Raw genomic sequence first — 49,078 nt, forward strand, 5'->3', positions numbered from 1 at the left:
GGGGTTTGAAGCCCAATGGAGCGGAAATGTACGCTAAGAACCTAACTGCATGATTTTAGGTCTATGAAGTCGTGGCGTTGTTCGTCAGGTTTACGTTGATTTGATTACCGGGTTTATTAACACTGAAAGTACCTGAAACCGCATGGCTACTGGCATCAACGAAAAGAGTAAACAAAATCCTCGTTTTCTTTACTCGTCTGACCGCTCAAAAAATGTACTTCGCGTACGTTCTCGTCCGGTTGGCCTTCAACCCCCGCTAACGGCCAGTACCATTTCAACTGAGGTTGGTGACGGGAAGCAGTACGGTAGTAGTCGTGATTTTACTGCGGCAACAGGGCTGGTACCCGTCAGTACAGCACTGGTGGCCGGACAACATTGCTGGGCATCAGCAAACGAGGTAACAAAAAGATTCGAACATTGCTTTTAGTCAAAAAAATGCAGACTCAGCTGCATTTTGCGCATGCGCAAAACATTTAGTTCCTGTGCTGATATCGCGTACCTGGATTATCCGTTCCCCTTAATTGCCGTGAGTAGAAGTTATCGAGGTTGTTAACCGCCTTTCGCGGATCTAAATCAGGTACATTATTCCAGTCAACGGAATGGCTAACGCCAGCCACATCATCATCATTGAGGTTTTTTTTAGCATTAGTTTCAGCAATATCCCGCCTGAACTCCCGCCAGATATGCTTCATGTCATCAATAAAGTTTCTGGTCCAGTTTTTCATTGCGACCTCCCGTACACAATGGTTTGTCTCTCAGATTTTAATTCTCCAATCATAAAATATCCCTACACTTCGTATATCACTTAACTGTTACATACCTGATGGTGGCATTCAGCGCTTATAGAGCCTAATCCAATCGATGGTCTCGATAAACTGGTCGTTATCCAGTTCCGCGCAGTTCGCAAAAATTGCTTCAGCTACGCGTCCCTGACACTTTTCAGCTGTTCAGCCGATACCTGCTACGCAACCCATACCTTGCTGGCCGTTGTCGGTAAGCACCTGTCGTCCCGTTGATGTGACAAACTGTTGAGCCTTGATTTCCTTCGTTGTATCCCTGTATTAACGCCTGGCGGTTGTCTCAATATACCAGGTCATATCCCGTGCAGCCAGCAGAGCTGGACCGCAACTGCGATATCGCAAGGGCGTTAACTTAAAAGCGATAGCCTCTGACGCAAAATCATTCCGTTACGCCTCGCGATCGGTTAAATAATACGTTTAACGTAAAAAAACTCCGGTCTCCAAACTGCCCCCTGTATCTTCAGATAAATTTAAGTCCCATAACGGGACAAAAAACTTGAAGTAGTCCTAAAATGGGACTATCATCATGACATGAAGATAATCGCTATCAAGACACTGAGGGATTTCTGGACGGCGAATCCCGATGCAGAGCAGCCGCTAAAAGCCTGGGTAGATGAGGCCAGTAAAGCTGAATGGAAAACTCCGGCAGAAATCAAAGAACAATACCGCAGTGCCAGTATTCTTAAAAACAGGCGAGTGGTTTTTAATATTAAGGGAAATGACTATCGATTAATTGTTGCGATTGCATACCAGCGAGGATGGATGTTTATCAAATTCATTGGTACGCATAAAGAATATGACAAAATAGATGCTGAAACTGTCAGCCTGGAGTAAACCCTATGCAGATTAAACCAATTAAAACTGAACAGGACTATGAAGATGCGTTACGCGCTGTAGAGCCTATGTTTGATGACGAGCCTCCTGCTGATACCCCGGAGGGAGACTTTTTCGAAATCATGTGTGTGCTGATTAATGAATACGAAAACAAACACTTTCCTATCGAAGCCCCGGACCCGATTGAAGCTATTAAATTCAGGATGGAACAGCAGGGGCTGACGGTAAAAGATCTTGAGCCGGCAATTGGAAAATCTAACCGGGTCTATGAAGTGCTTAACCGCAAACGTAATCTGACGCTGCCCATGATCAGGAAATTACATTCAATGTTTGGCATACCTTTAAAAAGCCTCGTTGGAGGATAAGCCGAGTTGAAATTTACGAGCTTAATACCCGCAGGGTATGCAACCGGGGATAATAAATAATGAAACGGAAGTTCTGCTCACTGGTCCTGTTCGTTGTGGCGTTTTCGGCCAGTGCAGATATCAGCGGCCGGATTGTGCGCGTGCTGGACGGGGATACCGTTGAGATACTTGATCCAGGAAACCGACTGACGCGCGTTCGCCTGGCTGGCATCGATGCGCCGGAAAAGAGCCAGCCCTATGGTCAGCGTTCACGTCAGGAACTCTCATCGATGGTGGCTCAGCGGCCCGTAACCGTCACGGGAAGTGAAATGGATCGCTATGGACGCCTGCTGGGTACCATATGGCTTGGTATGACGGATGTAAATGCCGCACAGGTACGCAAAGGCCTGGCCTGGGCATACCGGTACCACGGAAAACCCGTCCGGCCAGACTACGCTGTTCTGGAGGCCGAAGCCCGCCGTCAGTCAGTCGGACTCTGGTCAGAACCGGGTCAGACAGAGCCCTGGCGCTGGCGTAGTCTGCATCAGGATGGGCTAAAAAAGAATAATGATTAAGGAGATTTCTGAATGACATTAAAATTGACAGAAAGCAAGCTGGAAAACCTTGTAGATACTTTAAATGCCATTATATGCGGTGAAGTAAATATTACACGTGAGCAGCGTGAAAATATGGTCAGGACGGTTGCAATTCTGGGAGGGTTAACGGAGCGGCAGCGCCTAATCACTGCGGAAAAAGAAGCTAAAAAGCAGGTAAAAGAAGAAAAGGAAAAAAAACACGCCTTCCGGATGAAGTATTTCCGCGATCAGGAAAACCGTGGGCACCGGAGGACCTGGACCTTATTCATTCGATTATTGCTGATATTCCGGATGATAGAATCGACGATCATATACTCTGGCTGTCGAAGAAACTGCAGCGCACCCCTTATGCCATCACCCTCAAAATTGTCAATGAAGGCCGTATGAACGAGGAATGGGCTAAAGGGTGGAAGCCTGCCGCAAAATCTATTCGTGAAGATTTCGCTCTGGTCAGGGAAAAAATTTCAGCAAATAATACAGATAATTCATGAGCGATCGCCACATATATAAAAGGGTCGATAAATTGGCCCAGATTTTGGGCGCTAATATGAATTTTTATTAGGAATTTTCCTACTCCGCTAAATATAATATTCATGCAGCCGATAATAAGAGTGTAAGAAAGGGGGCGGTGTGAACGATTTTCATAATTTAAGTATTTGTATTCAGAATAAGGATGTGGCAGGCGCAATGCGCGTGCTGCGTGATAAATCAGAATTTGCAGTGCGCAAGATTCTGGAGAAACTAAAGATCAGGGTCACTACGCAAACCGGCAGGGCATTCTGGCATTATGTTCAGGGCTGGCTGTTAACCGTGTGTCGCCAGGGGAATCTACAGCATGAATCATTCAGTACCCGACGTTCTTCCCAGTATCCGGGACGCCAGCCAGCTCAGTCCCGCAGCTCTCGATATGGTCAAACTTCTCGCACTTCTGGCCATGATTATCGACCACATCAATACGGTGTTTCTGTCGCCAGCATTGCCGGTGATGTATGCGCTTGGCCGGATGGCCTTCCCCCTGTTCACGCTTATATGGGCGATGAACGTACAGCGTACCCCGGAACGACTGCAGAAGAGAGCCAATCGTCTGTGGATCTGGGCAGTCATCACGCAGCCGGTGTTCAGCCTGGCCTTCTGGCATCACCAGCCCTGGTGGGCCCTGAACATTCTGTTCGTGTTTGCCGGCGTCACGCAGCTGATTGCCCTGCAGTACCAGCACGGCCTGAAAGGAATGTTTGTGGGATATCTGCTCCTGGCCATCATGATTTGGCCATTGCAGCCGGCAAGCTACGGGCTGGCAGGAATAACGCTGGCCATCAGTATGGCAACCGTTTCTGGCAACGAAAAACCCGAAGTGCAGCGTCTGGCGGCCATCACTGCCGTGCTGTCACTGATTTGTTTAAACGGGTTATCGCATCTCCTGGATATGCCCGCAGAAACATTATTACTGGCCACGCTGCCTACTCTGGCATTCCCCCTGGCAGTGGTTTCATTCTGCAGGCAAATCTGTCCGGAGGGCCGCAGGCGTTTCATGCCGCGTAATTTCTTTTATTATGCTTACGCCGGTCACCTGGGGATTATTGGTCTGGTACAGTATACTTTCGCCTGATTAGGGAGGACGTGATGGCTATCAGTGAGAAAGAGCTGCTTGAGGCAGGTTTTAGCAAGAACGAAGTGGACAATTTACAGGGCCGGCTTGCAGCAGGCGGAGGCACCATGCAGCATCTCATCGATGCGCTCTCACGGCGCTTCCGGGTGTCGGTATGGATCACTGTCGCGCTGGTTCTGGTTATGCTGGTCACCCTCATTGCCGGCAGCCGGACACACATTCTTTCCGGGGGCATGAGTTCCCTTGTAGGGGTCGGTTCCGGCTGAGGGCGAAATGACACCCTAAGCTTTCGGTTCCTTGGGCCAAAGATATTCGCCAGTCAGTAGAATGTGCGCCCAGCCCAATGGGGATATGTGGGGAAGAAATTCAGGGGGAACATCCAACCCTTCGTTCCGCCGCTCCGTGACGGCATGACCAAGATGGACGGTATTCCAGTAAATGATCACCGCAGTCAATAAATTGAGCCCAGCGATTCGGTAGTGCTGCCCCTCTGTCGTGCGATCGCGAATTTCCCCCTGCCTCCCGATACGGAGCGCATTTTTGAGCGCATGGTGGGCCTCTCCCTTGTTAAGACCGATCTGAGCACGCCGCTGCATGTCCGTATCCAGGATCCACTCAATAATGAAAAGGGTCCGTTCAATACGACCAACTTCACGAAGCGCAACTGCAAGGTTGTTTTGTCGTGGGTAAGAAGCGAGCTTGCGCAGGAGTTGGCTGGGCCTGATTTTGCCAGCGGTCATCGTCGCGGCACAACGGAAAATATCAGGCCAGTTCGCAACGATAAGATCCTCCCGGGCTTTTCCACCTACCAACTTGCGTAACTCCCTGGGGGTCGTATCGGGATTAAATACGTACAACCGCTTCGATGGCAGATCCCTGATTCGCAGAACGAGATTGTAGCCGAGCAGGCTACTGGCTCCGAACAAATGGTCGGTGAATCCTGCTGTATCGGCATACTGTTCGCGAACATGGCGACCGACCTCGTTCATCAGTAGTCCATCGAGAATATACGGTGCCTCGCTCACGGTCGCCGGGATCGACTGACAAGCGAATGGCGCGAACTGGTCGCTTACGTGAGTATACGCTTTGAGGCCGGGAACAGAACCATATTTGGCATTGACCATGTTCATGGCTTCGCCATGCCGCGCTGTCGGGAAAAACTGACCATCGCTCGATGCTGACGTGCCCATCCCCCAGACGCGTGACATCGGCAGTTTACCCTGCGCGGCCACCACAATTGCCAATGCCTGGTTCATGGCTTCGCTTTCAACATGCCAGCGGGCAAGGCGTGAGAGCTGCCAGTAATCATGCGTGTTTGTAGCTTCCGCCATCTTACGCAGGCCCAGATTGAGCCCTTCAGCGAGCAGGACGTTGAGCAGACCGATCCGGTCGCGACATGGAGCCCCGGTTCTCAGATGGGTAAACGCATCTGTGAAACCAAGGGCTGCATCAACTTCAAGCAGCATGTCGGTAATCCGAACGGACGGCATTCGGCGATACAGATCCAGTATGAGTGCCTCGGCACCATCCGGCACGTCTGCTGTCAACCTGTCGATCCGCAACGTTCCATCTTCTATGCTACCGTGCGGAATAGTGCCGTTACGGGCAGCCCGGGCCAGCCGCTTAAGAGCGATCGTGAGTCGCGCCTTTCTGTCTGCCAGCCAATCCTGTGGGTTGGAAGGCACGGCCAGTTTTGCATTTTCCTGCGCCGCGATCATCGGCACCAGTACCTGCTTGAGGTCACCATAGCGGCGCGAATGAGCGAGCCAGACATCTCCGGAACGAAAAGCATCCCGGAGGTGAAAGAGTACCGCCACTTCCCAAAGACGGGTATCTCCTTTTTCCTGAGCTCGTAAATGACGGTTCCATTTGGAGCTGGGCCGCAGGAAACGCCTTTCTGGCGATGCAACACCTTTCATCTCTCCGATCGACAAAGCTGCTGCTACCAATGGTCCGGCGACCGGCGCGGCTTCGAGCTTCAGACAGCGCAACATGCGGGGCGCATAACGACGAAAGCGATGGTATCCCTGCCCGACATATGCAAGAGGCTCATCGGCTAGCGTGTTGCTGAGTTGAGTCCCTGTCGCTACCAGTTGAGCGAGCCGGTCCCATGCAACCGAACTGGCGACAGCCATCTCCAGCGGGGTTCCGTCACTGCGGGCCTCAAGCAACGAAGCTCCCAGCGCGGTGAAGGTACGGATCGTATCCGTGAGTGTGGCTTTAGAGCCGGAAATTGTTTCGTCATGCTGGCGCTTCGCTTCCCGCCAGGTTTTTCCTACGATCCTGTCATGGGTTTCGACTATGGCATCAGCAATCGCCGCTTCCCACTCCACAACACAGACGGCAAGGATCGCCCAGCGGCGGTCCGAAGTGATGTCACGCAAACCGTCGGTGAAGTAGCGTTCACCCTGCCGACGCAGCCGGGCAATGCGATGGGCAGGTATGCTGGCCAAAGCACTATGATTGATATTCAGGGTACGCAGAAATTCGAGCCTGTCGAGCAAACGGTTAGCAGCAGCCGAGTTGTTACCAACCTCGAAGTTGCGAAGCCAGATGAAACGACTGATATTGCCGGCGAGCATTTCACTCAGAAGTTTGTCCAGGTGATCGCGAACATCCGCTGTTAAATTTTCCGCAATCCGCGTTTCAATCCGCCGCTCAGCGGCGACCAGAGCATCCGCGCACAAGCGCTCGATTGTCGATACTGCGGGCAGAATGGTGGAAGTTTCCCGACACCGCACAATAAAACGATGAGCAAGATCCTCGTTTGATCTGGCATCTTCGGCCTGGCCGAAAGTCCACTCCCGCAGATCACGGGCACCACGGCCCGTGAAGGTCTTGTAGCCGTAAATTTCGCGCAGCGTGTCCATGTGCTGCTGACGGGTTTGGCGCCGTGTGGCATAAGTGAGAAGCGCATCAGCCGGAACTCCAAGCTGAGCACCGACGAAGGAAAGGACTTCACGCGGGATCATCTCACCAGGAGCCAGTGCACGGCCCGGATATCGTAAGGCACAAAGTTGCAGGGCAAAGCCAATCCTGTTTTCCGGTCTGCGGCGCTGCCTAATGTTTTCCAGGTCATCATCGCCCAGCGTGTAGAACTTCAGTAGCGACAGTTCGTCCGTGGGCAGATCGAACAGCGCTGCTCGCTGCCGTTCGGTGAAAATATGGCGTCGTGACATACAAATTCGTCCCTTTTGAAGTATAGTCTGTTTTGGACAACAGCCAGCCCATATAAATCAGGGCGTTCCGATACAAAAATCCAGGAGGGTTCAATTGGGACATCGTGCCGCCATTTACTGCCGGGTTTCAACAGCGGATCAGTCTTGTGAACGCCAGGAATTTGATCTGCGAGCCTTCGCCGGCCGTGCCGGCTACGACGTGGTGGGAATATTTAAGGAAACAGGTTCAGGAACTAAACTCGACCGGGCCGAGCGAAAGAAAGTCCTGGCGCTTGCCCAGTCCAGACAAATTGATGCAATCCTGGTCACTGAGCTTTCCCGGTGGGGGCGCTCGACGCTCGATCTGCTCAATACGCTACGTGAACTGGAGAACTGGAAGGTTTCCGTGATAGCCATGAATGGAATGGCGTTCGATCTTTCGTCGCCGTATGGACGAATGCTGGCGACGTTTCTTTCCGGCATTGCGGAGTTTGAGCGGGATCTCATCAGCGAGCGGGTCAAGTCAGGCCTTGCTGTTGCGAAGGCACGTGGTAAGAGGCTTGGTCGTCAGGCCGGAGTGCGACCAAAATCAGACCGACTTTTGCCTAAGGTGGTTGCGATGAGGGCCGAGGGACGCAGCTATCGCTGGATCGCACGCGAGCTCGGTATCAGCAAGAATACCGTCGCTGACATCGTGCAACGACACAGAGCTAACGCTTAGGGTGTCATTTCGCCCTCAGCCGGAACCGACCCCTTGTAAAGGAATGGCAACAAAAGTGATCTGCAGCAGAAAATGAAAGCGGGAGAGCAGATCGGAATTGAAGGAACTTTATGCCATCAATCTACTTGGTGTTGCGTTCCATTGTCCCTCCCCCCATGACGACTGAAGTGGCTGCAAACGCAGTACCTAACAATCTCAATAGGGGTCGTCTCAGAAAACGGAATCTATGGTCACTCCCGTTTTTGCAACACCGATTTTGACGACAAGTTGGCTTGCTTGAATCTATCCGGCGTCTGAATGGGATTTTATTCCCGCGCCTTGATGAGTTCCGCGCCTGATGAACCTCCAGAAAATATACGGCTTCAATGAGCCTTTCCGTTTTACAGGTTCCTCAACAGGCCGGTGGGCCGTTAGTATCATCAATATCAGTATTCGCAAAACCAGATCAGTAATTCTTTAAACCGGTGTATTTCTGCCGTTATGCTACATAAGTTTGCTGTCGTGCCGTTAGGGCCCAGGCTATTCTGGCCAGCTTGTTTGCCAGAGCACAAGTGACGACAAAGTTGCTTTTCCGGCACAGTAAATCCCTGACCCAATCGGCCAATTTGCCAGACTGGTGTTCCAGTTTTTGTATGAATACCCTGGCACATTGAACCAACAAAGTTCGGATCTTTTTATTACCTCGCTTACTAATTCCCAGCAATGTCGTCCTACCTCCCGTGCTGTACTGCCGAGGTACAAGCCCTGTTGCCGCCGCAAAGTCACGGCTGCTGGCGTACTGCTTCCCGTCGCCAATCTCAGTTGAAATAGTACTCGCTGTCAGTGTTCCGACGCAGGGAATGCTCAGCAAGCGCTGTCCAACCTCATCTTCGTCCAACTTTCGTTTCAACTGGGATTCCAAATCTTTAATCTGCTCAACAAGATAGTGATAATGCTGTTGTAATTTCAGCAATAACTGGCTGAGGTAAAGAGGCAAACTATTATCCTCAAGAATGGTACTCAGTCGGCTAATAACGGCAGCTCCTCGGGGAACGCTAATGCCAAATTCCAGCAGAAAAGCATGCATTTGATTGGTTGTTTTTACCTTATCCTGAACCAGGGATTCACGGACACGATGCAGAGCCCGCATTGCCTGCTGAGATTCCGTTCTGGGCTGCACAAAACGCATAGACGGACGCGATGCAGCTTCACAAATAGCTTCGGCGTCGACAAAGTCGTTTTTATTGCTTTTAACGAACGGGCGGACAAATTGTGGTGATATCAGCTTTGGGGAATGCCCCAACTCTTCCAACTTGCGTGCCATAAAGTGAGAACCGCCACAGGCTTCCATTGCGATGGTTGTAGCGGGGCATGTCGCCAAAAATTCGATCAACTTTGGCCGGGTAAATTTTTTACGGTAAACAGCCTTCCCGCGACGATCCTGGCAATGAATATGGAAAGAGTTTTTACCCAGATCGATACCAATGAGCGCAATGTTTTCCATGATAGTTCTCCGAATGAAAGCCTGTCCTCAGCATAGTACCGGGAAGGAGGGAGTGACCATCTCATTAAAAATCGTACGCTAAGCCGGTTGCAGCGGTCGTAGCGGCCTGAACTTGCCCGCGCCGATCTTGGCGCTGCTGCGCCACAGGTAATCGCCGGTCAGGTTGATGTGCTCCCAACCTAGCGGAGACAGGTACTGCAACAGGGTGCCATCGACGGTATGCCCGTTGCCACGCAGCGCGTTCGCCGCTCGCTCCAGATAGACCGTGTTCCACAGCACGATGGCCGCTGTCACCAAGTTGAGGCCGCTGGCCCGGTAGCGTTGCTGCTCGAAACTGCGGTCGCGGATTTCACCCAGGCGGTTGAAGAACACGGCGCGGGCCAGCGCGTTGCGGGCTTCGCCCTTGTTCAGCCCGGCATGCACGCGGCGGCGCAGCTCGACGCTTTGCAGCCAGTCCAGGATGAACAGCGTGCGCTCGATGCGCCCCAGCTCGCGCAGGGCCACGGCCAGGCCGTTCTGGCGTGGGTAGCTGCCGAGTTTCCGGAGCATCAGCGAAGCCGTCACCGTGCCCTGCTTGATCGAGGTGGCCAGCCGTAGGATTTCGTCCCAATGGGCGCGGACGTGCTTGATATTGAGCGTGCCGCCGATCATCGGTTTCAGCCCGTCATAGGTGGCGTCGCCCTTCGGGATGTAGAGCTTGGTGTCGCCCAAGTCGCGGATGCGCGGCGCGAAGCGGAAGCCCAGCAGGTGCATCAGACCAAAGACGTGATCGGTGAAGCCTGCCGTATCGGTGTAGTGCTCCTCGATGCGCAGATCGGATTCGTGGTACAGCAGGCCGTCGAGCACGTAGGTCGAGTCGCGCACGCCGACGTTCACGACCTTGGTGTGGAACGGCGCGTACTGGTCGGAGATGTGGGTGTAGAACGTCCGCCCAGGGCTGCTGCCGTATTTCGGGTTGATGTGGCCCGTGCTCTCGGCCTTGCTGCCGGTACGGAAGTTCTGGCCATCCGACGATGACGTGGTGCCGTCGCCCCAGTGCTCGGCGAAGGGATGCCGGAATTGTGCGTTGACCAGCTCGGCCAGCGCCGTCCCGTAGGTTTCGTCGCGGATGTGCCAGGCTTGCAGCCAGGCCAGCTTGGCATAGGTCGTGCCGGGGCACGACTCGGCCATCTTGGTCAGGCCCAGGTTGATCGCGTCGGCCAGGATCGTGGTCAGCAGCAGGTTCTTGTCCTTGGCCAGGTCGCCCGATTTCAGGTGCGCGAAGTGCCGGGTAAAGCCCGTCCACTCATCCACCTCCAGCAGCAGTTCGGTGATCTTGACGTGCGGCAGGATCATCGCCGTCTGGTCGATCAGCGCTTGCGCGGTGTCGGGCACCGCCGCATCGAGCGGCGTGATCTTCAGGCCGGATTCCGTGATGATGGCGTCTGGCAGCTCGTTGGCCTGCGCCATGCGGTTTGCGGTGGCGAGCTGCGTTTCCAGCAGCGTCAGCCGCTCGTGCAGGTACTGGTCACAGTCGGTGGTCACGGCCAGCGGCAATTCGCTGGTCTGCTTGAGGCTGGCGAACTTCGCGGGCGGCACCAGGTAGTCCTCGAAGTCCTTGAACTGCCGCGAACCCTGCACCCAGATGTCGCCCGAGCGCAGCGAGTTCTTGAGTTCCGACAGTGCGCACAGCTCGTAGTAACGCCGGTCGATACCGGCGTCGGTCATCACCAACTTCTGCCAGCGCGGCTTGATGAAGTTGGTCGGTGCATCGGCGGGCACCTTGCGGGCGTTGTCGCTGTTCATGCCGCGCAGCACCTCGATGGCATCGAGCACGTCCTTGGCGGCAGGCGCGGCCCGCAGCTTGAGCACGTCGAGAAATTCCGGCGCGTAGCGGCGCAGCGTGGCGTAGCTCTCGCCGATGCGGTGCAGGAAATCGAAGTCATCGGGCTGCGCGAGCGTCTGCGCCTCGGTGACGCTCTCGGCGAAAGCGTCCCAGGACATGACAGCCTCAATGGCGGCGAACGGATCGCCGCCATTCTGCTTGGCCTCGATCAGCGCCTGCCCGATGCGGCCGAACAGCCGCACCTTGGCATTGATCGCCTTGCCGGACGCCTGGAATTGCTGCTGATGCTTGTTCTTGGCGGCATTGAACAGCTTGCCCAGGATGCGGTCGTGCAGGTCGATGATTTCGTCGGTGACGGTGGCCATGCCCTCGATTGCCAGCGCCACGAGCGTGGCGTAGCGCCGCTGAGGCTCGAACTTGGCCAGGTCGGCGGGCGTCATCTGGCCACCCTCGCGGGCGATCTTGAGCAGCCGGTTCTGGTGAATAAGCCGATCGATGCCGGAAGGCAGGTCGAGCGCCTGCCAGGCTTTGAGGCGTTCGATGTGTTCGAGCATGTGCCGCGAGTTCGGCTTGGCCGGGGACTGGCGCAGCCAGGCCAGCCAAGTGGTCTTGCCGTTGTCGCGGCGTTTGAGCAGATCGTCGAGGCGGCGGCGATGTGCGTCCGACAGCGGTTCGGCCAAGGAGTCGTAGATGCGCCGGTTGGCGCGGGTGATCGCTTCGGCACAGACGCGCTCGACAACATCCAGCGTCGGCAAGATGATGTGTTGGTGTCGCAGAGCGTCGAGGACGCTGCTGGCCAACACGATGCCCTTGTCGGTCTGCAAGGCCAAGTCGGTCGTGGCATGGACAGCCTGCCGATAGTGCGCCAGGCCGAACGGCTCCATGCCCAGGTACGTCCGCAGTTCGAGCAGGTGTTCGCGCCGGGTTTCCTCCCGCTCGGCATACTGCGGCCAACACGTCGCGTCGAGTCGCAGTTGCCGTCCGATCCATTGCAGCAGAGGAACCGGCACGACGGCATCGGGCAGTAGGCCCTGACCGGGGAAGCGCAGTAAGCACAACTGCACCGCGACACCCAGGCGGTTGGCGTCGCCACGCCGCTGGCGGATCAGTGACAGGTCGGGCTCGCTGAACGTGTAGTGCCGGATGAGTTCGTCTTGGGTATCTGGCAACGCCAACAGACTGTCGCGCTCGGCGGCGGAGAGGATCGAACGGCGGGGCATGCGGTTTCCTTCTTGAAAACGTAGGTTTGTGACAAGCCCGCCAAGGCAACCGGCGCGGCACGGGAATCAAGGCATTGCGATTCTCGAAAATAGTTCTTGAAATTCTATTCTTGATTGCATATCATCTCAACGAGTTTCGATAAGAAAGGATGCGCATGCGACCGTCTGTTGTGCTTGACATGAAGCGAAGCGCAGTGCGTGAAGCGGTAGGCCGCTTTCGCGCCGCGAACCCGCGCGTCTTCGGCTCGGTGCTGCATGGCACCGACCGGGATGGCAGCGACCTCGACCTGTTGGTCGATGCGCTGCCCGGTGCCACGTTGTTGGACTTGGGCGATTTGGAAGAAGAACTGAAATCGCTGCTCGGCGTTGACGTCGATCTGCTGACTCCCGGCGACCTGCCGCCGAAGTTCCGGGCCAAGGTGCTCGCGGAGGCGCAACCGATATGAGCGAGAACCGCCTGCCCGATTACCTCGACCACATTCAGCAGGCCGCAACCGATGCGCGCAGCTTCGTGGAAGGGATGGCCAAGGACGACTTCTTGGCCGACAAGCGCACCCAGCAGGCCGTCATCATGAGCCTGATCGTCATCGGCGAGGCGGCCACAAAGGTGATGGATGGCTACGTCGAGTTCACCCAGGCGCATGCCGACGTGCCGTGGCGCAGCATGCGCAATATGCGTAATCGCATGGCTCACGGCTATTTCGACATCAACCTCGATGTGGTGTGGGAGACGGTACAGGAATGGCTGCCGGCGTTGCTCCAGCAATTGCCCGCCGTGCGTCAGGATGCCGACGATGAAGACCGTAACGACAACTGTGAAAGAGGGATCTCCGATGACTGTTGAATCGAGAATATTTTCTGTAGCCGAGTATGTTCAGCCGTCCGAAGGCGAGCCTATTCGTTCCGTTGTGCTTGAAACCCGAGACTCAATTATCGTGGTTTGGCATGTCCATCCCGGGCAGGAAATTGCGGCTCACATTCATCCTCACGGCCAAGACACGTGGACTGTTTTGTCGGGAATGGCTGATTACTTTCAGGGCAATGGGATTGTTCGTGCCCTCAGGGAAGGTGAGATAGCCGTGGCAAGACCGGGCCAAGTGCACGGGGCGCGAAATACAGGTACCGAGCCATTTGTGTTAGTCTCGGTTGTGGCATCAGCCAATGCCGGTTTCGTATTGGCTGAGCGATAGAGCCCAATCTCTGGAGTTGGTCCAATGAGCGGTCGGGGAGATAGGTAACAGACATGCAGCGGACACGGCTGCTAAACCAGGTCGCAAACCTCCTTGCGTCGCAGCGTGCCGCAAGCGACGCGATCAATCGAATGGGGTCGGCATGAGACTGAACACCATCCAGTTCCCGACCGCGTAGCCGCCTGTCCTGCCGATCAGGTCTTGACCATCGACGCCTGGGATCAGTCCTGAATGTTCTTGGAGACCACTACGTTATGAGCCGCAGCCGCCGCAAAACACCCATCGTCGGGCACACGACCTGCGGCAGCGAGCGCGAGGACAAGAAGCTCTGGCATCAGCGCTGGCGCACCCGTGAGCGCACGGCGCTGACCAGCGCGTCGCCCGAAGCCCTGAGCGCCCATCTGCCCCTGCTGGAAAACCAGGCCAGCAGCGTCTGGTCGATGGGCAAGGATGGCCGCTCCTACTGGCCCGTCAAGCGCCAGGCCGCCACGGCGGATCGCATCGCCAATCACAAGGGACGCAACCCGCAAGAACGCGCCTCCCTGAAAAAGCGCCTGCTGCGCAAGTGGATGAGCAAATGAAGCTCTCCTTCCATCAGCACATTGCGCTGTTCTGGATGATCGGTGCTCCGGGCGTCTTCGCGCCCGTGATCGAGAACGCCAAGCGGCCCGATGCCGGCGCCGTCATGGCGTGGGGTGTCGCGATCGTGGCGGTGATGATCCTCTTCACCCCTTTGCTGCTGCGCTGTCCACCATTCCGGCGCTGGTATGGCCGGACGGATGCGCTGTCGGAGCGGCAGCGCCAGGCGCTTGCCGAGCGCGGCCTGCGCCGCTACTACCAGACCGCTTTCGATGACGGCTACGTGCCCCGCGTGATGCCCTACGTGTGGCGCATCATCTGGACGGTCGGCGGGTTGATGGCTGTGACCGCCGTACTGCCTACCAACACCGGACGGCCAGCCTTCGATGCCTTGGTGGTCTTCTCGACCTGGTATCCGATAGGCGTGATGCTGCTGGTTTTCGCGTCGAGGCCCCTTGGCCGGTTGATTCGCCAAAGAGCACAGGAGCGGCGGAAATGAGCACGTCAACCATCGAGGCGCTGGCCAGCGCCTGGGCAAGGATTGCCGAGGAAGCGGAATTCCCCGCTGACTACGAGGGGACTGCCACACCACAAGCGCATCGGGCTAGCGAAGCTATTCAGGAGCAGATTCGGGAGCGCATCGTCGCCACCAACGACATGCGGCTGTTCAGCCTGCTGCACCTGCTGGGTCAGGCGTCGCTGCGCATGGAGCAAGCGCTGTGGCCGGAGGATTACGAGCGGATGACGCGCGAGGTTGAGGAAGCCCTGCGGCAAGCCACCGACGCCAACGCCAGATCGTACACCCACGAAGAAGTGATGCAGGCGATGCAGGAACGCATCGACCGGGCGCGAGACAAGCCATGTTGATTGGCTATGCGCGCGTCTCGACGCAGGATCAGAACCTGGAGCTGCAACGCGAAGCCTTGAGCAAGGCCGGATGTAAAAAGGTCTTCGAGGACAAGGTGAGTGGCACGCGGGCAGACCGGCCTGGCTTGGCCAAGACGCTCGAAATGCTGCGCGAAGGCGATACTTTGGTCGTCTGGAAGCTCGACCGGCTGGGCCGGTCGGTCAAGCAACTGGTCGATCTGGTCGGCGATCTGCACAAGCACGGTGTCCAGTTCAGGAGCCTCACCGACTCCATCGACACCGGCACACCATCCGGGCGGTTCTTCTTCCACGTCATGGCGAGCCTTGCCGAAATGGAGCGCGAGCTGACCGTCGAGCGCACCCGCGCCGGGCTGGAAGTCGCCAAGCAGCTCGGCCGCAAAGGCGGCCGCAAGCCGAAGATGACCGACAGCAAGATCGAGTCGGCCAAGAAGCTGCTGGCCAGCGGGGTGCCGCCCAAGGACGTGGCCAAGAACCTCGGCGTGTCCATTCCGACGCTGTACCGCTGGGTGCCAGCCTCCACGCACGCTTAGCGTGCTTTATTTTCCGTTTTCTGAGACGACCCCAAAAAGGCCATTGGTGCAGCGGCCGGGGTGTTAACGTTCATCTTCATGCTCCTGTCTGATGAGATTCCGTGCGGCGGCTGCCGCACGGGGTGAGCCGGATTTAAATGTCGATACCTGCGCGCTCGATCAGGCGCACAAACTGTTTGAAGTGGTCAGCTTCAGCCACATGGATATGGCGGAACTGTTTATCGACGCCGCTGCTGAGGGCGTAGAAATAGGTGCAGCGCATTGTTTCGGGGCAACGTCTGCGCAGTTTCTTCAGCTCAGCAAGGCTGCTGAACTCCAGAACGTCCGATTCCTCCTCAGAGTTTTTTTTCGTCTCAGCGACGAGGATCGTGTACGACACGGTTTTTCCCCCCATCTTTCTGGAAGATTCTTGAGCGGCGGTTTTGACGTTGACGTTTCGTGTGTGCATCCTGGTTTTCTCCTGTGGTGATGGTTGTCCATCTCCCTGGTGAGTTCTCTCGCGGCAAAGGGCAAAGGAGCAACGGCAGGGCGGCAGGAGAAGGGCGGAGACGAAAGTTTTGGCGGCACGCAAAAAGTTTTGGCGGAGTGCATTTCACCCTTCGGATGACGAACTGACGGTGCTACAAGCAGCCCTCCGCGTGAGGACACACGGGGGATGGCTTCACCGGGGGGAACAGGATGCACACACCCGACACGTCGGAACGGCGTGGCGCCATTAAAGCGACGGCATCAGCCGGCGCGGTGAAGGCGTTCCGGACGGCACGGCCGGAGAAGCCGCAGCCCTTGACCTTAGCCATCAGACCCTAGCGTCAGCCCGAAACCCGAAGGGGTTCGGCGGAGCCCGGCGGGTGCGCAGCAGCCGCCCTGGCGGAGTGGGGCTCGACGACCGGACAGCAGCGCTGGCCGGGAGCCGAAGGGGGCCATCGCCCTGCCCTGTTTTCGGGTTATGGCCACGGAGCTGCAGCGGAGAAAGATAACCAGCAGGACGACGGATATGACGCCCGGGATGAAGAACACAGGGAAAACCAGGCTGAAGCCAGGTACAGGCAGGTAACTCATGGCGCTCTGACTTCAGCAAAATCAGGCAGGAAGGGCAGGCGTTTTGACAAGACGGAGGGAGCCGAGGGGCAGCGCCGGAGGCGCGTCCCCCTTCCCCCGTTCCCCGCAGGGGAACAGACCTTCCGGGTTGTTCATGCATGCGACTGCACCCTTCGGGATGGAAAAAGGGGCTACCGGTAAACCGGCAACCCCTTCATAAAGGCGCTTCAGGCATGTCCACACAGTCTCAGCCCCTGAATGGCGGGGGTTTCCCCCCGCCGGGGTTAGCTACTTAGCGGATTCGTAAGCCATAAAAGCCGCCACCTCCCTGTCCGTGTCCCTGTACCGGATTTCGCAGAGCGATTTCCGTGTCAGGTAAGTGAATATCAGCAGTGTGAGACACACTATTAATACGCACCAGAGCAGGGTGTTTCGCGGCAGTTTCATGGCCTTCTTCCTGTCAACGCAAAGCAGAAGTGTCACCATCGGTGCGAAACAGAGATGTCATGCTTTGGTTCAGAGAATGCGTTTGACCGCCTCGCTATATACTTCCGAGCGTTCTCTTTTCCCAACAGAAATCACGAAAACGACAACTTTCTCGTCTATAACCTGGTATACAAGGCGATAGCCTGAAGACCGGAGCTTAATCTTGTAACAATCAGGCATACCACGGAGCTTGTTTGCTTCAATCCGGGGTGACTCAAGTACTTCAACCAGCTTCTTTTTCAACTGTTCACGTACCGTCGAGCCCAGCTTTCGCCATTCCTTTAGTGCCCGCTCGTCAAAATCCAGAAAATACGCCATCAGAGTTCATCCAGCGTCACACGTACTGGCTTAGGATTACAAAGTCGTTCTTTCACTATCTCCACAAGTTCAGCATCTTCATCACTCAGGAGTGTCTGTTTGAACGGCAAGCGTTCATTGTCAGCGATATACTCGAGCATGAGACGAAGCGCTTCAGAAGGAGTTACGCCCATTTTTTCAAGCGCGGCGTAAGAACGCGCTTTAAGTTCATCGTCAATACGTAGGTTAATGCTACCCATGTCTTACACCCCTTGTAATTACAAATGTCATTACAAGTATCGCACTACAACATGCTTAGGGCAAGTCACGAAGTAAGTCAGAAAGTAGTCGTAAGAACGGTGATCACTGTCCGCTTTGTGCCAGAAGTGGACGGCAGGATTTGTTGAACATTTCAGACAAAACCAAACTCAAAACAACTATTGAAATCAAGCCAGCATAGCGGATACATTACGCACGTTGTTACTTTGTATCATCAGGATGCCGTTAACTGTGTTTATCAGCCGTGAAGTCATTTCCAGAATCGTGCTTATCATCATGGCTGTTGCCGTGCTGAGCAGTTCGTTTATGGCAAAGCCACAGGCTGCATACAGCGTTCAGGAAACAACGTCCATCAGTGACCATCAACACGACAGCGATGAACCACTGAATGAGCACGATCCATTGTTGTTTCACTCCCACGGTAGCGTGCATCACCTCAATGCCGATCATTCCCACGATCTGAATAAACTCTTTGCTCTGCCTACTCTGCACGCATGGAATCCGGGCATGCGGGTGATATATGCGTTGAGTTCAGAACAAATACTGCAAATGCCGCAGTCCACCCCCGAACGCCCTCCGAGAATCCTGTCTGCGTAATAACTTCTGCTAATTCGTTATTATTCAACATGTAAGGATTTTTATGTATACCAGCCTTGATACACAGGGCCGGTTGAGCGCTCGCCTGCTTTCAGCTCAGGCGCGTTCGGCTTGTCTGTTTTTCCTGTTGTTACTGCTTTTCTACAGCCAGGGCGCGTATGCGCACGGCGTGGCGGAAGGCGACAAAGGGTACATCCAGGAAATCACCGGGGTGAACATCATCCCGTTTATCTACCTTGGCGCGAAGCACATGGTGACCGGTTACGATCATCTGCTGTTTCTGTTCGGGGTGATTTTCTTTCTCTACAAAATGCGTGATATCGGGCTGTACGTTAGCCTGTTCGCTATCGGGCATTCAACGACGCTGCTCATCGGCACCTTCTTTGATATCAGCGTCAGTGCTTACCTTATTGACGCCATTATCGGGCTGTCCGTGGTCTATAAAGCGCTTGATAACCTCGGGGCATTCCAGCGCTGGTTTGGCGTTCAGCCCAACACGAAGCTTGCGACGCTCATCTTTGGATTCTTCCACGGTTTTGGTCTGGCAACCAAAATCCAGGAATTCGAAATCTCTCCCGATGGCCTGTTTGTCAACCTGATTGCCTTCAACATTGGCGTTGAGATCGGCCAGCTGCTCGCGCTGAGCGCCATCCTGATCGTTATGAGCTACTGGCGGCAAACGGCGAGCTTTTTCCGACACGCTTATACCGCCAATGTGGTGATGATGAGCGCGGGATTTCTGTTAATGAGTTACCAGCTTTGTGGCTACATTTTAGCCTGAGGGAGACAAAACAATGTACAACACTGATTTACCAACACGCGCAGAATTACCTTCTGCCATCAAACTGATGCAGTCCACTATCCTCGCCGCCATCGTGGCGCTGACGCTGCTGATCACCGTCGTCATGCCTTCGGAATACGGCATTGATCCTACTGGCGTGGGTCGTTTACTGGGGCTTAAGCAGATGGGAGAAATCAAAACGCAGCTTGCCGAAGAAGCTGATGCCGATAATCAGGCCAGCGCTGTTCAGCAAGGACAGCTGGCTGCGCCAGTTAATGAGCGACCGATCCCGGATAATCCTCCGGCAATAACGCAGAACACCTACCCGGAGCTGAGCGTTCCGGCGACCACGCGCGCGCCGGAAGTACCATCGGCTGGCTCGCAACGTCATCAGATGCTCATCACCCTGAAGCCTAACGAAGCTGCTGAAGTTAAACTGGAAATGCGCAAAGATGCCCGCGTGACCTATCAGTGGACAAGTTCCGGACCGGTAAACGTGGATGCGCACGGCGATCCGGTCAACGCCCCGAAAGGCTTCTACCATGGCTATGGTAAAGCCCGGCAGATCACATCCGGAGACGGCGTTTTACAGGCCGCGTTCGAGGGTAAACATGGCTGGTTCTGGCGAAATCGTGGTTCTGAGACCATCACGATCCAGCTTGATACAACCGGCGACTACCTGAACATCAAACGGGTTATCTGATAAATCAGGGGCAGGATAACCTGCCCCTTTTCACACAGCTGACAGCCCGGTCAGGCGGAGTATCAGCCCGGCGAGAGCCGCCATGGCAATAACGTGCGTAACCTTCCATTTTAATCTGAAAAGCGCAAACGCAGCGGCGACGGCAATCAGGGCGGCAGGGATATCGATCCCTCCCTTTGCGCCTTCCGGCCATACGGTATGCCAGATAAAAAACAGCCCCAGATTAACAATGACGCCCACTACGGCCGCTGTGATGGCGGTTAAAGGTGCCGTGAAACCCGCCTTGTTGTGGGTCGTTTCGATAAACGGCCCGCCTGCCAGCACGAAAATGAAGGACGGGAGAAAGGTAAACCAGGTCACCATGCAGGCGGCAACGGCGCCGCCGACAAACAGCATATCCGCGCCAAAAACGGCATGGGTATACCCGCCCACAAATCCGACAAACGTGACCACCATAATCAGCGGGCCGGGCGTGGTTTCTCCCAGCGCCAGCCCGTCCATCATCTGCCCGGCAGTCAGCCAGCCAAAATTGACGACAGCACCCTGATAAACGTATGGCAGGACGGCGTAGGCCCCACCGAAGGTAAGGAGCGCAGCCTTGGTAAAGAACCAGCCCATCTGCGTCACCGGATGCGCCCAGCCCAGCCCCAGCGTCAGCACCGTCATGGGAATAAGCCAGAGCAGTGCACCCGCTGCCACAATCCTTAACAGTTTCGCCCAGCTGAACAGGGCATGCGCCGGTACGGGCGTATGATCGTCAATAACCGCAGCATCAACGGCGGCTTTCTCCTGTTTGTTATGCCCGCTGCCGCTGTGAAATTTTTCCGGCGCGATGCGTCCGCCGATAAAGCCAGTTATCGCTGCTGAAATAACGATGACGGGAAAAGGAACGTTCAGGGCGAAAACGGCCACAAAAGCCGCAGCAGCTATGGCCCAGTGGGCACCGTGTTTCAGCGCACGGGAGCCGATGCGATGCGCCGCCTGCAGCACGATTGCCGCCACGGCGGGTTTAATGCCGTAAAAGATACCGGCAATAATGGCAACGTCTCCCCAGGCGATATAGATCCACGACAACGCGATAAGAATAAAAAGTGAGGGAAGGATAAATAACAAACCCGCTATCACTCCGCCCAAGGTCCTGTGCATCAGCCAGCCAATGTAGGTGGCAAGTTGCTGAGCTTCCGGACCGGGCAGCACCATACAGAAATTGAGTGCGTGGAGAAAACGGGACTCGGAAATCCAGCGCCGGTTCTCGACCAGTTCCTGATGCATGATCGCAATCTGTCCGGCAGGACCGCCAAAGCTGATAAAACCCAGCTTCATCCAGAACCAGAACGCCTCCTTCAGGGGGACCGGCTTGGGCTTAACGTTTTCCTCTGCCAGCGTCAGCAACTCCGTTTTGTTCATCATGGCCGGACCTCATTTCAAACGTCGTTAACAGACCGTCAAACAGCGAACAGGCCGCTGTGAGTAATGTGTCATCATCCGTAATGCTTTCACGCAATCCTGCCAGTACACTTTCAACGCCAGCGGCTTCGGGGGGCTGAACCCCGCCAACATCAAGGTAATGCACAAGCATCCCCAGACCATTCAGGGCATCCCCCGTCAGCCCGAAGCGGACCATCAGCACTTCAAAGGTCACACGATTGTCGATGTGGCTGAAGGTCGCGCCATCAAAATCAAACCCCACCGCCTCTTCCGGGCAATCGTTGCCATCCTTAAGCCAGAGAAACTGCGCATCCTGGTCGATAAAACGCCGTATAAGCCAGGCGCTGGCAAGCCTGTCAATCCATGGCCGGCGACGCGTAGCCCAGATCCTGTTATGAAAATCCTCAGGCTTCAGCCGTGTCAGCAAGCCACTGACGGCATGAGGCTCTCCGGGAGAGATGAACCTGTTAATGCCAGCTTCCAGTTCTGACAAGGCAAAAATGGCCTGCGCCTGCGCTTCACCAGGAAAGAAATCAATCGCCACAATCCGATCCAGCTCGCGACGAAGTTTTCTTACCATCTTCAGTTGGCTGACCGCGGTTTCCTCATTAAGGTCGTTTTTACAAACCTGAAGGCTCTCCATCAGGATCAGGTACTGCTGAGAGCGATCGAATAACGGGCGAATTTTCTCTTCGTCGGAAGTCTCTGCGTCAAAAACAAAGGCCGTTCCTCCCTCACCGCTGATTTCACGACTCATCTCGTTAAAAATCTCATGGCTCTGTTGCGCTTCAGGCAACAGATAAACGCCGTCGCGCAGCATGGCGGCACCGGTATTTTTTAATGCCCGCCAGACACGCATACGTAATGTGGCCTGCTCAGTGGGCAGTGTCAGAATAAGGATATGTAGTTTCATAGTGTAGAGATTAATACATATGGTAGAGATTGCTACATATTTTCAGTCTTTCTAACCGTACATATCGCTATCTTTTTATGGTGCTCATAATTGCTCTTATCGGTACCGGTCTTGCTACCGTTGCACTGGGCCTGCTGGCGGGCGACAGGGCAGGGGGAGTCGGGAACGGCGCTGGCAATGAAGATGCTTGCTTATATTCTGGTCGCCCCGGTCGCTGATGCATTATGCGGGCCTTTTTATTCATATCGCCAATACAAGACTTTACATTCCAGCCCTTACATCCTCCCCGGGGGGATGCTAATCTTTTTATACCGTTGTCATTGTCTATTGAGGAAAGCAATCAGCGATGTACCCGATGTTTAAACGTTCGCCCCGTTATGTTCTGATGATCGTCATCATGGCCATTGGCATGATGATGTCGTCGATGGTGACGTTTGCGTCGCACGGTACAAACGGCCTGACAGGCTACGAGATGAATCTGCATGACGCAGAAGTCACCATGTCAATGCAGGATCACTCTCACGATTCGGATATCCCTCAGTCTGGCCACGCAGGCCATCATCAGACAGACCATTTCCATGAAACCCCTGAGCAGCCGCCCTCTGTAGAGATTTCCCTCTCTCCTGTAACAGACAGATGGTTGCCGCTTGCCGATCTTCGTAGCCCGGTTAAGGCCACGGACATCATTTACCGTCCTCCCAGCATCCGCCAGATCTGATCGCTGTTACCGGCAGTTTTTGCTGCCCGGCTTTAATCAACTTCAGATTTAGCGGAGAGGCTATGTATAAAGACTCTATCCAGGCGCGTCGAGAGATTGCGCGTAATTTCACTGCACTCAATTATCGTGTTGATCCCCTGCACTGGCAGACGCTCTGCATGGGCGTTAATCGCGACCTTCAGGCCAAAAAAATGCGTCCGAATGTCCCGGTTCCTTCACGGCGTAAAGTCATTCCGTTCCTGAAAATGATGCATCAGGAAACGGGCTCGATGCTCAAAGCGATCCTTGCCTTTGGCTTTGATGGCCCCTGGACATCCAGCGGCGGTTCATTTCGCCTGGCGCGAGAAATTGGGTTCGACATCGCCCACTATGCGAAAAACATTCACCACAAAAACGGGAAAGTCACCTTCCTGGAAATTGGTGCCGCCTGGGCGGGTTTTCGCGCTGAGGAATGTGCCGGCCATCAGGCGACGATTTCCGGGCTTTCCGGGGAGTTCAGGGAGCAACTTGGGGAAAGCGTATTCCTGCACTTCACTAATCTCACACCGTGGCATGCATCGCTGCCAAAAGGCGTGACTGAGCATCCTTACGTGACAGCAGCCGGGCTGGGAGCGCTGGAAAACAGAGGTGTTCAGGCAGGTGAGGTCGATATTATCTACTCCCAGGCAGCGGCCTATTTCGAACAGGATTACACGGCTTTCCTTCGCAGCGCTGCACGCCTGCTGAAAGAGGATGGCGTCCTGATCTTCAACCATGACCCTGTTCTGGCGAGCGCGATGGATGAAGTCGCCTGGGAGCACGGACTGCGGCTGGTCAGACGTAAGCAAATGGGAGGAATGAATGGCGCGATTGCCCGTTATCACCGGCTTCGTTCGTCCCCGGTAAGTCAGATGGTCTTCCCCGGCGTAAAGCGGGCAGAGGATGAAGAAGTGGTCTGTGAATCACTGGTTATGTCGGCGCTTCGTCGCAACGTAGAGGTGTAACGCCCGATATGTTGACGCGCAGACATTTTCTCACCACCACAGGAGCGTTGCTGATGACAACATTACTGCCGGGGGAAACCCTGGCAGCCTCTCTGGCTGAAAAAGTCAGTGAAACATGGCAAAAAATAAACACCCGCCGCAATCAACAAGAGGCGATAACGCCGGGCTGGGTTTTGCAGTCGCTCGGGCTTAAACCTGGCTCAACTGAACTGCGAAGAGCCATTTTTGAGCTGGTCAGGCGGATACCCTATCAGCTCGGTGCATGGAATGGCGAAAGCATGAGTCTGTTTCAGCAGGGCTTTGGCGACTGCCGTCATAAAGCCGCTGCTGCCGAACGACTGCTGACCGATGGTGGCATTACGGCAAAGCGAAAGCTGGTGCGGTTTGACTGGGCTGATTTGCCTGTACCTGCGGATATTCTGGCAATTTTGCCGCAAACACAGGGATTTCATGACACTGTGGCTTTTGAGCTACAGGGCAAAACATACCTGTTTGATGCCACCTGGGATATGGCCTTGCGCGGAGCGGGTTTCCCGGTGATGCCTTCCTGGGATGGCAACTCTGATACCTGGCCGGTGACTTCCCGGATGTCGACGCAGCAAACCGTACTAATGCCGCAGCCAGGGCAGGACATTTACAGCACTAACCAGATGAGCTGGCCGCAGCGCGAGAAAACCATGGCGTTTAATCAGGCACTGAATAACTGGCTGGAGGTCATTCGGGCTAACCGTGATGACTGGTGCACCATTATCCATAGTGATATTGAAGCCACCCGGTTGAGCCTGAAAACCTGTCTGGGACAACTGAGTTAATTCCCTTCTCGTCAGGAGGGGCTGCGCAGGGAAGCGGCGATAACACCTTCGACACTTTTTATGCTGCTTCAGGTATAACGCTGGGATACCTGAAGCTTTTTTATTTAACATCCAAGATAACAGACGAATCAGTATCCTCCTCACCCGGATAAAGCTTGTCATTTTTTTCAGGTCCCTCTATGCTTTGAATATCCCCCTGGGGGGGATGTGATTTCAAACCAAGAGATTTCCTGATGCTCAACATTCTTTCTAATCGTACCTATCGCCACCTGTTTATGGCACAGGTTATCGCCCTTATTGGCACCGGTCTGGCGACCGTTGCGTTAGGGTTACTGGCCTACGATCTCGCAGGTGACAGAGCCGGGGCAGTGCTGGGTACCGCGCTGGCTATCAAAATGAGCGCCTATATTCTTGTTGCGCCCGTGGCGGCGGCTTTTGCCGATAAATTCCCGCGTCGCACCATGCTGGTAACACTGGACCTGGTTCGCGCTCTCGTGGCTATCACGCTGCCTTTTGTCACCCAGATATGGGAAATCTACATCCTGATCTTCATTCTTCAGGCTGCCTCGGCGGCGTTTACGCCTACTTTCCAGGCAACTATCCCGGATATTCTTCCTGACGAACGTGAATATACCCGGGCGCTGTCTCTGTCACGTCTGGCCTACGATCTTGAAAGCGTCATCAGCCCTATGCTGGCGGCTGCACTGCTGACGGTCATGAGTTTCCACAACCTGTTTGCCGGTACGGCAGTCGGGTTCCTTGCTTCAGCAGCTCTGGTTGTTTCCGTGACACTGCCGAAGATGAAAGCGTTAACGGTCAAACGCAGCATCTATGACAAAACTACACGAGGTATGCGCATCTTCCTGAAAACGCCCAGACTGCGCGGCCTGCTGGCACTCAACATGGCCGTAGCGGCAGCGAGTGCAATGGTTATCGTCAACACCGTCGTTCTGGTTCAGGCGGACTTTGGTTTCTCACAGCGGTCTACCGCTATTGCGCTGGCCTTCTTCGGCGTGGGGTCCATGGTATCGGCCCTGGTTCTCCCCAGACTCCTCGACAACATGAGCGACCGTATGCCGATGCTTGCAGGTACGGCGCTTTTAGTCATTGGCCTGGGGTCAGGCATTTTCCTGAAGGATTACATCACGCTGGTTGTGCTCTGGGCACTGCTGGGGGTGGGCTATTCACTTTCTCAGACACCGGGTGGTCGCCTGCTGCGCCGTTCGTCAACAGCGGAAGACAGACCGGCGCTGTTTGCCGCCCAGTTTGCACTGTCACATTCATGCTGGCTGGTGACTTATCCGCTGGCCGGATGGGTTGGTGCGGCATGGGGGACACAGGCTTCATTCATCGCCCTGACTGTTGTGGCAACATTGTCGCTGGTCACCGCCGTACTTATCTGGCGTCCTGAGCATGAAGTGTACGCTCAGGTTCACAGCCACAAAGACCCGGAAACAAACAACGAATCGACCCATGAGCATGATTTCGTCATTGACGATGAACATCCGTCCTGGCCGAAGAAAGAGAAGTAATTTCCCAAAAAAAGACAACGTATCAGGAGAGGATAAGCCGATAAAAAGTGTGACCATGGCGTTGATACACATTATCTTATCCCTTCCACCTGGAGAGGATAAACCATGACCGTTCATGCATCACACCCTGACATTATTAAAAGACTTAAACGTGCCGCAGGGCACCTGAAAAGTACCATCCAGATGCTCGAAGATGAGAAAGCATGTCTGGATATCGCCCAGCAACTGCACGCTGTGGAAAAGGCGATAACGAATGCGAAGCGTACCTTAATTCATGACCATCTGGATCACTGCCTGGAGGATGCCCTTCATGCTGACCACACGGAGTCTGATAAGACGCTTAGCGAATTTAAAGAGATAACTAAATATCTTTAAGGCAAGCGAAACATGACTGATTTTTCCACTCTTTTACAGCAAGGCGTGGCCAATGCCTGGCTGTTCATCCCCAGCGCTATTTTGCTCGGTGCGCTTCACGGACTGGAGCCAGGGCATTCCAAAACGATGATGGCCGCCTTTATTGTGGCCATCCGGGGAACGGTCAAGCAAGCGGTATTACTGGGGCTTGCCGCGACAATTTCTCATACGTCTGTTGTCTGGCTCATTGCGTTCGGCGGAATGTATATCAGTCAGAAATTCACTGCTGAATCAGCCGAACCCTGGTTTCAGCTGATTTCCGCCGTCATCATTCTCGGTACGGCGGCATGGATGTTCTGGCGAACCTGGCGCGGCGAAAAGCTGTGGAAGATGGAGCAGGAAGAGGAACACAGCCACGGTCATCACGATCATGACGAAACCCGCATCATCGATACGGGCCATGGCAGCGTTGAACTCTCGATTTTCGAAGAAGGACAACCCCCTCACTGGCGTTTACGCTCGCTCAGCGGCAAGAAATGGGAAGCTCGCGACATTTCTCTGGTGACCAACCGTGGTCCAGGGACATTTTCACAGGTATTTGATTTCGTCGAAAAAGACGGGTTTATGGAATCGGCCCTGGCGATCCCGGAGCCACACAGCTTTGATGTTCGCCTGTCTTTAGGCCATCGCGGCCATGTGCATGATTATGATGTGGAATTCCGTGAACATGAACACGACCACGATCATTCCTCGCTGGAAGGTCTGGATGTTAATTCTCGCGAATATCAGGATGCTCACGAAAAAGCGCATGCGAACGACATCAAAAAACGTTTTGCGAATCGCAGCGTAACCACCGGACAAATAATCCTGTTCGGCCTGACCGGCGGCCTTATTCCTTGCCCGGCAGCCATTACCGTTTTGCTGCTCTGCATCCAGGTGAAGGAATTTACGCTCGGTGCCGCGCTGGTACTGTGTTTCAGCATCGGTTTAGCGATCACGCTGGTTTCAGTGGGCGCAGCGGCGGCTTTCAGCGTTCGTCAGGCAACCAAACGCTGGAGTGGCCTGGATACGCTGGCGCGGCGGGCTCCATACTTCTCAAGCGTACTGATTGCACTTGTCGGCATTTACATGGGCTATCACGGCTGGATCGGCGTAACGAGCTGATTTTCTCCTGTATGAATCTCACGCCTGAACCCACCAACCGGTGGGTTTTATATTTCTGAAGCCCATCATATTTTTATCCCCCTGCCGGGGATAGGAATTGAGCTTTTATAGCCGCTCATTTATCATCGACAATATCCCCCATGGGGGATGTAAAATTATAAATGGAATCTGCTATGCAAAAACAATATTTCAGTCAGTTCGTCACCGGAGTGTTACTCACTTCGTTCATCGCCATTCCTGCTCTGGCAGCGCAAGGTGGCTTCTCCGCAGAGAAAGAGCCTGTCGTCACTGAGCACATGTATGCCGGTCATAAAGTTCAGCAGGAGAATAGTCAAAGCCGGATTCAGATCGTATCGTCAATGCACGAAGGGGCGTGGATCACACTGGAAGGCAATGTTGTCAGCCAGCAGCAGGACGAGTGGTATACGTTCCGCGACCCAACCGGTACCATCAAAGTCCGCATCCCGCAGAAAGTCTGGAACGGGCAGCACTTCGATGCTCAGGACCTGGTACGGGTCAGTGGACCGGTAAGCCATGAAAATGATGGTTCAATTTTATATGTTGCAGTTATCAGCAAACCCTAAAACACAATTCTGACGGGCTATGTTTTTTTATATATATAGTTCGTCAACCAAACGTCCGCTTCTCGCTCTTAGCGGACATTAGCATAGGCTATTTACCATAACGCCGCATTACGCGCACCGCCCAGACTGACTCAGCGCGTTTCTGGCATATCCCCGGTAAAACAAGTAACAAACCACCCGAAAATGAACACCAGAAACGCGACTTAAGAATCTACCCTATGAATGGATATGCACTCAACCGAATCGATCTTGGTTTCAATCTTTTTTATCGGGATCAGGCTTCTTTTTAGGTAACTTCGGGGGCTTAACTTGCTGATGACTTTGCGTTCGGCGCGTAAGCCAGGGATGGTCAGCTTTAGGTTTAACATAGTATTTTGAGCGTAAATCAATACGGGCATTATCCACTCGTTCATGGACACTCTTTTCATCATCCAGTGGTATAGGCTCCGGGCCATCAACATACTTTTCCCAGCCCAGCGCTTTCCCGTCATACAGAACGTTAATTTCACCGTCAAAGTTCTCGCATACAGTAACAACCGAATGCCTAAGTCGATATCCCCGGCCCTCACTGCGTACCTGAAACGCACTGCTTTTGTACTGGAAAGTGAGATTTTTAGACAGAACGCGCTTCGCCTGTAGGCTGAAGATATAACCCAGTTCCTCTTCAGAATGGTGCACATCAAGATGAGCATTATCAGTAGTACGAGGCGACGTAGCGAACCGGTTGTTATAGGCTTCAATAAAGGTCGGCAACCATGCATTTGCTGTTTCAATATCACTGATATTCTGAAGCCGCATTTCTTTGACCAGCCTGTCCTGTAGTGTCTGATTGGCGCGCTCTACCCGCCCTTTTGCCTGCGGGCTGTTGGCATGGATTGGCTCGATGCCCAGTGTCTTTATCGCACGAGTGAACTGGGTCAGCTCACCTTCCCGCTCTGGGTTATTTACCCTGAATATACTGTGTCTATCAGAGTAGAGAGCGAGCGGTACGCCATGATCATTAAGGTAACCCCGGAGGGTTTCCATGTAAGCCCGGGTTGTTTCAGCAGGCACAAAACGCAACGCCATCAACGCACTGGTGGCATCATCAATGAAAACGATCAGTGTACATCTGGGGCCTCGATTTTCAAACCAGTCATGAGGTGAGCCATCAATCTGGATCAGTTCACCGTAAGATGGTCGTCGCATGCGGCGTTGATATATACGGGCAATTTTACGACGGCGTTCACGCCATAACCCCTCTTCTATCATCCACTTTCTGAGAGTTTCAACGGATAAAGATAAACCGTGTATCTCGCGCAATTTTTCGCACGCAAACGTAGGTCCAAAATCAGCGTAACGGCCTTTGAGGAGTGAAATTACTGTTGCTCTGAATTCAGTAGAAAAGGAATTATTAGGACGCTTTCCACGTCGGTGGGAAACCAGACCAGAAGGCCCTTCATTTCTATACCGTTGCACCAGACGTTTAACCTGCCGAATAGAAATGCCAATGCGTGCCGCAGCTTGTTCCTGAGTAATATGTCGATTAATTGACTCCTGAATAATCTGAAGTCGGTGGAGTTCCTTATGACTCATCGTAACAGTCTCTTTGATCATGAAAAATCCCCCAGAGAATTGTCTGGGGACATTTTAGAATGGTTCAAAGGGGACATTACAGCTTGGTGTTAACAATGGCCTTCTTCTCCTTGCCTTGCGGCATCTAAGAGGCTATCCTGATGTTGTCTAGGCATACAGGTGGCCTCGTGGGTTAATGAAAATTAACTACGGGGCTTTCTGCTTTCTGCCACACAACAACGGCAACAAACCACCTTCACGTCATGAGGCAAAAAGCCTCAAGCGCCACGTCGATTATACCGGGCAAGTGCTATTTCTGACCAGGTATATCCACGCTTTATTCTGCTTAGCGCCTGAAATATCTCATGTATCCCCATCCCGCGATCACTACGCCCGTGACAAGCGCAAGATTAGGCAGAATCACGTCCCCGGCACTTACAAATACGGCATCAGAATTACTTTGCCCCCAGAATGCCAGCTTGTACCCGACGCCCCAGATAAAGAAGATAATCCCGGCACTCAGAACGCCGTATTTCATTACACCGAGCAGGACTTTATCGAACCAGCCTGGCGTATCACGCCATGTGATAACCATCGCTATCAGACTGCAAATGAACAGGCCAGCATAATAACCTGTCGTGCCTTCCCATTCTGGCGCAGCATGCCTGACGATTAAAAAGAACAGCGCATACAGTAATATAACAATTAAAAAGTACCTCATATTCCCGCTTTCCTTGTATTTGGCCATCTGAGCAGTCAGACAGCATTGTATCTGATTCACCGGCCGGACTTGCCATTGAAATACGCCGGGCGTGCAGCCAGCTCACGCTCGATTAACTCATCGGCAAACAAAGGGGCAACACGATTAATCCGTGCCTGCATGTTGCGCCTTCTCACCGCTGCTTTTCGTTCATCGCTCCAGCGTTGGATCTGTTTCTGGCCGAGAAAATCCACGCATACAGCGTAACCTGAGCCAGCAACCCAGCGTGACATCACCTCTTCAGGTGCCGCCTGCCCTGCTTCCACGACAACTGAAACCAGCTCCAGTGGGCCAGGGCAGGGCTTGTGTGGCAATTTCCAGCGCAGGGAATAGCGCCACTTCATACACCGCTCCGATCAGCCAGCTTATTTGGCACCTGCCAGCGTTCAGCAACACGAACATGCCCAGGTGTTTCCCGCACGATAAACGGGATTTCGTACATCACTGTATACAGCGGCTCACCGCTGATGCGAAGCCAGTCAAGTTCCTTCAGCGACGCGAACCGCGACTGCCAGCGCCAGAACGGTCCGGCAAGCTCTGCCGCGTCAAACTCGTCGCTCCACCGGGTGTACCAGGCGCAGACGGTTTCCGGTGACTGAAAATTCAGGTCGATTTTCGCCTGCTCCAGCAGGTTCTGGCGCAGTTTCCAGCGCTGTTCGTACTCGCGGGACTGGCGGCGCAGCTGGCGCGTGGTCTTAATGCCGGACCTGTGCAGCCGTCGACCCGTGCGGGTGTGCATGACTTCAGGAAACAGTTCGGCCTGTACGTCAATCGTGAGCGGCAGCGGGCAGGCTTCGCCACTGGTGGCGATCATCGTGTTAAGTGCCTCCTCGACCTGTTTCAGGTTTGAATGACGGTTATTTGGCACCCAGTGCAGGCCGGGTATTTTATTGGCCACCGTGGCGTTGAGACGTCCGCTACCCGTGAGAAGGCGCAGAAAGGTACGGACATACGGCATGGCGGGCAGCCGTGCGCCGCGTTCGCGGGCAGACTCAACATGGCTGATAGCCTGTATTGCAGCCTGACGGGCGGGCTTCAGGGAAACGAGCGCGTGTGAGGACGGGATCATGCTGTCACCTCCACATTCATCAGCTTCACCACGGTGCTGGCAGTGCAGTTAAAGCGGCGCATACCTGCCAGCTGCGCGACCATCTGGTTTATCCGGTCAGGCTGGAGCGTGTCGCTCTGGTAAAGGGTACGCACCACGTCACCGCCGGAGGAGAGCAGCACCAGAAGCCAGTACGGCGAGACTTCGCCGGGGCTGCACACGCACAGATGCCAGTCATCACTGCCGTCCTCGCTGAAGCGGCACTGGACGGGGAAGAAGCCGCCGAACTCGCTGCGGAACTCGGCGCAGACGCGCCATCCTTCAGGTGTCGACAGGAGGCCGGTCACGGCATCGCTGAGGGCGCGGCGCGCGTCCTCGCCCTGATGACGGATAAACTCCAGGTCGGATGCGGTCAGGGTGTTGATTCGGTTCAGGTCATATTGCATGGTCATGTCTGTTCCCGCCGCCCGAAGGCGGCGGCCTCCGGTATTAAGCAGCGTGGTCAGTAGTGTTAGCGTCGGTTTCGGTGGCTTCTTCAGCCCCAGCGGCTGGCGCTGTGCGCACCATCCAGTCAGGCAGCCAGCCCTGAGCATTCAGATCCTGTTCGGCGGCCTTCGCCGCATCGCGGCGCTTGAGCTTCACAACTTCACCTGCACGGGCGCTGAGTCCGGCTTCTTCATAGGCTTTGCCAATCTGGGAGATCGTGAGCTTACCGAAGTAGCTCTCAGCATCCGGCTGCCACCATTTGCGCAGGTCAAAGTCCAGCGCCGCTTCCAGCCCGTCCAGTTCGCTTTTCTGCGTATGGTTGTACATACGCTCCTGAATACCGTTGATACCGTGTGCCGCACAGAATCCCAGCAGGGTGTTTATCTGCTCTGCTGACCATGACAGCAGCCAGGTGAAATCGAGATGCCAGTTTTCTGGCAGCGTTGCCTGAAGCGCCTTTTTCTGTGCATTGAGCGCCGTCAGCGCCTTCCCTTCGTCACCGGATGGAGCCAGTGATGCAAGGTGATACTGATTCGAGGACACGGAGGCTTTCAGCGGTTGGCTGCGCTTGCCGTGGGTGCGTTCAAAGAGCGCAAGACACAGCGTCCACGTCAGGAGCGCCACCGATACGTCAGGACGACCCGCCAGTTCGGCCTGAACAGCCAGAGTACGTTCGGCTGACATGGCCTTAACCAGCGTTGCCGGATAGGCGTCTGCGGGAATGTCAGGCGTGGTGTATCTGATCACGTTCTTTTCACGTTCCTGACGCGCCTGTTCTTCAGCTGCCCGGTCTTCGTCGGTCAGCTTGCGGATACCTGGCTGAACCCGAAAATTGTTACCATCCCATGACACCCAGATACCGTGGGCGGCGCGAAATTCCGGCGTGGCTTCGCGATACTCTGCCTCGCAGTAAATGTCATCGATCTGCTGCTGAAGCTCGTATTCGTCATCGCAGGTTTCAGTGGCGTCCCTTTGTTCTTCCAGCTCGCTGACGCGCTTCTGTTCTTCTTCCGTCAGGACAGCTTTCGGCATGGCAAAACGGTAAAGTTCACCGTCCTCACCGCTGAAGCTGAGTTCCGTCATACGATACTCAGCCCAGCCCCAGCCCTGCTCCTGCTTAACGCGGGCGGCGAGCACGGTGAGCTTGCCAGCCAGCAGAGATTTCACCAGCGCCGCATCGGCAAAGGTGCTGTCCTTGTCGCTGAACAGGTCGGCGGTAAGCGTACCGCCAGCGGCGGTATAAGCTTCCTCGCCCACATACTCAAACATAGGGTGACTGATGGCCATCTTGTCGTCAGTCACCATTTTGCGCAGAGTCTGTACGGCAGGATCGCGCCACTTTTCAACAGCCTCTTTCCAGACCTGCTCCTGACGCTCATGGGTATCAGCAAGTGTCAGGACTTCACACTGTTCAAGGGAGATTTCATCCCGCGCCAGCGCGTCCAGCAGGGAGGGGGCAAGATTCGCCAGCTTCAGGCAGCGCTGAACGTGGCGCGGGTGGTAGCCCATCAGGGCGCCAATCTGTGAGGCGGTTTTACCTTCCTGCTCAAGGGTGCGAAAACCTATAATCTGCTCGGCAGGGTGCATGTTCTTGCGTCTGCCGTTCTCAATCAGCGAGGCCGCCACAGCCATCTCCACGGGCAGGACTTTCACCGGAACAAACGGCGTGTCTGCATCGAGCACACCGCGCATCACCAGAATGCCTGTGCCTCTGCGGCGACCTTCCCCGCCGACAATGCCGATCGTACCGTCCGGCAGTTCTGCACCGATCAGGTTCTGGAGGATGCCCATTGCCTGAATGCTGTCTGCCATCTCTTCCACTTCCCGATCGGTATGCGGGATGATGCGCGTGTTTAAGCCCGTGTGTGACAGGCGGGAGTACGGGAAGATTTGCACGGGCGTATCAGCGAGCAGCTGGACGAGCTTCTGCTCGGTAGACTGCGCTTTTTTTTCCGCAGATTTTGTCTGACGGGTGGTCTTAGCTGGTTTTTTTGCCGTAGTATTGGTGGCGACCATGATTTTTACCTCTCAGTGATAGTTGTGGTTAGCCGTGGCCGGATTGCCCTCCGGTCACGGCACTCGGTTAATCAGTAATGCGTTTCGGGTGTGCTGCCAGTGCTGCAAAGGACGGATAGCCATCAAGAACCTGCATCATGACTTTTGCCCCTTCCAGCATCGCTTTATCCGTTACGCTGCCGCTGTTTTCACACACGTTGATCGTTGCCACGATCCCCGATTTCACATCTGAAAAACGCTCATACATGCGGTTGCTGAACAGGACACGTTTCCCTCCTGCCATCACCTGCCAGTTGTTGCAGTCATTAAATCGGGTGTCCACGTTGTCAAACTCGACCACGTGGGTGTCGCTGGCCTGAATGCGCAGCAGCTTCACGATTTCGGTGCTCTGCCCGACCTTACGGGTCGCCGGACGGGTGTTAAGGTTCTGCATGTTTCCTCCTTCTCTGGGTTAAGGCCGGACATCCGGCCTCCGGTTAAAGCTGCACGTACTGCAGATTGCGTTTCAGTTCCAAAAGAAAATCCGGGTCAAATGACCAGGCGCGCCAGTTAAGCGTTCCGTAGGTTCTGATCTCCACCTGCACGTCGCCGTATCGGGACACGTCGGACAGGGTGACGGTGACCCCCGCCTTCAGCGAAGTGGCCTGAGCCACCCATTCCCGTGCGACAGAAACAGGGCTTTGTTCTTCCCCCATCTTGCTGGAAGATTCTTGAGCGGCGGTTTTGACGTTGACGTTTCGTGTGTGCATCCTGGTTTTCTCCTGTGGTGATGGTTGTCCATCTCCCTGGTGAGTTCTCTCGCGGCAAAGGGCAAAGGAGCAACGGCAGGGCGGCAGGAGAAGGGCGGAGACGAAAGTTTTGGCGGCACGCAAAAAGTTTTGGCGGAGTGCATTTCACCCTTCGGATGACGAACTGACGGTGCTACGACAAGCCCTCCGCGTGAGGACGCACGGGGGATGGCTTCACCGGGGGAACAGGATGCACACACCCGACACGACGGAACGGCGTGGCGCCATTAAAGCGACGGCATCAGCCGGCGCGGTGAAGGCGTTCCGGACGGCACGGCCGGAGAAGCCGCAGCCTTTGACCTTCGCCATCAGACCCTAGCGTCAGCCCGAAACCGCTTGCGGGTTCGGCGGAGCCCGGCGGGTGCGCAGCAGCCGCCCTGGCGGAGTGGGGCTCGACGACCGGACAGCAACGCTGGCCGGGAGCCGAAGGGGGCCAGAAGTGGGATTCAGGTGTTTTCAGAGGATTTGCTGATCGGGTTTCAGAGCCGCCACGCCACGCCACGCCACGCCACGCCACGCCACGCCACGCCACGCAGGACCGTATCCGTGACAATTTGCTCTCACAATGGCATTCCTCTGCATTTATCCTGACTTACACCAGGACGGGAGGGGGCAGCGCCGCAGGCGCTGGCCTTGCCGCCCCGTCAGCCCGAAGGGATGACAGTGTTTTCGCGCGCAAACAGGCGGCGCATATGCCCCGCACGGATTATTTACTGTGCATCCCCCTCACCGCCCTGGAGAATGAAGTGGCCGCAAAGATAGACGGCACACTGGCGGGTAGCCGATTCGCAGATCTCGTCCAGCACTTTCGCTGTGGTTACGGGGCTGAGTCCGGATTCGCGACGTCGCTCGTTGATGAGCGTTTTATACTGGCGCAGGATGCTGCGGGTTTCCGGTGACAGTTGCATGGTGTTCTCCTTTTTTCAGTTTCCGGAGGCAACGCCTCCGGTTTCTCTGTCAGGCATCGAGCGCAGCGCGCAGGCTCAACATGACGTCGTTTTCTTCTTTCAGGGTTTCTTCTGCCGATCCGCCGCCATCCTCAGCGCATACGGCGATACGCTCCATTTCCTTCCCTGCAAGCTGCATCACCACCGCAAGCGCCGCTGCCGGAATGGTGACATTACGGTGTTTCCGTTTTTCTTCCACCATCACCTCAACAATGTTGTAGATGAGAGGGACACATCCGGAGGGATACAACTCTGCCTCCAGTCTTTCCATCACCACGTCGATCTCTTCATCACTGAGATCCCAGTCAATGCAGAGACCGCGAATATCGTTCCGGCTCCAGCTGGCGAATACAAATTTCTCGCCGTCATTATCGTCATCACGCAGCATTTCGATGGCGATCTCTTTTGCTGTACCAATCATGTTTTCTCCTTTAGTCGGGCGGCATCGCCGCCCGTTGTCAGTCAGTCAAGGGCACGCCAGATCGTGGCGCTTTCAGGATGGGTATCAGCAAATGCCATAAGCTGCTCATAACGGCGGCAGAAGTGGCGGCACAGCTCCTCATGGTCATGGTTACTGTGGTGCCAGCTCCGGTGATTCAGTACCAGCGCCGTGAGGATGATCCCCGCCACTTCCCCGCTGACAGTCTGCTCAAACCAGTTTTCCCGATTGCACAGGGTCAGGCTCTCCACGTCAGGCGCCATATATCCGCCGCCTTCCGGCAGCCGGTAAAACTGCCAGAATCCCCCCTGATACTCAGGGCAATAACGCTGGGCGTAGGCGTACACGGATGCCTCGGACGTCATAAAATCGCCCCCAAACAAATCAGGCAGGAAAGTCAGGCGCTGCGCACCCTCAAGACGAACAGCATCACAGGTCACGGTCTGGTTCATAGATCCTCCACGGTTAACATATTCTCGGTTCCGGCATCGCCGTGACGACACGACAGACCGGCGAAAAGCGGAGGACACAGGGGCGATGCCGCAAGCCGCAGCGCAAAGCCTTCACGGGCTGAATGCACCGTGAAGGGTGCGAACGGGTGAGGACGGAGGCGTCAGCGAACCCTTGTGGCCGATGCGGCCGGGCTACAGTGAAGTCACGGCGCATGCCGTCACCGCACGGAGCTTCAGGGGAGTTTCATTGTCCCGACGTAGCCCGGAGGGCGGCGGCGGATAAAAGCGGAAGGCACTGACATCCTTGTATTATCAGCTATACAGAATGAGTTAATTCTCTACGTTAACGACGATGTTCAGGGCAAAGCAGGCCGGTGACATCCTGTGGCTAACAAGCCAGTGAATAAGATAACTACCGCTTTGCCTTTCATTCAGTGAATGACCGAAGGGTATCTAAGGCCCCGCACACCGGTGAGCCTGTATTTGCAAGGTAGGTCAGTGCTGAACTCAATGAGGAAAGGTTATGACTGTTTATCTTGGTATCGATATCGCCAGCAAGAAATTTGATGTTGCAGAACTCTGTGACGGAAATTACCGATGCAGAGCTTTTGCAAACACTTCTGCCGGTTTCTTGGCTTTTTACAAGTGGCTCAATACAGAGAACAAGCAGGACATTCACGCATGCCTGGAGGCAACTGGTGACTACGGCACGGGGCTCGCAACCTTTCTGTATGAAAGGAACTTAAAGGTCAGTGTTGTGAATCCTGCTCGTATTAAGGGATACGGCGCATCCGAGCTTTCGCGCACTAAAACTGACAGGGCAGACTCAAAACTGATTGCCCGTTTCTGCAAAGCAGCCAATCCTGAGAGATGGAAACCGATGCCTGCACCAGTGAGAAAGTTGCAGGCCCTCGTTCGTCGTATCAGCGCGCTCAATGGCATGTTAAGAATGGAGTGCAACCGTCGTGAGAATGCTGACGCAAATATTCAGGCTTCTCTCGATCGCATCATTAACCAATTGAAAAAGGAAATCGAGTCCGTCCGTCAGGAGTTACACGCTCATGTAAGGAGCCATGACGAGCTGAAAAAACAGGACGAGCTAATACAGTCAGTTCCAGGTATAGGAGCTATATCGAGCCACCTCATCCTATCGTTCATATCTGGTAAAGAATTCAGGAAAGCTAAGGAAGTAACTGCTTATTTAGGTCTAAATCCTCGTCATCATCAATCAGGTAGCTCTGTCAGAGGTAAGACGCGCATGTCAAAAATGGGGGACGCGCGACTAAGAAGTGCCCTATATATGCCAGCTCTGACTGCATTGAAGCATAACCCCGACATTAAGGCATTCGGGCAACGTTTGTTGCTTGCAGGCAAACCGAGAATGCTCGTCGTCGGAGCCGTCATGCGGAAACTAATCCATATAGTCTTCGGGGTACTAAAGTCAAATATAGCGTTCAGTTCACGTATAGCTCTAGATTCTGTTACTACAAGCTGACTTAAAGAACTGACTGATGCAGGACAGGTTCAAATGTGCCTACTTCCATTTGGCCAACGGGCAGCTTTGTGCCAAATGCGGACATTGCTGTTAATGGTTTGGCCCTCAACTGTTGAGCAACACCATGACATTCGCTTTGTGTGTTAATGTGTGGCGATTTAGTGACGCTTTTGGGTGGTACCGTAATGTCTCAAATGAATCTCCACATTCTGAATGCGCAGAAGAAACTCACCGCTCACTGTGAATGGCTTCAAATAAACCTGACTGATACCTACGAACATGAATCGCCACGGATAATCTAGACACTTCCTAGCCGTTGATAATACTGGTTTTCATATTCTGTCGGTGACATCTGATCGCTGGAACCATGCCGACGCTTACTGTTATAAAACATTTCGATGTAATCAAAAATATCGCTGCGGGCTTCTTCCCGCGTTCCGTAGCTCTTTTTCTTTATCCGTTCGCGTTTCAACAACTGGAAAAAGCTTTCTGCAACCGCATTATCATGGCAGTTACCGCGACGGCTCATGCTGCCCTCCAGGCCGTGTGATTTCAGGAACGACTGCCACTCATGGCTTGTGTACTGACTGCCCTGATCCGAATGAACCAGCACCTGTTTTTGGGGATTACGGCGCCATACAGCCATCAGCAGTGCGTTCAGGACAATGTCCTTTGTCATCCGGGATTGCATGGACCAGCCGATAATTTTGCGTGAGAACAGATCAACAACCACGGCAAGATACAGCCAGCCTTCGTGGGTCCTGATGTAGGTTATGTCCGTTACCCAACGCTTATCCGGAGCATCCGGATTGAACTGTCGCTGGAGCCTGTTGGGCGACACGATACTGGCCTCGCCTTTACGTGCCCGCGGGCTCCGGTATCCGACCTGAGCCTTTATCCCGACACGTTTCATCAGTCGCCAGACTCTGTTCACTCCGCACTGTTGCCCGCTGTCCCGCAGATCCAGATGGATTTTGCGATAACCATAGACGCATCCCGATTCCAGCCAGAACTGTTTAATCTGTCCTGTCAGTCTCAGGTCTGCCTGATGGCGTTGTGAATGCGGCTGCTGAAGCCAGGCGTAAAAACCACTGGGATGAACATCCAGCACCCGACAGAGCAGGCGAACAGGCCAGCAACAGGTGTTGTCACGGATAAAGGCGTACCTCAGTCGGACAGCTTTGCGAAGTACGCCGCGGCTTTTTTTAATATGTCCCGTTCGTCGGTAACCCGCTTCAGCTCTTTCTGGAGACGGCGGATCTCGGCCTGAGCATCTGACTGTTCTTTATTAGCGGAAGAATCCGGACCGTACTTCTTTATCCAGGCGTAAAGGCTGTGGGTGGTGATATCGAGACGTGTTGCAACGCTGGCAACAGAATAACCGCGATCAACAACCTGTTTGACTGCTTCAGTTTTAAACTCTTCGGGATAACGCTTACCGCTCATGGGCACCTCTCTTTAAGCCATCTTAAATGACTCTGAGGTGTCTGTTAAACCCGTGGCGATTCAACAAGCCAAAAGGTTAATGCCGATTCATTCACTGGATGTGGTGGTTAAAGCTGGGAAGTTTGTCATCCCGGAAAAAGGGCATCTTGGTTTTTGCCCTGAAGCTGGCGTTATCTATATAACTGTTGATCCTGAAAATTCTGCATTTTGCAAAAATGATGCGCACTCTATTGAACGAATGTTTGTGCATGAACTGCACCATGCAGTTAGGTGGACAGGGCCGGGATATGGCTCAACGTTGGGAGAGGTGTTAGTCTCAGAAGGGCTTGCCGGGCATTTTTCTATTGAGCTTTTTGGTGGTGAACCTGAGCCTTGGGAAAGCCTCCAATCCGATACTATTCAGCCCTACTATCCACAAATGCTTGAAAACTGGCATCGCACTGATTACGACCATAATGCCTGGTTTTTCGGAACAGGAGATTTGCCCAGGTGGCTAGGATATACCGCAGGATTCAACCTGATCTCGAGGTATCTCGCATCATCCCCACACTTGAAAGCTTCAATGCTGGCGAACATTAATGCTGAGGAGTTAAAGGGTTTTATATAAAGTTCAGATTCCTCATTTCTCTAAAGCCATTATTCTACTCATAAGCGGAAGCTGAATGTCAGCTATTCGCTCAAAGCTGACCTTCACATGCACTCCCAACTAGATTGAATCCTTTTGGCCCCAATAGAAGGTTGCTAATTAAGAGGGTATCTTATTCGCAGTGGATGGCCACCGGTTGCCGGGGCGTTACCCCGGCGTTCTCTCAGGCGGCCAGCGTCTCCTGTAGGGCGCGAACGTTATTCAGCTCATCCCTGACGGATTCAGGCTCCTGCCGCCCGGCTTCCCAGGCTATACCGATCCGGTTTTCCAGCTCGCATTCATAGTTACGCAGGACGCGGGACAGGAGTACCGCCGGAACACTCACCTGACGGTTTGCCGCTTCGCGCTGACGGGTCAGAAGGTCGCTAATGGTCAGATTATTTACCCCCTGCTGACGGTATTGCGTCATTTTCATTTCGCCGAGCGCCTTCATCACCTCCCGGATTTCAGCCCCGTCCGGTTCTGGCTGGGCTTCACGGCAGGCCACGCTTATCCCCTCTTCCGTCCAGACCAGGAGGACCAGGGGCTCGTCAGACGTGAACATGTTTTCAAGCTGTACACAAAGTTCTTCGCGGGTTCCGTACATCGTTTTTACTCTCTTGTAAGGGGTTACAGGCCGGGCATCAGCCCGGCAGGGTCAGTCAGTCCTGAAAGGTTTCGTCCAGCACCAGGGCTTCGCGGTAGGCTTCAAGAAGCAGGGTGTTGATCCGGCGCAGAGTCTGCGCAGCCATACGTTCGGTAAGCGTTGCCGCGTCGTGCCGGTGCTGCGATTCGAGGCGGTTCAGCAGCATCCGCACGTCACACATGGCATTGCTGAGCGCGGCCACGTCCGCGCGCAGGTGTTCAAGTCCCGGGTAATTCATGCTGCCTCCGGATAGTCAGGGTAAAACGCGCCGTCATTGGCCGCCGGCATCCTTCTCGCCCGCTCAACCTGTGCCAGACGGCGAACGCCAGCGGCGTGGTACTCCTCAAGCATCTCGATCCCGATATAGCGTCGGCTGGCTTCGGCGGCGGCCACGCAGGTGGAGCCGCTGCCGGCGAACGGGTCAAGGACAATGGCCCCGGGACACGTGAGCGATTCAATCAGCGGTCGCAGGCTCTGCACCGGCTTCTCCGTCGGGTGGTGTCGGTTGCCCGTGTATTTCCAGGGGATCACGTCCGGAATGGGACGGTCCGGGGTTTGCGGCCTCCCCTTCGCCAGCAGGTAGGCGCTCTCATGGGTGTAACCCACGAACGTCGATTTTGAGGCGTAGGACTTGGCGAAGACGATATGGCCAACCACCCGGAAACCGGCCGATTTCCACGCATTCAGAAACAGATCCGCGCGGTTCCAGGCATAGAAGCTCACCATAAGGCTGTCGTTTTTCAGCACGCGGTACATTTCATGACAGGCGGGCTGGAGCCATTCGGCAGAGTTGTCCCCGGCCAAGGTGCGCCCGTTACGGTCCTTATAGCCAACCAGATACGGCGGATCGGTAAGAATAAAATCGACGGCACGCGCCGGAAAACGGGACATCACCTGCACGCAGTCACCCAGAATAAAACGGGACATAGACACACTCCTCTCTGATATGCGGCACCCTCTTGCGCCGTGCCGCCACAAAAACCCGGCTCTGAGCGGAGGACGCAGGGGCGTTCCCGCAGGCCGCAGCGCAAGCCCTTCACGGGCTGAATGCACCGTGAAGGGTGCGAACGGGTGAGGAGAACGGCGATGAGCTTCCCTTGCGGCCGCAGCGGCCGGGTTAGCGTGAAGGCACGGCGTTGAACACGCCGCCGGCTGGCGGCAATAAGGCGGAGGGGACCGACATCCTTTGTTACCGGTTCTGGTAGCTGATGAGTCAGGCAGGGTATGGCAGAATGTACACTGATAATGGATTCGCGCCGTTATCTTACATGTATGCCTTTGATTTCAGGACGTCCCCGACCGGAGACGTCCTTTTTTTGCTGGTCTGATGTTATATTTAGTTGATGAAACGATTCGCCAGGTGTGTGATTATCACGGATGAAAACAGTAAAGGGTTTTCACTTAAAACAAATATGACACATTTGAGGACGCTCTTTTCCCGGAAAGCGTCCTGCTTTTTTTCGTCAGCGCCCCTTCACTCCGTCAATGGCAATCTGCAGCGTGTCCCAGTTAAATCCGATTCCGGCATCATGGCTTCGGTCGCAGATACGCATTGCTTCTGCAATTTTCTCTTCAGACAGACTGTCATCAAGTGAAAGAAAATCATCTGCCAGCCAGAATGTCCCCAGACACAGTGCATCCGGTGGGTACTGCTTCAGCCTGGCCATGAGTCCTGCCACCGTCACATCATCCCGGCAGGCTGAAACAGGCGGCAGCACGCGATCGGCGATGTCATTCCAGCACCAGTCATCCTCCTCCGGCACCGCTTCATGCAGGGTCTGTAATTCCACGCCCGGGAGCTGGGAAAGCTGCTCCCGGATTTCACCCAGGCACAGTCGTTCACTGCTGGCATCCTCGCTCCCCAGGTAGTGGTTGTTGATATACACGGCAAATTCGCCGTTATTCAGTTCAATACAGGTCAGTCTGAACATGGTTTTGTCCTCAGCATCCGGCACCCTCTTGCGCCGTGCCGCCACAAAAACCCGGCGAAAAGCGGAAGACGCCAGGGCGACGCCGAAGCCGCAGCGCAAGCCCTTCACGGGCTGAATGCACCGTGCAGGGCGCGAACGGGTGAGGACGGAGGCGACAGCTTCCCTGGAGGCAGAAGCGGCCGGGTTAGCGTGAAGGCACGGCGGGTAATTTTTACGTGTTAAGTAAAGCGGAGGAAAATTTCACATTAAATTAAAATGTGATTTACATCACAAAAAAACACATTATAATCGCCTAATAATTAAGCACCTATATTTGACGGCAGGGATGCGATGTCACCCTGCCGTTTTTTTTGAAGTGTACGGGGGCCGGATTTAACGCGCAGGAGCGGCACCCATACGTCTCAGCGCATCCTGTACTTCACGCAACCCAAAAATATCTTCCGGCGGCTGCTCCTTTCCGGCCAGACTACAGACCGTAAAGACGGCATTTGATGCGGCTAATCTCTCACGGTGCAGCGCCTGCAGTGCCATAACTACCAGCGTGCGTTCGTCTCCTGACAGTTCTTCAGGCTTCATACCGTTTCCTTCAGGCTAATGCTCCTATTCATCCCCGTCCCTTTGGTTTTTTCTCGTCAAACGCCAGGAGAACCCCGAGGCCGATCAGTGAAGCGTAGCAGACCTGCATCGCGATTGTCACCGGCAGGGAGATGTTATCAGCCAGAACGCCGGGAACCACAACGGCCACGCCTGCCAGTATCATTCCCCTGCCGGTCTTTTTGACCAGATCCGGCCACTGAGATTCAGGCACGTTCCGGGCACGCAGAAAGTTATGAATGCACTGCTCTGCCTTTTGTTTAATCACTGACATGTTCTAGTCTCCGAATGCCCGTCGCATATTTTTCTTTATCTTGGTCGCATCACCGGTTGCCGGTGCGGCAGGTTCTGCTGGTTTCTCCGGTACTGCAGCCTTAATCGCGACAGCTGTACCGGCCATCTGCTGAACCAGATCCTGCAGCTCGCTGACCGTGCCGGGCGGTACCGGCATGCTGGCCAGCAGACGCGGCAGCTCCGGTGCGGTCGTGTGCAGGGCCAGACCGGTGATAATCAGGTTTCTCAGCAGCTCTCCACGCAGGCGCGATGACACCCCCGTCAGCACACGCTCAACCCGTTCACTGCTACGGTCATCCTGAAGCGTCAGGGTGTAACGACGGCGCTGATATTTCGTCTCCGGTGACATGACCAGCGCGGCCACGCCGCCATCCGGCTCATCAGGAAGTCCGGAAAGTGAAGACCAGGTGCCGGAGACCAGGGCCATCACGGCACAAAGCCGGATGGCGCTCAGCTGCCCGTCAAAGAACACCGGGATCAGCGCCGGTAAACGGGCATCCGTCTGGTACATCACCGCCCCGGCGGTGGCGGCGGTCCGGATGAAGTCACCGCGCAGGGGCTGTGAGATGGTGCTGATGGTCGCCATCGCCGCGATGTCGGTGCGATCGTCGCTGTGCAGATAGAAAGAATACTGGCCGTCCGGCACGTTTAATCCTCTTTATTGTAAAGGGCAATCTCTCTGGCCAGCGCCAGCTGCGGATCGCCTATAACCTCGATACGGTCAGGAGCCAGAGGCCAGGCCTGACGGACAGCCTCTTCAATGAGGGATGCCCCTCCCCCGACCAGGAATACCCGGTTAACGTTCCTGAAGGCCGTCAGCTCACTGGTGACACGCGCGCCCAGGGAAGTGATGGCCTCTGTAATTTTGTTCAGAACATCGTCTATTTTTCCGGCATCGTTGATCACACGCTGCAGATACTGACGATCATTGCGGTTGCGGATGACCGTGTCAGCAATAAGCGCGCTGGTTTCGCTGTCTGCCGCCCGCAGCGCGCCTGCAGCTGCGCGGGTGACCTGTGACACGCCGACAGACGGATTGCCGTGTACCGCACTGATATCGTCAAACTGTCCGACAATCACGCCGGCATCGAGCGTGGTTCCGCCGAGATCGATAATCAGGGTGGTCTCTGCGGGTCCGGGCTTCAGCTCCGCGAGACGGGAGAACGCCGCCGGCAGTGATTCCGGCATCACCTTCACGTCCGTTACGGTAAATGCCCTGCCCTTATTCAAAACCAGCTCACGCATCAGGTTTTCCCGTTTGCGTCGGATATTCTCCTCGTTCCGCTGGCAGTCCCCGTCATAATACTCGCTCAGGGGCAGCGTCACGGTCAGGCTCACCGGCTGCGGCTCAAGTCCGCTGTTCAGCAGCGCATGATGCACGGCCAGCAGGTTGAGATCACCGTACTGATATTCCACGTTTGTTGTCGGGATGGCATCCCGGCTGACGCTGTCCCAGGTGTATTTCAGCGTGCCCACCTGATAGTTGAACGTTGCAGCACTGAATTCCGCCACTTTCCAGCCATGCCGGAAGGAGTTAGCAGAAACCCGGGTCTGCAGCTCGTTTCCTTCAAACCATGCCAGCTTAACATTAGTTGAACCATCATCGCAGTAAATATTCACCATTATGCTCCGTCAATTACACTCAATTTGATACACATTATAAGAGCAAAATGGAAAAATAAAAGCCTTATTTCTCATCATGAGCAATATAAAATAATCAAAATGATATCAATGAACATTTTGAGTAGCTTAGATTACTCACTCTGTTCATTTCGCAGGCGATCTGGATTATCCTCACGCTGTTAAATATACTGTATGCATAACCAGTATATTTAGACGTCAGGAGGAAAGATGAAACTGCAGCTTTTCAGCACCGGGAAAGAACTCCCGCCACAGGCCCATCCGTTGTTTGCAGACCTGGCCAGCTGCGGTTTTCCCAGCCCTGCAGCTGACTATGTCGAATCTGATCTGGATCTCCATGATTACTGCATACGGCATCCGAGCGCGACTTACTACCTTCGCGCCAGCGGTGACAGCATGGCCGACGGCAGCCTTTACAATGGCGATCTGCTGGTTGTGGACTGTGCCGAGAAGCCCCGGCACGGCGATATTGTTGTGGCCAGCGTGCAGGGGGAGTTTACGGTTAAACGGCTTCTGCTGACGCCACGACTCACGCTGCAACCCATGAACGCGGCCTGGTCGCCGATTTACCCCGACCCGGACGATCTGGATATCTTTGGCGTCGTCACGCACATCATCCACCGCCCGAGGGAGATGTACTGATGTTTGCCCTGGCCGATGTGAACAGCTTTTATGCCAGCTGCGAACGTGTTTTCCGCCCGGATTTGAAAGGAAAGCCGGTTGTGGTGCTCAGTAATAACGATGGCTGCGTAATCGCAAGAAGTGCCGAGGCGAAGCCCTGGATCAAAATGGGCACGCCGTGGTTTCAGATGAAAAACGAAAGATACCCGGAAAAAATATACGCGTTCTCAAGCAACTATGAACTTTATGCCTCGATGTCAGCGCGCGTGATGAGCTGCCTGGAGGAACTGGCCCCCAGGGTGGAACAGTATTCGATTGACGAGATGTTCCTCGACCTGACCGGCGTGGAGTACTGCATGGACCTGGAGGATTTTGGCAGACAGCTGCGCCAGCACGTGTATGACTGTACCCGTCTGACCATCGGAGTGGGTGCCGGGCCGACGAAAACCCTTGCAAAATCAGCCCAGTGGGCCTCAAAGGAGTGGAAACAGTTTCGTGGCGTGCTCGCCCTGACCCGGGGGAATCCTCAGCGAACGCGGAAACTGCTTTCACTGCAGCCGGTCGAAGAGATCTGGGGCGTGGGAAACCGTATTGCACGCAAGCTCAATGTTCTGGGCATTAAGACCGCACTCGATCTGGCCCTGACGAACCCGGCCTTCATCCGCAAAAATTTCTCCGTCGTTCTCGAGCGAACAGTGCGGGAACTGAACGGGGAAAGCTGCATGTCGCTTGAGGAAGCGCCGCCAACAAAGCAGCAGATTGTCTGCAGCCGCAGCTTTGGTGAGAAGGTCACTGAATACGATTCGCTCCGCCAGGCTGTCTGTCAGTACGCAGAGCGGGCCTCAGAAAAGCTGCGTAAAGAGCGCCAGTATTGCCGGCATATTTCCGTATTCATCAAAACGTCTCCGTTCGCCGTTAAAGAGCCTTACTATGGCAACGTGGCCACGGAGAAACTGCTTACCCCCACTCAGGACACCCGGGACATCATTGCGGCCGCCACAACGGCTCTGGAGCGTATCTGGAAGGACGGACACCGGTATGCCAAAGCCGGTGTGATGCTGAATGACTTCACCGGCTCCGGCGTTTCGCAGCTGCAGCTGTTCGACGAACGTCCTCCACGTCCTCACAGCGCTGAGCTGATGAAGGTTCTCGATGGCATTAATCATTCCGGGCTGGGACAGCTCTGGTTTGCCGGACGAGGGATAGCGCCATCATGGCAAATGAAACGCGACATGCTCTCCCCTGCGTACACCACTCGCTGGAAAGATATCCCCATAGCGAGGATCAGTTAAATTTCGCTTTTCAGAGAGAGCCAGTAGTGCTCGCCGCAGCCGAACGACAGGGCGAAGCCCGCGAGTGAGCGAGGAAGCACCAGGGAACTGCACGGATAAATTCTGCTTACGCTCGGTGTTAAATGGATACCCCACCCTGCTTTATCCACTTATCCACGGGCATATTTTTATAAAGTCTTTTTTAACTCTTTTTTCTTTATTTTACTCCTTTTAGGGAGCCTGAAAGCCGCATGCAGCGCGCCCTGAGAGGAGTTCATTATGGGCAACTGGTTAACATATTATGGGTAATTAATCACGTATCTGTGGGTTCCATAGCAACAAGCTATGGGATACGCATCAACAAGCTATGGGAAACAGGTCAAGTTTAGATCTCAATTATCCACTTGTGGATAAATTGCATATTTTCCCGGTGGATAAGTAACGCGATAGCTTGCAATTTCTGTTTTCACTGCCATTATGGGTGGATAATAATTTACCCATAGGCCTTGGAATGGATACTCAAGCACTCTTGCCAGCTACTAAAACGTTTAAAAAACGCGCCAGTATAAAGCAATCTAACGAATTGACCGAAGCCGCATATTACTTGCCTCTTCAGGCAAAACGTGTGCTGTGGTTATGCCTTATGCAGGCCTATTTCAACGACAGTCAGGATGATGATTCTGACGTATTACCTCTTTTCAAAATTAGCGTTTCCGATTACGTCAAATACTTCAATGTCGCTACGTCTGTCGCCAGTCGTGATGTAAAGGCTGGAGTAAATGCTTTGGGCGAATCAACGGTTACCTTCTATCCAAAAGAAGGTGAGTTTGAAGAGGTTAAACGTCCGTGGCTGGCTGAAGCAGGAATGAAGAGAGGCCGGGGTTCCTGGCAGATTGAGTTTAACTACAAGGTCATGCCATTCCTTGTTGGCTTGACGTCCCAGTTCACGACCTATTCTCTGTATGACTGTGGTCAGCTTAATAGTGTTCGTGTCATCCGCCTTTATGAGAGCCTGTGCCAGTTCCGGAGCACTGGTGTCTGGATCACCACACATGACTGGTTATGTGAAAGGTTTATGCTTCCAACCTCGCAGAAGAACAATATTGCGGAAATGAAACGTACCTTCCTGGAACCTGCGCTGAAGAAAATTAATGAGAAGACGCCCTTAAAGGTAAGTTATACAACCGAAGAAGATGGTCGCTTATTGTTTAATTTTCTTGATAAAAAACAATAATCTGAAATTTATCCTATATCCCCCCTTGGTCTGTTTCTTACATTTGGGGGGATACTAAACTTGCTGTATTTCCCACATCACATGCCGAACTTGACCTGTTTCCTACAGTTCGGGCTGCCCTCTAAGTTGACTTCTTTCCCACAGTCCCGGCCGGCAATTAAGTTGACCTGTTTCCCACAGTCATGACTGTCCGCGAAGTTGACGTGTTTCCCACACTCCCTGCTGGCCATTAAAGTTGACCTGCTTCCCACAGTCCCGGTCGGCCGCGAAGTTGACTTGTTTCCCACAGTTCAGGCCGTCTGCGAAGTTGACGTGTTTCCCACAGTCCGGGCCGTCTGCGAAGTTGA

Annotated in this window: 60 protein-coding genes and 4 pseudogenes; 32 read left to right on the plus strand and 32 right to left on the minus strand. The window is 54.4% G+C overall.

All coding sequences use genetic code 11. From position 1 onward, the window contains the following. Positions 1-253: 253 nt before the first annotated feature. Positions 254-426 (plus strand): annotated as a pseudogene (locus tag L463_RS23920) (transposase); the annotation flags it as partial. A 47-nt stretch (positions 427-473) separates the two neighbouring features. Here the strand turns inward: L463_RS23920 and L463_RS00415 are convergent. Together L463_RS00415 and L463_RS24660 are read right to left on the minus strand one after the other, a co-directional pair. Beyond that, complete coding sequence (locus L463_RS00415; RefSeq protein WP_032656042.1) at positions 474-725, minus strand: hypothetical protein; 252 nt, start codon at positions 723-725, stop codon at positions 474-476. A gap of 108 nt (positions 726-833) precedes the next feature. Then, positions 834-1,040, minus strand: a pseudogene (locus L463_RS24660) (hypothetical protein). A 291-nt stretch (positions 1,041-1,331) separates the two neighbouring features. Between L463_RS24660 and L463_RS00410 the strand changes: the two are divergent. The 6 genes from L463_RS00410 to L463_RS00390 all read left to right on the plus strand — a co-directional run bounded on the left by L463_RS00410 (position 1,332) and on the right by L463_RS00390 (position 4,446). After that, positions 1,332-1,634 carry a type II toxin-antitoxin system HigB family toxin gene (locus tag L463_RS00410; RefSeq protein ID WP_029403837.1) on the plus strand — a complete coding sequence of 101 codons (303 nt, stop codon included), beginning with the start codon at positions 1,332-1,334 and terminating at the stop codon, positions 1,632-1,634. A 5-nt stretch (positions 1,635-1,639) separates the two neighbouring features. Beyond that, positions 1,640-1,999, plus strand: a complete 360-nt coding sequence (locus tag L463_RS00405) for a helix-turn-helix domain-containing protein (RefSeq protein WP_032656046.1) — start codon at positions 1,640-1,642, stop codon at positions 1,997-1,999. Between the two features lie 59 nt (positions 2,000-2,058). Next, a complete protein-coding gene (locus tag L463_RS00400) occupies positions 2,059-2,553 on the plus strand; it encodes a thermonuclease family protein (protein WP_032656049.1) in 495 nt (164 codons plus the stop codon). Positions 2,554-2,565: 12 nt separating this feature from the next. After that, positions 2,566-2,961 (plus strand): hypothetical protein, encoded by a 396-nt coding sequence (locus L463_RS0123065; protein WP_227022494.1) that lies wholly within the window; start codon positions 2,566-2,568, stop codon positions 2,959-2,961. Between the two features lie 448 nt (positions 2,962-3,409). Continuing rightward, the gene (locus tag L463_RS00395) at positions 3,410-4,180 is read left to right on the plus strand and encodes a TraX family protein (RefSeq protein WP_032656053.1); all 771 of its coding nucleotides are present in this window, start codon (positions 3,410-3,412) and stop codon (positions 4,178-4,180) included. Between the two features lie 14 nt (positions 4,181-4,194). Continuing rightward, entirely contained in the window at positions 4,195-4,446 is a 252-nt protein-coding gene (locus tag L463_RS00390) for a hypothetical protein (protein WP_227022493.1), read from the plus strand. Between the two features lie 15 nt (positions 4,447-4,461). On the opposite strand, the gene L463_RS00385 is transcribed toward L463_RS00390, so the two are convergent. Next, the gene (locus L463_RS00385) at positions 4,462-7,359 is read right to left on the minus strand and encodes a Tn3-like element Tn5403 family transposase (RefSeq protein WP_001553819.1); all 2,898 of its coding nucleotides are present in this window, start codon (positions 7,357-7,359) and stop codon (positions 4,462-4,464) included. Positions 7,360-7,453: 94 nt separating this feature from the next. Between L463_RS00385 and L463_RS00380 the strand changes: the two genes are divergently transcribed. Further along, on the plus strand, positions 7,454-8,059 hold the full coding sequence (locus tag L463_RS00380; protein ID WP_000509966.1) for a recombinase family protein: 606 nt from the start codon (positions 7,454-7,456) through the stop codon (positions 8,057-8,059). A 478-nt stretch (positions 8,060-8,537) separates the two neighbouring features. Here the strand turns inward: L463_RS00380 and L463_RS00375 are convergent, their stop codons facing one another. After that, positions 8,538-9,542: an IS110-like element IS4321 family transposase gene (locus L463_RS00375; protein ID WP_000427623.1), complete on the minus strand. Its 1,005-nt coding sequence runs from the start codon at positions 9,540-9,542 to the stop codon at positions 8,538-8,540. A 78-nt stretch (positions 9,543-9,620) separates the two neighbouring features. Then, the gene (locus L463_RS00370; RefSeq protein ID WP_032673378.1) at positions 9,621-12,587 is read right to left on the minus strand and encodes a Tn3 family transposase; all 2,967 of its coding nucleotides are present in this window, start codon (positions 12,585-12,587) and stop codon (positions 9,621-9,623) included. Positions 12,588-12,742: 155 nt separating this feature from the next. Between L463_RS00370 and L463_RS00365 the strand changes: the two genes are divergently transcribed. From L463_RS00365 to L463_RS00335, 7 genes are all read left to right on the plus strand, one after another. After that, positions 12,743-13,033, plus strand: coding sequence for a nucleotidyltransferase family protein (locus tag L463_RS00365; protein WP_001247892.1), 291 nt, complete (start codon positions 12,743-12,745; stop codon positions 13,031-13,033). Continuing rightward, positions 13,030-13,431, plus strand: coding sequence for a HepT-like ribonuclease domain-containing protein (locus L463_RS00360; RefSeq protein ID WP_001293886.1), 402 nt, complete (start codon positions 13,030-13,032; stop codon positions 13,429-13,431). Before L463_RS00365 ends, L463_RS00360 begins: the two co-directional genes overlap by 4 nt. Then, the gene (locus L463_RS00355) at positions 13,421-13,777 is read left to right on the plus strand and encodes a cupin domain-containing protein (protein ID WP_000215515.1); all 357 of its coding nucleotides are present in this window, start codon (positions 13,421-13,423) and stop codon (positions 13,775-13,777) included. Before L463_RS00360 ends, L463_RS00355 begins: the two co-directional genes overlap by 11 nt. A 254-nt stretch (positions 13,778-14,031) precedes the next feature. Continuing rightward, positions 14,032-14,358 carry a hypothetical protein gene (locus L463_RS00350; RefSeq protein WP_003100858.1) on the plus strand — a complete coding sequence of 109 codons (327 nt, stop codon included), beginning with the start codon at positions 14,032-14,034 and terminating at the stop codon, positions 14,356-14,358. Continuing rightward, positions 14,355-14,855, plus strand: coding sequence for a hypothetical protein (locus tag L463_RS00345; protein WP_003100856.1), 501 nt, complete (start codon positions 14,355-14,357; stop codon positions 14,853-14,855). Before L463_RS00350 ends, L463_RS00345 begins: the two co-directional genes overlap by 4 nt. Beyond that, entirely contained in the window at positions 14,852-15,223 is a 372-nt protein-coding gene (locus L463_RS00340) for a hypothetical protein (protein WP_003100853.1), read from the plus strand. Before L463_RS00345 ends, L463_RS00340 begins: the two co-directional genes overlap by 4 nt. After that, positions 15,217-15,774, plus strand: a complete 558-nt coding sequence (locus L463_RS00335) for a recombinase family protein (RefSeq protein ID WP_003100847.1) — start codon at positions 15,217-15,219, stop codon at positions 15,772-15,774. The genes L463_RS00340 and L463_RS00335 overlap by 7 nt, the downstream gene beginning before the upstream one ends. A 133-nt stretch (positions 15,775-15,907) precedes the next feature. On the opposite strand, the gene L463_RS00330 is transcribed toward L463_RS00335, so the two are convergent. From L463_RS00330 to relB, 4 genes are all read right to left on the minus strand, one after another. Then, positions 15,908-16,222: a hypothetical protein gene (locus L463_RS00330; protein WP_023338051.1), complete on the minus strand. Its 315-nt coding sequence runs from the start codon at positions 16,220-16,222 to the stop codon at positions 15,908-15,910. A gap of 878 nt (positions 16,223-17,100) precedes the next feature. Next, a complete protein-coding gene (locus L463_RS24765) occupies positions 17,101-17,259 on the minus strand; it encodes a type I toxin-antitoxin system Hok/Gef family toxin (protein ID WP_013087178.1) in 159 nt (52 codons plus the stop codon). A gap of 69 nt (positions 17,260-17,328) precedes the next feature. Then, the gene (gene relE / locus L463_RS00320) at positions 17,329-17,616 is read right to left on the minus strand and encodes a type II toxin-antitoxin system mRNA interferase RelE (RefSeq protein ID WP_000323025.1); all 288 of its coding nucleotides are present in this window, start codon (positions 17,614-17,616) and stop codon (positions 17,329-17,331) included. Continuing rightward, positions 17,616-17,855, minus strand: a complete 240-nt coding sequence (gene relB, locus L463_RS00315) for a type II toxin-antitoxin system antitoxin RelB (RefSeq protein WP_004196370.1) — start codon at positions 17,853-17,855, stop codon at positions 17,616-17,618. The genes relE and relB overlap by 1 nt, the downstream gene beginning before the upstream one ends. Positions 17,856-17,879: 24 nt before the next feature. Between relB and ydfV the strand changes: the two are divergent. The 4 genes and pseudogenes from ydfV to L463_RS00300 form a co-directional block, all read left to right on the plus strand. After that, positions 17,880-17,978, plus strand: a pseudogene (ydfV, locus tag L463_RS24675) (protein YdfV); the annotation flags it as partial. A 127-nt stretch (positions 17,979-18,105) separates the two neighbouring features. After that, positions 18,106-18,471, plus strand: a complete 366-nt coding sequence (locus L463_RS00310; RefSeq protein WP_009651956.1) for a hypothetical protein — start codon at positions 18,106-18,108, stop codon at positions 18,469-18,471. 43 nt (positions 18,472-18,514) lie between these two features. Continuing rightward, positions 18,515-19,252: a HupE/UreJ family protein gene (locus tag L463_RS00305; protein WP_008460272.1), complete on the plus strand. Its 738-nt coding sequence runs from the start codon at positions 18,515-18,517 to the stop codon at positions 19,250-19,252. A 13-nt stretch (positions 19,253-19,265) separates the two neighbouring features. Next, the gene (locus L463_RS00300) at positions 19,266-19,955 is read left to right on the plus strand and encodes a hypothetical protein (protein WP_004196322.1); all 690 of its coding nucleotides are present in this window, start codon (positions 19,266-19,268) and stop codon (positions 19,953-19,955) included. 30 nt (positions 19,956-19,985) lie between these two features. Here the strand turns inward: L463_RS00300 and chrA are convergent, their stop codons facing one another. Then, complete coding sequence (gene chrA, locus L463_RS00295; RefSeq protein ID WP_004196363.1) at positions 19,986-21,362, minus strand: chromate efflux transporter; 1,377 nt, start codon at positions 21,360-21,362, stop codon at positions 19,986-19,988. Next, on the minus strand, positions 21,319-22,296 hold the full coding sequence (locus L463_RS00290; RefSeq protein WP_004196334.1) for a chromate resistance protein ChrB domain-containing protein: 978 nt from the start codon (positions 22,294-22,296) through the stop codon (positions 21,319-21,321). Before L463_RS00290 ends, chrA begins: the two co-directional genes overlap by 44 nt. 77 nt (positions 22,297-22,373) lie before the next feature. On the opposite strand from L463_RS00290, the pseudogene L463_RS24400 reads away from it, so the two are divergent. The 8 genes and pseudogenes from L463_RS24400 to L463_RS00255 all read left to right on the plus strand — a co-directional run. Continuing rightward, positions 22,374-22,533 (plus strand): annotated as a pseudogene (locus L463_RS24400) (MFS transporter); the annotation flags it as partial. A 109-nt stretch (positions 22,534-22,642) separates the two neighbouring features. Beyond that, complete coding sequence (locus tag L463_RS00285; RefSeq protein WP_004196359.1) at positions 22,643-23,014, plus strand: hypothetical protein; 372 nt, start codon at positions 22,643-22,645, stop codon at positions 23,012-23,014. Between the two features lie 62 nt (positions 23,015-23,076). Beyond that, positions 23,077-23,997 carry a methyltransferase domain-containing protein gene (locus L463_RS00280; RefSeq protein ID WP_004196315.1) on the plus strand — a complete coding sequence of 307 codons (921 nt, stop codon included), beginning with the start codon at positions 23,077-23,079 and terminating at the stop codon, positions 23,995-23,997. Between the two features lie 53 nt (positions 23,998-24,050). After that, complete coding sequence (locus L463_RS00275; protein WP_004196325.1) at positions 24,051-24,809, plus strand: hypothetical protein; 759 nt, start codon at positions 24,051-24,053, stop codon at positions 24,807-24,809. 233 nt (positions 24,810-25,042) lie between these two features. Continuing rightward, positions 25,043-26,341, plus strand: a complete 1,299-nt coding sequence (gene nirA, locus L463_RS00270) for a nickel resistance membrane nickel efflux protein NcrA (RefSeq protein WP_004196314.1) — start codon at positions 25,043-25,045, stop codon at positions 26,339-26,341. 105 nt (positions 26,342-26,446) lie between these two features. Further along, positions 26,447-26,716 carry a nickel-sensing transcriptional repressor NcrB gene (locus tag L463_RS00265; protein WP_004196355.1) on the plus strand — a complete coding sequence of 90 codons (270 nt, stop codon included), beginning with the start codon at positions 26,447-26,449 and terminating at the stop codon, positions 26,714-26,716. Between the two features lie 12 nt (positions 26,717-26,728). Further along, the gene (locus L463_RS00260) at positions 26,729-27,859 is read left to right on the plus strand and encodes a Ni(II)/Co(II) efflux transporter permease subunit NcrC (RefSeq protein WP_004196366.1); all 1,131 of its coding nucleotides are present in this window, start codon (positions 26,729-26,731) and stop codon (positions 27,857-27,859) included. 161 nt (positions 27,860-28,020) lie between these two features. Beyond that, positions 28,021-28,443 (plus strand): nickel resistance OB fold protein NcrY, encoded by a 423-nt coding sequence (locus L463_RS00255; protein WP_032072095.1) that lies wholly within the window; start codon positions 28,021-28,023, stop codon positions 28,441-28,443. A gap of 255 nt (positions 28,444-28,698) precedes the next feature. Here the strand turns inward: L463_RS00255 and L463_RS00250 are convergent, their stop codons facing one another. The 12 genes from L463_RS00250 to L463_RS00200 all read right to left on the minus strand — a co-directional run bounded on the left by L463_RS00250 (position 28,699) and on the right by L463_RS00200 (position 36,933). After that, on the minus strand, positions 28,699-30,039 hold the full coding sequence (locus L463_RS00250; protein WP_004196353.1) for an IS1202-like element ISEsa1 family transposase: 1,341 nt from the start codon (positions 30,037-30,039) through the stop codon (positions 28,699-28,701). A 68-nt stretch (positions 30,040-30,107) separates the two neighbouring features. Beyond that, positions 30,108-30,173, minus strand: coding sequence for a DUF5431 family protein (locus tag L463_RS24450; RefSeq protein WP_157844161.1), 66 nt, complete (start codon positions 30,171-30,173; stop codon positions 30,108-30,110). 170 nt (positions 30,174-30,343) lie between these two features. Then, positions 30,344-30,718, minus strand: coding sequence for a hypothetical protein (locus L463_RS00245; protein ID WP_032663718.1), 375 nt, complete (start codon positions 30,716-30,718; stop codon positions 30,344-30,346). A 56-nt stretch (positions 30,719-30,774) separates the two neighbouring features. After that, positions 30,775-31,101 carry a hypothetical protein gene (locus tag L463_RS00240; protein ID WP_032663716.1) on the minus strand — a complete coding sequence of 109 codons (327 nt, stop codon included), beginning with the start codon at positions 31,099-31,101 and terminating at the stop codon, positions 30,775-30,777. Beyond that, positions 31,098-31,826, minus strand: a complete 729-nt coding sequence (locus tag L463_RS00235; RefSeq protein ID WP_032663715.1) for a plasmid SOS inhibition protein A — start codon at positions 31,824-31,826, stop codon at positions 31,098-31,100. The genes L463_RS00240 and L463_RS00235 overlap by 4 nt, the downstream gene beginning before the upstream one ends. Next, positions 31,823-32,257: a conjugation system SOS inhibitor PsiB gene (gene psiB, locus L463_RS00230; RefSeq protein ID WP_032663712.1), complete on the minus strand. Its 435-nt coding sequence runs from the start codon at positions 32,255-32,257 to the stop codon at positions 31,823-31,825. The genes L463_RS00235 and psiB overlap by 4 nt, the downstream gene beginning before the upstream one ends. A 37-nt stretch (positions 32,258-32,294) precedes the next feature. Continuing rightward, positions 32,295-34,307, minus strand: a complete 2,013-nt coding sequence (locus tag L463_RS00225) for a ParB/RepB/Spo0J family partition protein (protein WP_032663710.1) — start codon at positions 34,305-34,307, stop codon at positions 32,295-32,297. A gap of 67 nt (positions 34,308-34,374) precedes the next feature. Beyond that, positions 34,375-34,740, minus strand: a complete 366-nt coding sequence (locus L463_RS00220) for a hypothetical protein (RefSeq protein ID WP_032663708.1) — start codon at positions 34,738-34,740, stop codon at positions 34,375-34,377. A gap of 43 nt (positions 34,741-34,783) precedes the next feature. Then, positions 34,784-35,056 carry a hypothetical protein gene (locus L463_RS00215; protein ID WP_032663707.1) on the minus strand — a complete coding sequence of 91 codons (273 nt, stop codon included), beginning with the start codon at positions 35,054-35,056 and terminating at the stop codon, positions 34,784-34,786. A gap of 749 nt (positions 35,057-35,805) precedes the next feature. Then, positions 35,806-36,003, minus strand: a complete 198-nt coding sequence (locus L463_RS00210; RefSeq protein ID WP_032663705.1) for a hypothetical protein — start codon at positions 36,001-36,003, stop codon at positions 35,806-35,808. 49 nt (positions 36,004-36,052) lie between these two features. Then, on the minus strand, positions 36,053-36,463 hold the full coding sequence (locus L463_RS00205; protein ID WP_032663704.1) for a DUF1380 family protein: 411 nt from the start codon (positions 36,461-36,463) through the stop codon (positions 36,053-36,055). 41 nt (positions 36,464-36,504) lie between these two features. Continuing rightward, positions 36,505-36,933 (minus strand): antirestriction protein, encoded by a 429-nt coding sequence (locus L463_RS00200; protein ID WP_032656177.1) that lies wholly within the window; start codon positions 36,931-36,933, stop codon positions 36,505-36,507. A 523-nt stretch (positions 36,934-37,456) separates the two neighbouring features. On the opposite strand from L463_RS00200, the gene L463_RS00195 reads away from it, so the two are divergent. Beyond that, positions 37,457-38,428, plus strand: coding sequence for an IS110 family RNA-guided transposase (locus L463_RS00195; protein ID WP_032663702.1), 972 nt, complete (start codon positions 37,457-37,459; stop codon positions 38,426-38,428). Positions 38,429-38,726: 298 nt separating this feature from the next. On the opposite strand, the gene L463_RS0123080 is transcribed toward L463_RS00195, so the two are convergent. Further along, positions 38,727-39,874, minus strand: a protein-coding gene (locus L463_RS0123080) for an IS3 family transposase (protein ID WP_088581786.1) whose coding sequence is annotated in 2 segments (ribosomal slippage) — positions 38,727-39,637 and positions 39,637-39,874 — 1,149 coding nt in all. Because the reading frame shifts where the segments join, the coding sequence is not laid out codon by codon here. A 79-nt stretch (positions 39,875-39,953) separates the two neighbouring features. On the opposite strand from L463_RS0123080, the gene L463_RS00185 reads away from it, so the two are divergent. Then, positions 39,954-40,481 carry a DUF2268 domain-containing putative Zn-dependent protease gene (locus tag L463_RS00185; protein WP_257393737.1) on the plus strand — a complete coding sequence of 176 codons (528 nt, stop codon included), beginning with the start codon at positions 39,954-39,956 and terminating at the stop codon, positions 40,479-40,481. A 202-nt stretch (positions 40,482-40,683) separates the two neighbouring features. Here the strand turns inward: L463_RS00185 and L463_RS00180 are convergent, their stop codons facing one another. The 8 genes from L463_RS00180 to parM all read right to left on the minus strand — a co-directional run bounded on the left by L463_RS00180 (position 40,684) and on the right by parM (position 45,584). Further along, complete coding sequence (locus tag L463_RS00180; protein ID WP_032663699.1) at positions 40,684-41,106, minus strand: DUF1380 family protein; 423 nt, start codon at positions 41,104-41,106, stop codon at positions 40,684-40,686. Between the two features lie 55 nt (positions 41,107-41,161). Next, positions 41,162-41,383: a hypothetical protein gene (locus L463_RS00175; RefSeq protein ID WP_013087144.1), complete on the minus strand. Its 222-nt coding sequence runs from the start codon at positions 41,381-41,383 to the stop codon at positions 41,162-41,164. Next, entirely contained in the window at positions 41,380-42,072 is a 693-nt protein-coding gene (locus tag L463_RS00170) for a DNA methylase (protein ID WP_032663695.1), read from the minus strand. Before L463_RS00170 ends, L463_RS00175 begins: the two co-directional genes overlap by 4 nt. 536 nt (positions 42,073-42,608) lie before the next feature. Beyond that, positions 42,609-43,076 (minus strand): hypothetical protein, encoded by a 468-nt coding sequence (locus L463_RS23945; RefSeq protein ID WP_032663749.1) that lies wholly within the window; start codon positions 43,074-43,076, stop codon positions 42,609-42,611. Between the two features lie 372 nt (positions 43,077-43,448). Beyond that, positions 43,449-43,652, minus strand: a complete 204-nt coding sequence (locus tag L463_RS00160) for a hypothetical protein (RefSeq protein ID WP_032663693.1) — start codon at positions 43,650-43,652, stop codon at positions 43,449-43,451. Positions 43,653-43,680: 28 nt separating this feature from the next. Continuing rightward, positions 43,681-43,944 carry a hypothetical protein gene (locus L463_RS00155; protein WP_032663691.1) on the minus strand — a complete coding sequence of 88 codons (264 nt, stop codon included), beginning with the start codon at positions 43,942-43,944 and terminating at the stop codon, positions 43,681-43,683. A 3-nt stretch (positions 43,945-43,947) separates the two neighbouring features. Continuing rightward, entirely contained in the window at positions 43,948-44,610 is a 663-nt protein-coding gene (locus tag L463_RS00150; protein WP_032663689.1) for a plasmid partitioning/stability family protein, read from the minus strand. 2 nt (positions 44,611-44,612) lie between these two features. Continuing rightward, the gene (gene parM, locus L463_RS00145) at positions 44,613-45,584 is read right to left on the minus strand and encodes a plasmid segregation protein ParM domain-containing protein (RefSeq protein ID WP_080472841.1); all 972 of its coding nucleotides are present in this window, start codon (positions 45,582-45,584) and stop codon (positions 44,613-44,615) included. A gap of 231 nt (positions 45,585-45,815) precedes the next feature. On the opposite strand from parM, the gene umuD reads away from it, so the two are divergent. The 3 genes from umuD (at position 45,816) to L463_RS00130 (ending at position 48,731) form a co-directional block, all read left to right on the plus strand. Further along, a complete protein-coding gene (umuD, locus tag L463_RS00140; RefSeq protein WP_032663686.1) occupies positions 45,816-46,247 on the plus strand; it encodes a translesion error-prone DNA polymerase V autoproteolytic subunit in 432 nt (143 codons plus the stop codon). Then, positions 46,247-47,518: a Y-family DNA polymerase gene (locus L463_RS00135; protein ID WP_032663684.1), complete on the plus strand. Its 1,272-nt coding sequence runs from the start codon at positions 46,247-46,249 to the stop codon at positions 47,516-47,518. Before umuD ends, L463_RS00135 begins: the two co-directional genes overlap by 1 nt. Before the next feature lie 490 nt (positions 47,519-48,008). Beyond that, positions 48,009-48,731: a replication initiation protein gene (locus L463_RS00130; protein ID WP_029403849.1), complete on the plus strand. Its 723-nt coding sequence runs from the start codon at positions 48,009-48,011 to the stop codon at positions 48,729-48,731. Positions 48,732-49,078 lie beyond the last annotated feature (347 nt).

The sequence above is a fragment of the Enterobacter sp. BIDMC 27 genome, assembly GCF_000534415.1.
In the GTDB taxonomy this organism is placed as follows: Bacteria; Pseudomonadota; Gammaproteobacteria; order Enterobacterales; family Enterobacteriaceae; genus Enterobacter; species Enterobacter hormaechei_C.

What these genes read in the sequence shown, in the direction of transcription:
- L463_RS00415 (WP_032656042.1), bottom strand. Translation starts at nt 725, where the DNA reads ATGAAAAACTGGACCAGAAACTTTATTGATGACATGAAGCATATCTGG.
- L463_RS00410 (WP_029403837.1), top strand. Translation starts at nt 1,332, where the DNA reads ATGAAGATAATCGCTATCAAGACACTGAGGGATTTCTGGACGGCGAAT.
- L463_RS00405 (WP_032656046.1), top strand. Translation starts at nt 1,640, where the DNA reads ATGCAGATTAAACCAATTAAAACTGAACAGGACTATGAAGATGCGTTA.
- L463_RS00400 (WP_032656049.1), top strand. Translation starts at nt 2,059, where the DNA reads ATGAAACGGAAGTTCTGCTCACTGGTCCTGTTCGTTGTGGCGTTTTCG.
- L463_RS0123065 (WP_227022494.1), top strand. Translation starts at nt 2,566, where the DNA reads ATGACATTAAAATTGACAGAAAGCAAGCTGGAAAACCTTGTAGATACT.
- L463_RS00395 (WP_032656053.1), top strand. Translation starts at nt 3,410, where the DNA reads ATGAATCATTCAGTACCCGACGTTCTTCCCAGTATCCGGGACGCCAGC.
- L463_RS00390 (WP_227022493.1), top strand. Translation starts at nt 4,195, where the DNA reads ATGGCTATCAGTGAGAAAGAGCTGCTTGAGGCAGGTTTTAGCAAGAAC.
- L463_RS00385 (WP_001553819.1), bottom strand. Translation starts at nt 7,359, where the DNA reads ATGTCACGACGCCATATTTTCACCGAACGGCAGCGAGCAGCGCTGTTC.
- L463_RS00375 (WP_000427623.1), bottom strand. Translation starts at nt 9,542, where the DNA reads ATGGAAAACATTGCGCTCATTGGTATCGATCTGGGTAAAAACTCTTTC.
- L463_RS00370 (WP_032673378.1), bottom strand. Translation starts at nt 12,587, where the DNA reads ATGCCCCGCCGTTCGATCCTCTCCGCCGCCGAGCGCGACAGTCTGTTG.
- L463_RS00365 (WP_001247892.1), top strand. Translation starts at nt 12,743, where the DNA reads ATGCGACCGTCTGTTGTGCTTGACATGAAGCGAAGCGCAGTGCGTGAA.
- L463_RS00360 (WP_001293886.1), top strand. Translation starts at nt 13,030, where the DNA reads ATGAGCGAGAACCGCCTGCCCGATTACCTCGACCACATTCAGCAGGCC.
- L463_RS00355 (WP_000215515.1), top strand. Translation starts at nt 13,421, where the DNA reads ATGACTGTTGAATCGAGAATATTTTCTGTAGCCGAGTATGTTCAGCCG.
- L463_RS00350 (WP_003100858.1), top strand. Translation starts at nt 14,032, where the DNA reads ATGAGCCGCAGCCGCCGCAAAACACCCATCGTCGGGCACACGACCTGC.
- L463_RS00345 (WP_003100856.1), top strand. Translation starts at nt 14,355, where the DNA reads ATGAAGCTCTCCTTCCATCAGCACATTGCGCTGTTCTGGATGATCGGT.
- L463_RS00340 (WP_003100853.1), top strand. Translation starts at nt 14,852, where the DNA reads ATGAGCACGTCAACCATCGAGGCGCTGGCCAGCGCCTGGGCAAGGATT.
- L463_RS00335 (WP_003100847.1), top strand. Translation starts at nt 15,217, where the DNA reads ATGTTGATTGGCTATGCGCGCGTCTCGACGCAGGATCAGAACCTGGAG.
- L463_RS00330 (WP_023338051.1), bottom strand. Translation starts at nt 16,222, where the DNA reads ATGCACACACGAAACGTCAACGTCAAAACCGCCGCTCAAGAATCTTCC.
- L463_RS24765 (WP_013087178.1), bottom strand. Translation starts at nt 17,259, where the DNA reads ATGAAACTGCCGCGAAACACCCTGCTCTGGTGCGTATTAATAGTGTGT.
- relE (WP_000323025.1), bottom strand. Translation starts at nt 17,616, where the DNA reads ATGGCGTATTTTCTGGATTTTGACGAGCGGGCACTAAAGGAATGGCGA.
- relB (WP_004196370.1), bottom strand. Translation starts at nt 17,855, where the DNA reads ATGGGTAGCATTAACCTACGTATTGACGATGAACTTAAAGCGCGTTCT.
- L463_RS00305 (WP_008460272.1), top strand. Translation starts at nt 18,515, where the DNA reads ATGTATACCAGCCTTGATACACAGGGCCGGTTGAGCGCTCGCCTGCTT.
- L463_RS00300 (WP_004196322.1), top strand. Translation starts at nt 19,266, where the DNA reads ATGTACAACACTGATTTACCAACACGCGCAGAATTACCTTCTGCCATC.
- chrA (WP_004196363.1), bottom strand. Translation starts at nt 21,362, where the DNA reads ATGAACAAAACGGAGTTGCTGACGCTGGCAGAGGAAAACGTTAAGCCC.
- L463_RS00290 (WP_004196334.1), bottom strand. Translation starts at nt 22,296, where the DNA reads ATGAAACTACATATCCTTATTCTGACACTGCCCACTGAGCAGGCCACA.
- L463_RS00285 (WP_004196359.1), top strand. Translation starts at nt 22,643, where the DNA reads ATGTACCCGATGTTTAAACGTTCGCCCCGTTATGTTCTGATGATCGTC.
- L463_RS00280 (WP_004196315.1), top strand. Translation starts at nt 23,077, where the DNA reads ATGTATAAAGACTCTATCCAGGCGCGTCGAGAGATTGCGCGTAATTTC.
- L463_RS00275 (WP_004196325.1), top strand. Translation starts at nt 24,051, where the DNA reads ATGACAACATTACTGCCGGGGGAAACCCTGGCAGCCTCTCTGGCTGAA.
- nirA (WP_004196314.1), top strand. Translation starts at nt 25,043, where the DNA reads ATGCTCAACATTCTTTCTAATCGTACCTATCGCCACCTGTTTATGGCA.
- L463_RS00265 (WP_004196355.1), top strand. Translation starts at nt 26,447, where the DNA reads ATGACCGTTCATGCATCACACCCTGACATTATTAAAAGACTTAAACGT.
- L463_RS00260 (WP_004196366.1), top strand. Translation starts at nt 26,729, where the DNA reads ATGACTGATTTTTCCACTCTTTTACAGCAAGGCGTGGCCAATGCCTGG.
- L463_RS00255 (WP_032072095.1), top strand. Translation starts at nt 28,021, where the DNA reads ATGGAATCTGCTATGCAAAAACAATATTTCAGTCAGTTCGTCACCGGA.
- L463_RS00250 (WP_004196353.1), bottom strand. Translation starts at nt 30,039, where the DNA reads ATGATCAAAGAGACTGTTACGATGAGTCATAAGGAACTCCACCGACTT.
- L463_RS00245 (WP_032663718.1), bottom strand. Translation starts at nt 30,718, where the DNA reads ATGAGGTACTTTTTAATTGTTATATTACTGTATGCGCTGTTCTTTTTA.
- L463_RS00240 (WP_032663716.1), bottom strand. Translation starts at nt 31,101, where the DNA reads ATGAAGTGGCGCTATTCCCTGCGCTGGAAATTGCCACACAAGCCCTGC.
- L463_RS00235 (WP_032663715.1), bottom strand. Translation starts at nt 31,826, where the DNA reads ATGATCCCGTCCTCACACGCGCTCGTTTCCCTGAAGCCCGCCCGTCAG.
- psiB (WP_032663712.1), bottom strand. Translation starts at nt 32,257, where the DNA reads ATGACCATGCAATATGACCTGAACCGAATCAACACCCTGACCGCATCC.
- L463_RS00225 (WP_032663710.1), bottom strand. Translation starts at nt 34,307, where the DNA reads ATGGTCGCCACCAATACTACGGCAAAAAAACCAGCTAAGACCACCCGT.
- L463_RS00220 (WP_032663708.1), bottom strand. Translation starts at nt 34,740, where the DNA reads ATGCAGAACCTTAACACCCGTCCGGCGACCCGTAAGGTCGGGCAGAGC.
- L463_RS00215 (WP_032663707.1), bottom strand. Translation starts at nt 35,056, where the DNA reads ATGCACACACGAAACGTCAACGTCAAAACCGCCGCTCAAGAATCTTCC.
- L463_RS00210 (WP_032663705.1), bottom strand. Translation starts at nt 36,003, where the DNA reads ATGCAACTGTCACCGGAAACCCGCAGCATCCTGCGCCAGTATAAAACG.
- L463_RS00205 (WP_032663704.1), bottom strand. Translation starts at nt 36,463, where the DNA reads ATGATTGGTACAGCAAAAGAGATCGCCATCGAAATGCTGCGTGATGAC.
- L463_RS00200 (WP_032656177.1), bottom strand. Translation starts at nt 36,933, where the DNA reads ATGAACCAGACCGTGACCTGTGATGCTGTTCGTCTTGAGGGTGCGCAG.
- L463_RS00195 (WP_032663702.1), top strand. Translation starts at nt 37,457, where the DNA reads ATGACTGTTTATCTTGGTATCGATATCGCCAGCAAGAAATTTGATGTT.
- L463_RS00185 (WP_257393737.1), top strand. Translation starts at nt 39,954, where the DNA reads ATGCCGATTCATTCACTGGATGTGGTGGTTAAAGCTGGGAAGTTTGTC.
- L463_RS00180 (WP_032663699.1), bottom strand. Translation starts at nt 41,106, where the DNA reads ATGTACGGAACCCGCGAAGAACTTTGTGTACAGCTTGAAAACATGTTC.
- L463_RS00175 (WP_013087144.1), bottom strand. Translation starts at nt 41,383, where the DNA reads ATGAATTACCCGGGACTTGAACACCTGCGCGCGGACGTGGCCGCGCTC.
- L463_RS00170 (WP_032663695.1), bottom strand. Translation starts at nt 42,072, where the DNA reads ATGTCCCGTTTTATTCTGGGTGACTGCGTGCAGGTGATGTCCCGTTTT.
- L463_RS23945 (WP_032663749.1), bottom strand. Translation starts at nt 43,076, where the DNA reads ATGTTCAGACTGACCTGTATTGAACTGAATAACGGCGAATTTGCCGTG.
- L463_RS00160 (WP_032663693.1), bottom strand. Translation starts at nt 43,652, where the DNA reads ATGAAGCCTGAAGAACTGTCAGGAGACGAACGCACGCTGGTAGTTATG.
- L463_RS00155 (WP_032663691.1), bottom strand. Translation starts at nt 43,944, where the DNA reads ATGTCAGTGATTAAACAAAAGGCAGAGCAGTGCATTCATAACTTTCTG.
- umuD (WP_032663686.1), top strand. Translation starts at nt 45,816, where the DNA reads ATGAAACTGCAGCTTTTCAGCACCGGGAAAGAACTCCCGCCACAGGCC.
- L463_RS00135 (WP_032663684.1), top strand. Translation starts at nt 46,247, where the DNA reads ATGTTTGCCCTGGCCGATGTGAACAGCTTTTATGCCAGCTGCGAACGT.
- L463_RS00130 (WP_029403849.1), top strand. Translation starts at nt 48,009, where the DNA reads ATGGATACTCAAGCACTCTTGCCAGCTACTAAAACGTTTAAAAAACGC.